54 protein-coding genes and 2 tRNA genes (1 of these 56 only partly in view) are annotated in these 57,671 nt (G+C 43.2%); 33 read left to right on the top strand and 23 right to left on the bottom strand.

The window, feature by feature from the left end:
* On the bottom strand, positions 1 to 15 hold the start of the coding sequence (argR, locus tag AACQ83_RS09050) for a transcriptional regulator ArgR (protein ID WP_011148624.1). 456 nt of this gene lie to the left of the window's left edge; only the first 15 of its 471 coding nucleotides appear in the window; the start codon lies at positions 13 to 15; its stop codon lies off the left edge, out of view.
* A gap of 454 nt (positions 16 to 469) precedes the next feature.
* On the opposite strand from argR, the gene mdh reads away from it, so the two are divergent.
* Positions 470 to 1,408, top strand: coding sequence for a malate dehydrogenase (gene mdh / locus AACQ83_RS09055; RefSeq protein ID WP_112877179.1), 939 nt, complete (start codon positions 470 to 472; stop codon positions 1,406 to 1,408).
* 101 nt (positions 1,409 to 1,509) lie between these two features.
* Here the strand turns inward: mdh and AACQ83_RS09060 are convergent, their stop codons facing one another.
* Positions 1,510 to 1,776, bottom strand: a complete 267-nt coding sequence (locus AACQ83_RS09060; protein ID WP_011148622.1) for a helix-turn-helix domain-containing protein — start codon at positions 1,774 to 1,776, stop codon at positions 1,510 to 1,512.
* Between the two features lie 185 nt (positions 1,777 to 1,961).
* Between AACQ83_RS09060 and AACQ83_RS09065 the strand changes: the two genes are divergently transcribed.
* Positions 1,962 to 2,309 (top strand): DNA-binding protein, encoded by a 348-nt coding sequence (locus tag AACQ83_RS09065; RefSeq protein WP_112877180.1) that lies wholly within the window; start codon positions 1,962 to 1,964, stop codon positions 2,307 to 2,309.
* A gap of 76 nt (positions 2,310 to 2,385) precedes the next feature.
* On the top strand, positions 2,386 to 2,766 hold the full coding sequence (locus AACQ83_RS09070) for a DNA-binding protein (RefSeq protein ID WP_041380418.1): 381 nt from the start codon (positions 2,386 to 2,388) through the stop codon (positions 2,764 to 2,766).
* Between the two features lie 21 nt (positions 2,767 to 2,787).
* Here AACQ83_RS09070 and ispB read toward each other — a convergent pair whose 3' ends face one another.
* Entirely contained in the window at positions 2,788 to 3,759 is a 972-nt protein-coding gene (ispB, locus tag AACQ83_RS09075) for an octaprenyl diphosphate synthase (RefSeq protein ID WP_112877181.1), read from the bottom strand.
* Between the two features lie 251 nt (positions 3,760 to 4,010).
* Here ispB and rplU point away from each other — a divergent pair, with 251 nt between their 5' ends.
* The 3 genes from rplU to cgtA all read left to right on the top strand — a co-directional run bounded on the left by rplU (position 4,011) and on the right by cgtA (position 5,899).
* Complete coding sequence (rplU, locus tag AACQ83_RS09080) at positions 4,011 to 4,319, top strand: 50S ribosomal protein L21 (protein WP_011148618.1); 309 nt, start codon at positions 4,011 to 4,013, stop codon at positions 4,317 to 4,319.
* Between the two features lie 19 nt (positions 4,320 to 4,338).
* Complete coding sequence (gene rpmA, locus AACQ83_RS09085) at positions 4,339 to 4,596, top strand: 50S ribosomal protein L27 (RefSeq protein WP_036776537.1); 258 nt, start codon at positions 4,339 to 4,341, stop codon at positions 4,594 to 4,596.
* A 127-nt stretch (positions 4,597 to 4,723) separates the two neighbouring features.
* Positions 4,724 to 5,899, top strand: coding sequence for an Obg family GTPase CgtA (gene cgtA / locus AACQ83_RS09090; RefSeq protein WP_112877182.1), 1,176 nt, complete (start codon positions 4,724 to 4,726; stop codon positions 5,897 to 5,899).
* Positions 5,900 to 5,953: 54 nt separating this feature from the next.
* On the opposite strand, the gene dacB is transcribed toward cgtA, so the two are convergent.
* Positions 5,954 to 7,402 carry a serine-type D-Ala-D-Ala carboxypeptidase gene (gene dacB / locus AACQ83_RS09095; RefSeq protein ID WP_112877183.1) on the bottom strand — a complete coding sequence of 483 codons (1,449 nt, stop codon included), beginning with the start codon at positions 7,400 to 7,402 and terminating at the stop codon, positions 5,954 to 5,956.
* Positions 7,403 to 7,662: 260 nt separating this feature from the next.
* Here dacB and greA point away from each other — a divergent pair, with 260 nt between their 5' ends.
* Positions 7,663 to 8,139, top strand: coding sequence for a transcription elongation factor GreA (greA, locus tag AACQ83_RS09100; RefSeq protein WP_112877184.1), 477 nt, complete (start codon positions 7,663 to 7,665; stop codon positions 8,137 to 8,139).
* A gap of 132 nt (positions 8,140 to 8,271) precedes the next feature.
* On the opposite strand, the gene yhbY is transcribed toward greA, so the two are convergent.
* On the bottom strand, positions 8,272 to 8,565 hold the full coding sequence (yhbY, locus tag AACQ83_RS09105; RefSeq protein ID WP_112877185.1) for a ribosome assembly RNA-binding protein YhbY: 294 nt from the start codon (positions 8,563 to 8,565) through the stop codon (positions 8,272 to 8,274).
* A gap of 140 nt (positions 8,566 to 8,705) precedes the next feature.
* Here yhbY and rlmE point away from each other — a divergent pair, with 140 nt between their 5' ends.
* The 17 genes from rlmE (at position 8,706) to AACQ83_RS09185 (ending at position 26,636) form a co-directional block, all read left to right on the top strand.
* Positions 8,706 to 9,335, top strand: a complete 630-nt coding sequence (rlmE, locus tag AACQ83_RS09110) for a 23S rRNA (uridine(2552)-2'-O)-methyltransferase RlmE (RefSeq protein WP_112877186.1) — start codon at positions 8,706 to 8,708, stop codon at positions 9,333 to 9,335.
* Positions 9,336 to 9,383: 48 nt separating this feature from the next.
* Positions 9,384 to 11,345: an ATP-dependent zinc metalloprotease FtsH gene (gene ftsH, locus AACQ83_RS09115; RefSeq protein ID WP_192881002.1), complete on the top strand. Its 1,962-nt coding sequence runs from the start codon at positions 9,384 to 9,386 to the stop codon at positions 11,343 to 11,345.
* 83 nt (positions 11,346 to 11,428) lie between these two features.
* Positions 11,429 to 12,274 carry a dihydropteroate synthase gene (folP, locus tag AACQ83_RS09120; protein WP_112877188.1) on the top strand — a complete coding sequence of 282 codons (846 nt, stop codon included), beginning with the start codon at positions 11,429 to 11,431 and terminating at the stop codon, positions 12,272 to 12,274.
* On the top strand, positions 12,271 to 13,608 hold the full coding sequence (glmM, locus tag AACQ83_RS09125) for a phosphoglucosamine mutase (protein WP_112877189.1): 1,338 nt from the start codon (positions 12,271 to 12,273) through the stop codon (positions 13,606 to 13,608). The genes folP and glmM overlap by 4 nt, the downstream gene beginning before the upstream one ends.
* A gap of 176 nt (positions 13,609 to 13,784) precedes the next feature.
* Positions 13,785 to 14,123 (top strand): preprotein translocase subunit SecG, encoded by a 339-nt coding sequence (secG, locus tag AACQ83_RS09130; protein WP_112877190.1) that lies wholly within the window; start codon positions 13,785 to 13,787, stop codon positions 14,121 to 14,123.
* Positions 14,124 to 14,180: 57 nt separating this feature from the next.
* Positions 14,181 to 14,269 (top strand) — tRNA-Leu (locus AACQ83_RS09135).
* 58 nt (positions 14,270 to 14,327) lie between these two features.
* Positions 14,328 to 14,404: transfer RNA gene (locus AACQ83_RS09140), tRNA-Met, on the top strand.
* A 211-nt stretch (positions 14,405 to 14,615) separates the two neighbouring features.
* Complete coding sequence (gene rimP / locus AACQ83_RS09145) at positions 14,616 to 15,068, top strand: ribosome maturation factor RimP (RefSeq protein ID WP_146747889.1); 453 nt, start codon at positions 14,616 to 14,618, stop codon at positions 15,066 to 15,068.
* A gap of 21 nt (positions 15,069 to 15,089) precedes the next feature.
* Complete coding sequence (nusA, locus tag AACQ83_RS09150; protein ID WP_112877192.1) at positions 15,090 to 16,598, top strand: transcription termination factor NusA; 1,509 nt, start codon at positions 15,090 to 15,092, stop codon at positions 16,596 to 16,598.
* A 24-nt stretch (positions 16,599 to 16,622) separates the two neighbouring features.
* The gene (infB, locus tag AACQ83_RS09155) at positions 16,623 to 19,352 is read left to right on the top strand and encodes a translation initiation factor IF-2 (RefSeq protein WP_112877193.1); all 2,730 of its coding nucleotides are present in this window, start codon (positions 16,623 to 16,625) and stop codon (positions 19,350 to 19,352) included.
* 65 nt (positions 19,353 to 19,417) lie between these two features.
* A complete protein-coding gene (rbfA, locus tag AACQ83_RS09160; RefSeq protein ID WP_049585104.1) occupies positions 19,418 to 19,828 on the top strand; it encodes a 30S ribosome-binding factor RbfA in 411 nt (136 codons plus the stop codon).
* Positions 19,828 to 20,775, top strand: a complete 948-nt coding sequence (truB, locus tag AACQ83_RS09165) for a tRNA pseudouridine(55) synthase TruB (protein WP_112877194.1) — start codon at positions 19,828 to 19,830, stop codon at positions 20,773 to 20,775. Before rbfA ends, truB begins: the two co-directional genes overlap by 1 nt.
* 122 nt (positions 20,776 to 20,897) lie before the next feature.
* On the top strand, positions 20,898 to 21,167 hold the full coding sequence (gene rpsO, locus AACQ83_RS09170) for a 30S ribosomal protein S15 (protein WP_015836102.1): 270 nt from the start codon (positions 20,898 to 20,900) through the stop codon (positions 21,165 to 21,167).
* 245 nt (positions 21,168 to 21,412) lie between these two features.
* Positions 21,413 to 23,542: a polyribonucleotide nucleotidyltransferase gene (pnp, locus tag AACQ83_RS09175; RefSeq protein WP_112877195.1), complete on the top strand. Its 2,130-nt coding sequence runs from the start codon at positions 21,413 to 21,415 to the stop codon at positions 23,540 to 23,542.
* A gap of 124 nt (positions 23,543 to 23,666) precedes the next feature.
* Positions 23,667 to 24,551, top strand: coding sequence for a lipoprotein NlpI (gene nlpI, locus AACQ83_RS09180; protein ID WP_112877196.1), 885 nt, complete (start codon positions 23,667 to 23,669; stop codon positions 24,549 to 24,551).
* Positions 24,552 to 24,658: 107 nt separating this feature from the next.
* Positions 24,659 to 24,733, top strand: coding sequence for a protein YrbN (gene yrbN / locus AACQ83_RS24605; RefSeq protein WP_350385507.1), 75 nt, complete (start codon positions 24,659 to 24,661; stop codon positions 24,731 to 24,733).
* On the top strand, positions 24,723 to 26,636 hold the full coding sequence (locus AACQ83_RS09185; protein WP_112877197.1) for a DEAD/DEAH family ATP-dependent RNA helicase: 1,914 nt from the start codon (positions 24,723 to 24,725) through the stop codon (positions 26,634 to 26,636). The genes yrbN and AACQ83_RS09185 overlap by 11 nt, the downstream gene beginning before the upstream one ends.
* A 139-nt stretch (positions 26,637 to 26,775) precedes the next feature.
* Here AACQ83_RS09185 and AACQ83_RS09190 read toward each other — a convergent pair whose 3' ends face one another.
* From AACQ83_RS09190 to AACQ83_RS09200, 3 genes are all read right to left on the bottom strand, one after another.
* The gene (locus AACQ83_RS09190; RefSeq protein WP_112877198.1) at positions 26,776 to 28,578 is read right to left on the bottom strand and encodes a carbon starvation CstA family protein; all 1,803 of its coding nucleotides are present in this window, start codon (positions 28,576 to 28,578) and stop codon (positions 26,776 to 26,778) included.
* Between the two features lie 170 nt (positions 28,579 to 28,748).
* Positions 28,749 to 29,465, bottom strand: coding sequence for a two-component system response regulator BtsR (gene btsR, locus AACQ83_RS09195; RefSeq protein ID WP_112877199.1), 717 nt, complete (start codon positions 29,463 to 29,465; stop codon positions 28,749 to 28,751).
* Between the two features lie 2 nt (positions 29,466 to 29,467).
* Entirely contained in the window at positions 29,468 to 31,165 is a 1,698-nt protein-coding gene (locus tag AACQ83_RS09200) for a sensor histidine kinase (RefSeq protein WP_112877200.1), read from the bottom strand.
* 237 nt (positions 31,166 to 31,402) lie between these two features.
* On the opposite strand from AACQ83_RS09200, the gene AACQ83_RS09205 reads away from it, so the two are divergent.
* From AACQ83_RS09205 to AACQ83_RS09215, 3 genes are read left to right on the top strand one after another with little or no spacing between them, the layout of a single operon-like run.
* Positions 31,403 to 32,374, top strand: coding sequence for an HlyD family secretion protein (locus AACQ83_RS09205; protein WP_112877201.1), 972 nt, complete (start codon positions 31,403 to 31,405; stop codon positions 32,372 to 32,374).
* 7 nt (positions 32,375 to 32,381) lie between these two features.
* A complete protein-coding gene (locus AACQ83_RS09210) occupies positions 32,382 to 33,527 on the top strand; it encodes an ABC transporter permease (RefSeq protein WP_112877202.1) in 1,146 nt (381 codons plus the stop codon).
* Entirely contained in the window at positions 33,527 to 34,642 is a 1,116-nt protein-coding gene (locus AACQ83_RS09215; protein WP_112877203.1) for an ABC transporter permease, read from the top strand. The genes AACQ83_RS09210 and AACQ83_RS09215 overlap by 1 nt, the downstream gene beginning before the upstream one ends.
* Before the next feature lie 436 nt (positions 34,643 to 35,078).
* On the opposite strand, the gene AACQ83_RS09220 is transcribed toward AACQ83_RS09215, so the two are convergent.
* The 7 genes from AACQ83_RS09220 to AACQ83_RS09250 all read right to left on the bottom strand — a co-directional run bounded on the left by AACQ83_RS09220 (position 35,079) and on the right by AACQ83_RS09250 (position 45,387).
* Entirely contained in the window at positions 35,079 to 35,621 is a 543-nt protein-coding gene (locus tag AACQ83_RS09220; RefSeq protein ID WP_112877204.1) for a CDP-archaeol synthase, read from the bottom strand.
* Entirely contained in the window at positions 35,611 to 36,234 is a 624-nt protein-coding gene (locus AACQ83_RS09225; RefSeq protein WP_112877205.1) for a CDP-alcohol phosphatidyltransferase family protein, read from the bottom strand. The genes AACQ83_RS09220 and AACQ83_RS09225 overlap by 11 nt, the downstream gene beginning before the upstream one ends.
* Positions 36,231 to 37,817, bottom strand: coding sequence for a fatty acid CoA ligase family protein (locus tag AACQ83_RS09230; protein ID WP_112877206.1), 1,587 nt, complete (start codon positions 37,815 to 37,817; stop codon positions 36,231 to 36,233). Before AACQ83_RS09230 ends, AACQ83_RS09225 begins: the two co-directional genes overlap by 4 nt.
* Entirely contained in the window at positions 37,814 to 38,869 is a 1,056-nt protein-coding gene (locus tag AACQ83_RS09235; protein ID WP_112877207.1) for a hypothetical protein, read from the bottom strand. The genes AACQ83_RS09230 and AACQ83_RS09235 overlap by 4 nt, the downstream gene beginning before the upstream one ends.
* On the bottom strand, positions 38,862 to 41,606 hold the full coding sequence (locus tag AACQ83_RS09240; RefSeq protein WP_240000757.1) for a phosphoenolpyruvate synthase: 2,745 nt from the start codon (positions 41,604 to 41,606) through the stop codon (positions 38,862 to 38,864). Before AACQ83_RS09240 ends, AACQ83_RS09235 begins: the two co-directional genes overlap by 8 nt.
* A 290-nt stretch (positions 41,607 to 41,896) precedes the next feature.
* On the bottom strand, positions 41,897 to 44,422 hold the full coding sequence (locus AACQ83_RS09245; protein WP_112877209.1) for a phosphotransferase: 2,526 nt from the start codon (positions 44,420 to 44,422) through the stop codon (positions 41,897 to 41,899).
* Between the two features lie 20 nt (positions 44,423 to 44,442).
* Positions 44,443 to 45,387, bottom strand: coding sequence for a prenyltransferase (locus AACQ83_RS09250; RefSeq protein WP_112877210.1), 945 nt, complete (start codon positions 45,385 to 45,387; stop codon positions 44,443 to 44,445).
* Positions 45,388 to 46,008: 621 nt separating this feature from the next.
* Here AACQ83_RS09250 and AACQ83_RS09255 point away from each other — a divergent pair.
* Both AACQ83_RS09255 and AACQ83_RS09260 read left to right on the top strand, forming a co-directional pair.
* Positions 46,009 to 46,305: a hypothetical protein gene (locus AACQ83_RS09255; RefSeq protein WP_112877211.1), complete on the top strand. Its 297-nt coding sequence runs from the start codon at positions 46,009 to 46,011 to the stop codon at positions 46,303 to 46,305.
* Entirely contained in the window at positions 46,299 to 46,802 is a 504-nt protein-coding gene (locus AACQ83_RS09260) for a GNAT family N-acetyltransferase (protein WP_112877212.1), read from the top strand. Before AACQ83_RS09255 ends, AACQ83_RS09260 begins: the two co-directional genes overlap by 7 nt.
* Here the strand turns inward: AACQ83_RS09260 and AACQ83_RS09265 are convergent.
* Entirely contained in the window at positions 46,771 to 47,085 is a 315-nt protein-coding gene (locus AACQ83_RS09265) for a GIY-YIG nuclease family protein (protein ID WP_112877213.1), read from the bottom strand. The genes AACQ83_RS09260 and AACQ83_RS09265 overlap by 32 nt on opposite strands.
* Before the next feature lie 274 nt (positions 47,086 to 47,359).
* Here AACQ83_RS09265 and bhsA point away from each other — a divergent pair, with 274 nt between their 5' ends.
* Together bhsA and AACQ83_RS09275 are read left to right on the top strand one after the other, a co-directional pair.
* Positions 47,360 to 47,611: a multiple stress resistance protein BhsA gene (bhsA, locus tag AACQ83_RS09270; protein WP_112877214.1), complete on the top strand. Its 252-nt coding sequence runs from the start codon at positions 47,360 to 47,362 to the stop codon at positions 47,609 to 47,611.
* A 123-nt stretch (positions 47,612 to 47,734) separates the two neighbouring features.
* A complete protein-coding gene (locus tag AACQ83_RS09275; RefSeq protein ID WP_112877215.1) occupies positions 47,735 to 48,166 on the top strand; it encodes a YhbP family protein in 432 nt (143 codons plus the stop codon).
* 2 nt (positions 48,167 to 48,168) lie between these two features.
* On the opposite strand, the gene nrdG is transcribed toward AACQ83_RS09275, so the two are convergent.
* The 4 genes from nrdG to pyrI form a co-directional block, all read right to left on the bottom strand.
* Positions 48,169 to 48,633, bottom strand: a complete 465-nt coding sequence (nrdG, locus tag AACQ83_RS09280; RefSeq protein WP_112877216.1) for an anaerobic ribonucleoside-triphosphate reductase-activating protein — start codon at positions 48,631 to 48,633, stop codon at positions 48,169 to 48,171.
* A 19-nt stretch (positions 48,634 to 48,652) separates the two neighbouring features.
* Positions 48,653 to 50,791 (bottom strand): anaerobic ribonucleoside-triphosphate reductase, encoded by a 2,139-nt coding sequence (gene nrdD / locus AACQ83_RS09285; protein WP_112877217.1) that lies wholly within the window; start codon positions 50,789 to 50,791, stop codon positions 48,653 to 48,655.
* A gap of 250 nt (positions 50,792 to 51,041) precedes the next feature.
* Positions 51,042 to 51,428 carry a 2-iminobutanoate/2-iminopropanoate deaminase gene (gene ridA, locus AACQ83_RS09290; protein WP_036810177.1) on the bottom strand — a complete coding sequence of 129 codons (387 nt, stop codon included), beginning with the start codon at positions 51,426 to 51,428 and terminating at the stop codon, positions 51,042 to 51,044.
* 217 nt (positions 51,429 to 51,645) lie between these two features.
* The gene (gene pyrI / locus AACQ83_RS09295; RefSeq protein ID WP_112877234.1) at positions 51,646 to 52,110 is read right to left on the bottom strand and encodes an aspartate carbamoyltransferase regulatory subunit; all 465 of its coding nucleotides are present in this window, start codon (positions 52,108 to 52,110) and stop codon (positions 51,646 to 51,648) included.
* Between the two features lie 617 nt (positions 52,111 to 52,727).
* Between pyrI and AACQ83_RS24610 the strand changes: the two genes are divergently transcribed.
* Positions 52,728 to 52,922, top strand: a complete 195-nt coding sequence (locus AACQ83_RS24610) for a DUF819 family protein (RefSeq protein WP_345770229.1) — start codon at positions 52,728 to 52,730, stop codon at positions 52,920 to 52,922.
* A gap of 263 nt (positions 52,923 to 53,185) precedes the next feature.
* On the opposite strand, the gene pyrB is transcribed toward AACQ83_RS24610, so the two are convergent.
* Both pyrB and argF read right to left on the bottom strand, forming a co-directional pair.
* Positions 53,186 to 54,109, bottom strand: coding sequence for an aspartate carbamoyltransferase (gene pyrB, locus AACQ83_RS09300; protein ID WP_112877218.1), 924 nt, complete (start codon positions 54,107 to 54,109; stop codon positions 53,186 to 53,188).
* A gap of 306 nt (positions 54,110 to 54,415) precedes the next feature.
* Positions 54,416 to 55,432, bottom strand: a complete 1,017-nt coding sequence (gene argF, locus AACQ83_RS09305) for an ornithine carbamoyltransferase (protein WP_112877220.1) — start codon at positions 55,430 to 55,432, stop codon at positions 54,416 to 54,418.
* A gap of 164 nt (positions 55,433 to 55,596) precedes the next feature.
* On the opposite strand from argF, the gene rraB reads away from it, so the two are divergent.
* Positions 55,597 to 56,004, top strand: coding sequence for a ribonuclease E inhibitor RraB (gene rraB / locus AACQ83_RS09310; protein ID WP_011148570.1), 408 nt, complete (start codon positions 55,597 to 55,599; stop codon positions 56,002 to 56,004).
* An 834-nt stretch (positions 56,005 to 56,838) separates the two neighbouring features.
* On the opposite strand, the gene AACQ83_RS09315 is transcribed toward rraB, so the two are convergent.
* Positions 56,839 to 57,612, bottom strand: coding sequence for an amino acid ABC transporter substrate-binding protein (locus AACQ83_RS09315; RefSeq protein WP_112877221.1), 774 nt, complete (start codon positions 57,610 to 57,612; stop codon positions 56,839 to 56,841).
* Between the last annotated feature and the right edge of the window lie 59 nt (positions 57,613 to 57,671).

Consider the following 57,671-nt stretch of genomic DNA (forward strand, 5'->3'; position numbering starts at 1 on the left):
AGAGGGAGTGCGCATATTTCACCATATTCAATCAGCTATGAAACTTGTATTATGCATATAAATGAATTTTTATGCAATAATAATGATTTTATAGCCAATTTGAACCGTGCAAAGTTGGTCTTATGTTATATAGAAATTCATAAAATATGAATATGGAAATTTGCTTTTTTAGCCGGTTATCAAGTAAATATATTGTTAATCAAATGATGTTGTTTGGCGTTGTTGTTGGGTGTAAGGTATTTAGCCAATTGTTTCGTAAAATCATAAGGAAATTCTCAAAATAGTGTCCGTTATCTCATTAACAGATAAGCATTTTGCCTAGAATACGGCGACTTTTGCGTCCCACTATTAGAGCGTAAGTCCACAATTTGGTTGTTAACCGATTGTTTTCAAAAACGTAGTAATCTATGGTTCTTAACTAGATGAATTCACAGCATTTTAAAGTATAAACGATTTAAGGAGTATCAGGATGAAAGTTGCAGTTCTCGGTGCAGCCGGTGGTATTGGTCAGGCGCTTGCTCTTCTACTAAAAACCCAGCTTCCTTCAGGTTCAGAACTTTCTTTATATGATATCGCTCCAGTGACACCTGGGGTGGCTGTTGATCTGAGCCACATTCCAACGGAAGTGAAAATTAGAGGCTTTGCTGGTGAAGATGCAACTCCAGCGTTGGAAGGAGCAAATGTTGTATTGATTTCTGCTGGGGTTGCCCGTAAACCAGGTATGGATCGTTCAGATCTGTTTAATGTTAATGCGGGGATCGTTCGTAACCTGGTAGAACAAGTGGCTAAAACTTGCCCGAAAGCACTGATTGGGATTATTACTAATCCAGTCAACACAACTGTGGCTATTGCAGCCGAAGCGCTGAAAAAAGCAGGTGTATATGACAAAAACCGCCTGTTTGGTGTTACAACGCTGGATGTTATTCGCTCTAATACTTTTGTTGCTGAATTGAAAGGTAAAAAACCACAGGAAATCGAAGTACCCGTTATCGGTGGTCATTCTGGTGTGACAATCTTACCTCTGTTGTCTCAGATCCCTGGTGTGAGCTTTACTGATGAAGAGCTGGCTGCCTTAACTAAGCGTATTCAGAATGCCGGTACTGAAGTCGTTGAGGCTAAGGCGGGTGGAGGATCTGCAACTCTGTCTATGGGGCAAGCTGCGGCTCGTCTGGGCCTCTCTTTGGTCCGTGGCTTACAAGGTGAAAGTGATGTTGTGGAATGTGCTTATATTGAAGGTGATGGTAAATATGCTCGCTTCTTTGCCCAGCCAGTTCGTTTGGGTAAAAATGGCGTAGAAGAGCGTTTGAACGTTGGTGAGCTGAGTGATTTTGAACAGAAAGCACTGGAAGGCATGCTAGATGTATTGAGAAAAGATATAGAATTAGGCGAAAAATTTATTAATAACTAATTAATATATTTTATAAATAAAAAATATATATCTATGAAACAATAAAACCGCTGGTATAGCGAATTACCGGCGGTTTTTGTTCAGCTAATATAATTCGTTAGCTAATTATTTGTTTGTTCGCGTACTTTCCTTTCTAATAATTCTCCAGTATTTGGATCAAAATAACGACTTGGCCAAATTTCTGAAGGGTGTATTTCCAGATAATTCGCAATTATCCATTCTCCCTTTGGCCACGGACGAGATAGTGCATTCGCCAGGGTCGATGAGCTGAGTCCTGCTCTGCGTGATACCTCAGCTAAGGTTGTTCCCCGCTTGCGTAAAGCTGCAATTATATCGGCAGGATGCCAATCAGATTTCCTTGAAATCATTTTTAATCCTTTTTTTATTAAATTTGATGCTATGTTAGTGGTATAAATAACAGGTATGCATGAGAGCAATAACGAACTTAAACCTGTTATTGAGAAATAAAATAGCATTATTTTTCCAAAAGTATTTCCAAATTTTTTCTTAAAAACTTCTTTTTTGAACTTGGTTACAAAAATAGAGAAACGTGATGAAAAAAGAGTGGTATTCGGCCAAGGAGTTAATCGGCGTGGGTGAGTTACCTGGATCACCACAAGGAGTTAATGCCAGAGCAAAGCGAGAGGAGTGGTTACGTCAGAAAAGACAAGGTGTACAAGGTAAAGCAGTCGAGTATCACTACTCCTGTTTCCCGGAAACGACCATTGCAGCATTGGAGCTTCATGAATCATCTTCTGAATATCAGGTGCAGAAGCAAGATCCTTTGTCGATTTGGGTTGGTGCTTTTCATCAGTTATCAGAATCTGAGAAACAGGCTGTGATAGCCATAATTTTACGGGATGGTATCAGAAGTTTTTTAGAAAAACTTTCTGTTATTTAGCCCATTTTTGGAAATTAGAAATGCCAACTAACTTGGATTCTTCTTCATTATCCCGGTGCAAAGTGAGAAGAAAAGTATGAAAAAAGAATGGTACTCAGCTAAAGAGCTGGTTGGTATTGCCGGACTTCCTTCTTCGCCACAGGGGATAAATCTGATGGCGAGGCGGGAAGGATGGGAATATAGACGTAAACGGGGTGTTCAGGGCAAGGCTCTTGAATATCATATAAATAGTTTGCCTGAAGATGTACTTAATGTGCTATCCGTAGGGGAAAGTACTATTGATTATACAAACAAACGACAAGACCCATTCTTAATTTGGATTGAGGCTTACTATCAATTAACTAAAGTTGAGCGGGAAAAAATTGTGAAATTTATTCTTCGGGAGGGGCTCGCAAAACTTATTGGTTATATTGATGTAGGTGTTGAAGACGCAGAAAAAAACCTGGAGTCAGATTAACCCCAGGTTTCGTTCTATCGATTAAGAAAGGCGTTGTACGGCAATATGGGCTAACCCCACGAGTGCTTGCTTGTATGGGGAGTTTTCCAGTGCCTGCAAAGCAGCTATTGCTTTATCTGCTTCTTCCTCTGCTCGTTTACGGGTATATTCCAGTGAACCGCACTGTTTCATGGTTGTTAGTACGGTTTCGAGTAAATGGCGGCCATTACCTTTTTTAATTGCTTCACGGATAAGTGCTGATTGTTCTGGAGTGCCATGATTCATAGCGTGTAGCAAGGGCAATGTCGGTTTACCTTCGTTAAGATCATCACCGGTGTTTTTGCCTAATGTATCGCTATCAGCATTATAATCCAGTAAATCATCAATCAACTGGAATGCAGTACCTAAATAACGTCCGTAATTTTGTAAAGCCATTTCTTGCTCTGGGGTGGCGTTAGATAGAATTGCGGAAGAGTGCGCGGCGACTTCAAACAATCGGGCTGTTTTACTGTAAATCACCCGCATATAATCATCTTCAGAAATATTTGGATCATTGCAGTTCATCAACTGTAAAACTTCGCCTTCAGCGATAACATTGGTTGCCTCTGACATCAATTTAAGAACTCGCATGGAGTTAAGCGCTGTCATCATCTGGAAAGAGCGCGTGTATATAAAATCACCAACCAGCACGCTTGCTGCATTACCAAACATGGCATTGGCAGTCGCTTTGCCACGTCGCATGTCTGATTCATCCACTACATCATCATGTAACAGAGTCGCTGTGTGGATAAATTCAATTAATGCAGCAACAGTAATATGCTTATCACCCTGATAACCCAATGCTCTGCTAGCCAGGATGGCAATGATTGGGCGAATGCGTTTTCCACCACCACTGATTATGTAGTAGCCCAACTGATTGATAAGAGTAACGTCAGAATTCAACTGACTAAGAATGGTTTCATTTACCGCTGCCATATCATCAGCGGTTAGCTTGATAATGGATTCTAAATTCATATTTTTTCGGCTATGGGTTTTAATGCAGAGTTATGTTCATATTAACATTAAAATAGTTATTGCTGTGTCTTGATTGTACTCGAAAAACAGTCTAAATAAATGACAATTCAGCAACTGTGTTTTTTTATCATCTGCTCTAATTCTGCTCTTGTCTTCTTAGGCTTTTTTGCGTAGAATTCGCGCCCTATTATGAATATTTATAGTGCGCTCTGGAATGATATTTAAGGGGGCGTGCGGAAAGCGGAGTTTATATGTACGCGGTTTTCCAAAGTGGTGGTAAACAACACCGAGTCAGCGAAGGTCAAACAATTCGCCTGGAAAAGCTGGACATCGCAACGGGTGAAACTGTTGAGTTTGACCAGGTTCTGATGGTCGCTAATGGTGATGACATCAAAATCGGCGCTCCTGTCGTTGAAGGCGTTAAAATCAAAGCTGAAGTGGTTGCCCACGGTCGTGGCGAGAAAATTAAAATCGTTAAGTTTCGTCGTCGTAAACACAGCCGTAAGCAGCAAGGCCACCGTCAGTGGTTCACCGATGTTAAAATCACTGGCATCGCTTAAGATTTAGGAGAGCAGATTAATGGCACACAAAAAGGCTGGCGGCTCAACTCGTAATGGCCGCGATTCTGAAAGCAAACGTCTGGGTGTAAAACGTTTTGGTGGCGAGTCTGTATTAGCAGGCAGCATCATTGTTCGTCAACGTGGTACTAAATTCCACGCTGGCGATAACGTTGGTTGTGGTCGTGATCACACCCTGTTCGCATTAGCTGACGGGAAAGTTAAATTCGAAGTTAAAGGCCCGAAAAACCGCAAATTTATCAGCATCGAAGCTGAATAAGTTTTTCGAGTTATAAACCGAATCAGAAGCCCTGCATGTGTTGCGGGGCTTTTTATATTCTAAAGTACGCCATCTCTGGGTAACACGGCCGTCCAGCACTGTAATGGCTATCATACGGAGAAAAAATATGAAATTTGTAGATGAAGCCAGAATACTGGTTGTTGCAGGGGATGGTGGCAATGGTTGTGTCAGCTTCCGTCGTGAAAAATATATTCCGAAAGGTGGGCCAGACGGTGGGGATGGTGGGGATGGTGGGGATGTTTATCTGCTAGCAGATGAAAATCTCAATACACTGATTGACTATCGTTTTGAAAAATCTTTTCGGGCAGAACGTGGACAAAATGGCCAAAGCCGTGATTGTACAGGCAAGCGTGGTCAGGATACCACGATTAAAGTCCCTGTTGGGACCCGTGTCCGTGATGCAGCAACCGGTGAGGTTTTAGGCGATATGATTCGTCATGAACAGCGTCTAATGGTAGCAAAAGGTGGATTCCATGGGCTTGGCAATACCCGCTTTAAATCTTCTGTTAACCGGGCCCCTCGTCAAAGAACGATGGGGACTTCAGGTGAAACTCGTGAATTGATGCTGGAACTGATGTTGTTGGCAGATGTTGGTATGCTAGGGATGCCAAATGCAGGCAAATCCACCTTTATCCGTGCTGTTTCTGCCGCTAAACCAAAAGTTGCAGATTATCCATTTACCACTCTGGTACCAAGCTTGGGTGTAGTAAGGATGGATAACGAACAAAGTTTCGTTGTGGCTGATATTCCAGGGCTCATTGAAGGTGCTTCCGATGGCGCTGGCTTGGGTATTCGCTTCTTGAAACATCTGGAACGTTGCCGGGTATTGCTGCACTTAATCGATATTTGTCCTGTTGATGAATCAGATCCTGTTGAAAATGCCCGGATTATTGTCAACGAGCTACAGCAATACAGTGAAAAATTGGCAGAGAAACCACGTTGGTTGGTGTTCAATAAAGTTGATCTGTTGGAGCCAGAAGAAGCTAGACAGCGTGCCCAAGCTATTGCTGATGAATTGGGTTGGGAAGGCGACTTTTATGTGATCTCAGCGATAAATCGCCTGGGAGTTAAAGCGCTTTGCTGGGATATTATGGAGTTTATGAAAACTCAGCCTCGTAATATGAGCAGAACAGAAGGTGAAGCTCAGCCTGAGAAAGTTGAATTCATGTGGGATGACTACCATAAGAAGCAATTGGAACAGGTTTCGGAAATAGACGATGACTGGGATGACGATTGGGACGAAGATGACGATGAAGGCGTTGAAGTTATTTACAAACACTGATTTTTTCACTTTCTCATCATAGCTAAGGGCGCCATCTTTGTGGCGCCAATTTTATCAGTTGTGTTGGTATAAATCTTTATACAGCCTGCTTTCGAATCGAATTAAAGGGGCCCGACGGTTGCGATGCTCTTTTGGCGGTACGGCGTAAGCAGAAATAAATTGTACGAAAGCAACTTGTTGACCGCTAGCAGTGGTTATAAAGCCAGCTAAGTTATAAACTCCTTGCAGGGCACCGGTTTTAGCCGAAACTTTTCCGTTTACTCCTGCTTCGTCCAGCCCTCCTCGGTATCTTAATGTGCCATCATGACCCGCTAATGGCAGCATGGAAATAAAATCTAATTCTTGATCATGTTGAGCAATAAACTGTAATACTTCCATCATGGTTGCTGGAGTAATCAGATTATGGCGGGATAATCCTGAGCCATCCACCATCACGGTATTTCCTAGATCGATACCCGCTTTTTGTTTTAATACTTGCCTTACCGCATCAGAGCCTGAACGCCAGGTTCCTGGTATATCAAAGTGTTGTCGGCCTATTATCCGAAATACGGTATCAGCAATCATATTGTCAGATTTTTTTAGCATGACTTTCAGCAGATCATGTAATGGTGCTGATTGATTTTGAGCCAGAACTTTTCCCGGTTCAGTTGGTAAACTTTGGCGTTTAAGATTACCTGTGATTTCAATTCCTGCAATTTGCAATTCATTTTTGAGGATTGCCCCCGCATAGCTGGTACCATTTTGAATCGCGAAAGCCAGTGGCAACGGTTCACTGCGTTGAGTAAGGCATCCGGTAAGAGTAAAACGGTTCAGTTCTCCGGGAACGACGTCCAGTTCGCAGTACTGGCTTTCAGGAGAGCCTTTTGCCAACGTTTTAACTTCGCTGAACATATTTACGGGATAAAAGGATGCTACGCGGATAAATGCAGTATCACCGGGGCGTTCAGCACTATATAGCGAAACTGAAAAACAATTTCGATCTACAATTGCGGCAGCAGGGGGAGCGCTGAAACATTGGGTCATGTCATTCCATACCCAACCGGGAGCTTTATCGTGGCTGGCAAAGGTGGAAACATCTATCAGAAGATCGCCGTCAATTTTTTCCACGCCAGATTGTTTCAGAACTGTGACCATATTGCGAAGTTGTTGACGGGTCAGTGTCGGATCTCCGACAAAACGAGCAATCAAATTCCCTCTCAGGACGCCGTTTGAAATTTTTCCGTGACTTTCCAATGTGGTGATAAAGCGATAATCTTTACCCAGTTGTAACAATGCTGCAAGAGCTGTGACAACTTTCAGCGTACTTGCTGGTAGAGCCATTTGTTGCCCGTGATAATCAATTAACGGGGTACTGCTACCCGCTTTTTGAGCGATTAACGCCAGATTAGTACCATCAGGCAGATATTGCGTATATTCCTCAACAGGTGTGGCGTTTGCGTTGGGTGTAGTCAGATACAGAGCGGTAACGCAAATTAATCTGCCGGCAATTTTAAAGAAGGACATAAATTTCGCATATGGATGTAGACATACCACAATACTAAGGCGCAAAGTGGGGAAAAGTAAACGATGACCCATCACCAAGTCTACGTTAGAATGATATATTAATATGTAAAATATGATTGTGAACTCTGGGTAGTCCTATGGTTTGCACTATTGTTTATTGTCTGTAAGCCCGCCCGATAAGGTGTGCTCATTGTGCTGTTATCTGAAAACATCAGGATGATGCTGGTTTTTTGCTCAGAAAAGATTTAGAGGATTAATAAATGAAACAGATTCCAATGACGGTACGTGGCGCGGATAAGTTGCGCGAAGAGCTAGATTATCTAAAGAACGTACGTCGTCCAAAAATTATTTCAGACATTGCTGAAGCGCGTGAACATGGTGATCTGAAAGAAAACGCTGAGTATCATGCTGCTCGTGAACAACAAGGTTTCTGCGAAGGCCGTATTCAGGAAATCGAAGCTAAACTTTCTAATGCACAAGTGATTGATGTCACAAAGATGCCCAAGGCTGGACGTGTTATTTTTGGGACTACAGTTACGGTTTTGAATGTTAATACTGATGAAGAGCAGACTTACCGGATTGTGGGTGATGATGAGGCGGATATTAAAGAAAATTTAATCTCAGTGAATTCACCAATTGCCCGTGGTTTGATAGGTAAAGAAGTTGATGACGTTGTTATTATCAAAACACCAGGTGGTGAAGTTGAATATGAAATCCTGAAAGTTGAATATATTTAACTTCGGGATTGGCCTGTTGCTATTGATTTACGTTAGGTAAAGTTACATAAGGATCGTGGAAAAGTAAAAAAGGCCGAATATGGCCTTTTTTATCATAATATGCGCACCGCATTTTATATAAATGTGGTTTGATTATTTAGGTAAAATAATTTTGCGTTCTTCCGATTGGCGGTAAAGAACTAGAGTTTTACCGATAATTTGCACATTATATGCACCGGTCTCGCGGACAATTGCATCGGCGATCAAATTTTTGGTTTCGCGATCTTCGCCTGCGATTTTGACTTTGATAAGCTCATGGTGTGACAGCGTTTGTTCAATTTCGGCCAACACACCCTCGGTCAGGCCGTTATTACCAATCATGACGACAGGTTTTAGCGGGTGAGCGAGACTTTTCAGGTGTTGTACTTGTTTTTTGTTAAGGGCCATTGTTTTTTTGCTTAGTTAGGATTGAAAACGAGACATTCTACCGCCATCTCATCTCTATCACCATAAATAGTGTGTTGTGGTTTTGGTGTATGGAGCAATAGATATCTGGCTCTTTATTCGTAGTATAGTTGGAAAGGACAATGGCCAATAAAAAACGTTCGGCAAGCTCCAGTCGCTGGTTACAAGAACACTTTAGTGATAAATATGTTCTGCAAGCACAGAAAAAAGGGCTTCGTTCTCGCGCTTGGTTTAAACTTGATGAAATTCAACAAAGTGACAAAATTTTTAAGCCTGGCATGACCGTTGTCGATTTAGGCGCAGCTCCTGGTGGATGGTCTCAGTACGCAGTGAGTCAAATTAGTGATAATGGGCGAGTGATTGCCTGTGATCTTTTACCGATGGATCCCATTGTTGGCGTCGATTTCCTTCAGGGTGATTTTCGTGATGAACTTGTATTGAAAACATTGCTTGAACGAGTTGGTGATAACAAAGTCCAGGTCGTCATGTCGGATATGGCACCCAATATGAGCGGAACACCTGCGGTCGATATTCCTCGATCCATGTATCTGGTTGAATTGGCGTTAGATATGTGTCGTGATGTGCTGGCCCCTGGGGGGAGTTTTATTGTCAAAGTGTTTCAGGGAGAGGGCTTTGATGAATACCTGAGGGAAATGCGCTCCCTATTTACGAACGTGAAAATTCGTAAGCCAGACGCTTCGCGGGCCCGATCGCGTGAAGTATACATTGTAGCGACAGGGCGGAAACTATAGTACCCTGAATGCTATTTGTTAACACAGTTGTAATATGAGGTTAATCCCTTGAGTGACATGGCGAAAAACCTGATTCTCTGGTTAGTTATCGCAGTTGTGCTGATGTCGTTATTCCAGAGTTTTGGTCCCAGCGATTCCAATAGTCGTAGGGTGGATTACTCTACCTTCATCAATGAATTAGCCCAGGATCAGGTGCGCGAAGTTCGTATCACAGGTCGTGAAATTAACGTTAGTAGGAAAGATAACAGCAGATACACCACTTACCTACCAGTACAGGATGAAAAACTGCTAGATACGTTACTGAATAAAAACGTAAAAGTGGTTGGTGAACCCCCAGAGGAACCAAGTCTGCTAACTTCTATTTTCATTTCCTGGTTCCCGATGTTACTGCTTATTGGGGTCTGGATTTTCTTTATGCGTCAGATGCAGGGTGGTGGCGGTAAAGGGGCAATGTCTTTTGGTAAAAGCAAGGCCCGTATGCTGACAGAAGATCAGATTAAAACCACTTTTGCTGATGTTGCTGGTTGCGACGAAGCGAAAGAAGAAGTTGGTGAACTGGTGGAATATCTGCGAGAACCAGGCCGCTTCCAGAAGTTAGGTGGAAAAATTCCGAAAGGTATTCTGATGGTTGGGCCTCCGGGTACGGGTAAGACTTTACTGGCAAAAGCAATTGCTGGTGAAGCGAAAGTGCCGTTCTTTACTATCTCTGGTTCTGACTTTGTTGAAATGTTTGTTGGTGTTGGCGCATCCCGTGTTCGTGATATGTTCGAGCAGGCGAAGAAAGCAGCACCTTGTATCATCTTTATTGATGAGATTGATGCGGTGGGCCGTCAGCGTGGTGCTGGTTTGGGTGGGGGTCATGATGAACGTGAGCAGACTCTGAACCAGATGCTAGTTGAGATGGATGGTTTTGAAGGCAATGAGGGTATTATCGTTATTGCCGCGACTAACCGTCCCGACGTACTTGATCCTGCGTTGTTGCGTCCTGGTCGTTTTGACCGTCAGGTTGTTGTTGGTTTGCCAGACGTACGTGGTCGCGAGCAGATTCTGAAGGTTCATATGCGCCGGGTTCCTCTGGATACTGATGTTGATGCTTCTGTCATTGCTCGCGGTACTCCTGGATTCTCTGGTGCTGATTTGGCTAACCTAGTGAACGAAGCTGCTTTGTTTGCTGCCCGTGGTAACAGACGCGTAGTTTCTATGGTTGAATTCGAAAAAGCGAAAGACAAAATCATGATGGGCGCAGAACGCCGCTCTATGGTGATGACGGAAGAGCAAAAAGAATCAACTGCTTATCATGAAGCAGGCCATGCCATTATTGGCCGTCTGGTTCCTGAGCATGATCCTGTTCATAAAGTTACCATTATTCCGCGAGGTCGCGCTTTGGGTGTGACTTTTTTCCTACCGGAAGGCGATCAGATCAGCGCTAGTCGCCAGAAGTTGGAAAGCCAGATTTCAACCTTATATGGAGGTCGTCTGGCGGAAGAGATTATTTATGGCCCAGACAGCGTTTCTACTGGTGCATCTAACGATATCAAAGTGGCGACATCAATTGCCCGTAACATGGTAACTCAGTGGGGGTTCTCGGAAAAACTTGGCCCATTACTCTATGCAGAGGAAGAAGGAGAAGTGTTCCTTGGCCGTTCAGTTGCTAAAGCTAAACACATGTCTGATGAAACTGCTCGTCTTATTGATCAGGAAGTTAAGGCAATTATCGATCATAACTATCAACGTGCTCGTCAGATTCTGATGAACAACCTTGATATTCTGCATTCGATGAAAGATGCATTGATGAAGTACGAGACTATTGATGCTCCCCAGATTGATGACTTAATGAATCGTACAAATGTTCGTCCACCAGCAGGATGGGAAAGTGATAGCGGCAGCAGTAATAGCAGTCGCTCAACAGGTAATACACCTCCTCCACAGGCTGCAAAACCAACTGATGATATCAATACATTGGCGCAAGGTGGTGAGCAAGTAGGGCAGTCAGGAAATAAAGATCAGTAATTGTTCCATTGTTTCGTAGTCTGATTTGATATTCATGAAACCCCAGGTAAGTCCTGGGGTTTTGACATTGAAGGTAACCTAACATGAAACTCAGAGCCAGAGACAATGTTCTCGATCTTTCCCGCCCACAAGTAATGGGTATTTTGAATGTGACTCCAGATTCATTTTCTGATGGTAGGGCTCATAATACTCTGGATATGGCCTTACAACATGCTGAGAAGATGATTAATGAAGGCGCTGCGATCATTGATATCGGTGGGGAATCTACCCGTCCGGGAGCTGATGAAGTTAGTGAACAAGAAGAAGTGGATCGTGTTGTTCCGGTTGTTGAGGCTTTAGCTCAACGATTTAATATCTGGATTTCTGTTGATACCTCGAAAGCATTGGTGATGAGTGAGTCAGCAAAAGCTGGCGCCCATTTGATTAACGATATTCGTGCATTACAAGAGCCTAGTGCTTTGGAAAGCGTAGCTAAATCTGGCTTACCCGTTTGCTTGATGCATATGAAAGGCCAACCACGTACTATGCAGGATGCTCCACATTATGAAAATTTGTTAATAGAAGTGAACCAATTTTTTACTGAGCAAATTAAACGTTGTGTGATGGCAGGGATAACAAAAGATAAACTTGTTCTTGATCCTGGCTTCGGTTTTGGCAAGAACTTGACGCATAATTATCAGTTACTGGCACATTTAAACCAATTTCATCAATTTGGTTTACCTGTGCTAGCAGGAATGTCACGTAAATCTATGATAGGTCAGTTGCTTCATGTGCCGCCACAAGAAAGGGTTATCGGTAGTGTAGCTTGCGCAGTTATCGCTGCTATGCAAGGAGCGCAAATTATCCGGGTACATGATGTCAAAGAAACCGTGCAGGCAATGCACATTGTCGGAGCAACACTTTCAGCGAAGGAAGAAAAGAAATTATGAGTAACCGCAAATATTTTGGTACCGATGGTATCCGTGGCAAAGTGGGCGATAGCCCAATTACGCCAGATTTTGTGTTAAAGCTTGGTTGGGCTGCGGGTAAGGTACTGGCTCGTCATGGTTCTCGTAAGATCATTATCGGTAAAGATACCCGTATTTCTGGCTATATGCTGGAATCTTCTTTAGAAGCAGGTTTAGCTGCGGCTGGTTTATCTGCTTCGTTCACTGGTCCTATGCCAACACCTGCTGTTGCTTATCTGACCCGAACTTTCCGTGCTGAAGCTGGAATTGTTATCTCTGCTTCTCATAATCCTTATTATGATAACGGTATTAAATTCTTCTCTATTGATGGTACGAAACTGCCGGATGATGTGGAAGAAGCGATTGAGGCTGAAATGGAAAAGCCACTGACTTGTGTGGAATCCGCAGAGTTAGGGCGCGCAAATCGTATTGTTGATGCTGTTGGTCGTTATATCGAATTCTGTAAAGGTACATTTCCAAGTGAGCAAAGTCTTAATGGATTGAAAATTGTACTTGATTGCGCTAACGGTGCGACTTACCACATTGCTCCAAATGTACTCAGAGAACTAGGGGCTGATGTTGTGACGATTGGCTGTGAACCAAACGGTATCAATATTAATGAAAAGTGCGGTGCTACCGATGTTCGTTTGTTGCAACAACGTGTTGTAGAAGAGAAAGCAGATGTTGGCTTGGCATTTGATGGTGATGGTGATCGCGTTATTATGGTTGACCATTTGGGACAGAAAGTTGATGGCGACCAGATCCTTTATATTATTGCCCGTGAAGCATTGAGACAAGGACAACTGCGTGGTGGCGTTGTTGGTACGCTGATGAGTAATATGGGATTGGAGTTAGCATTGAAGCAGCTTGGTATTCCATTTTTGCGTACTAAAGTGGGTGACCGTTATGTGCTGGAAAAATTGCAGGAAGAAGGCTGGCGTTTAGGGGCCGAAAACTCTGGTCATGTTATCTTACTGGATAAAACAACTACGGGTGACGGCATTGTTGCTGGCCTTCAGATTCTGAGTGCTATGGTACGTAACCATATGAGTTTGCACGATCTGTGTAGTGGTATGAAACTTTTGCCGCAGGTGCTGGTAAATGTTCGTTTCTCCGGTTCACACGATCCACTTAAATCGGAAAGCGTAATGAATACTACTAAATCTGTTGAAGCTGAATTAAATGGCCGTGGACGGGTATTGTTACGTAAATCTGGTACTGAGCCATTGATTCGTGTCATGGTAGAGGGTGAAGATGATGTACAAGTCACTGCTTTGGCCCATCGTATTGCTGATGCAGTGAAACACGCTGGTTAATTTGTTGTTTTTTTCTTCAAGTAATTCTGATTATTGAAATTAACCTTGCGTATCAGATGTGGTTTGGTTAGTATTCAGACCCACTCGGTCAGGTGATTAGCCTGTTTGAGTGGGTGATGCAGTATAAGGTAGCCACGTAAACCGTGGTAAACCCCACGAGGACATAGGTACGACATATGTATGAAGCTCTTTTAGTTGTTTTCTTGCTAGTTGCTATAGGGCTAATTGCCTTGGTTATGCTACAGCAGGGTAAAGGTGCTGATATGGGTGCTTCCTTTGGTGCGGGTGCCTCTGCAACGCTGTTTGGTTCATCGGGCTCTGGTAACTTTATGACTCGTATGACTGCGCTTTTCGCCACTCTGTTTTTTATTATTAGTTTGGTGCTTGGAAATATGACAAGTAACCAAACGGGTGTAAGCAGTAAATGGGAGAACATTGGCGAGCCTGTTAAAGCTGAGAAACCGATGGAGACTCCGACGGCCCCGGCAGCACCAAATAGTGATATTCCGCAGTAATCGTCACAAGAAAGAATTGAAATGGGGTTGTTTAATCAGCGATAACCTCATAGTAGTGCCGAGGTGGTGAAATTGGTAGACACGCTACCTTGAGGTGGTAGTGCCCACACTAGGGCTTACGGGTTCAAGTCCCGTCCTCGGTACCATTATTCGGATAGCTTGCGTTTTTGCAGCTATCGGCGTAATATTTGCCACGTTTTCGAACGCGGGATGGAGCAGCATGGTAGCTCGTCGGGCTCATAACCCGAAGGTCGTCGGTTCAAATCCGGCTCCCGCAACCACTTCTTAAATTAAGATGCACCTTTTTGAACGAAATAATTCAGCAATATTTGAAATATTGGTTCTGATTTAAAGGGGCATAAAGTGAGTGGTTGAAGCCACTGGCAGCAAATAGGGTCCAGTTGCATAAAGCCCCGAATTTCGGGGTTTTTTGTTATTTGACAACAGAACTACTGGGCTAATTAGCCCTTTTTTTATGTCTTGGGGGTGGGCTTGTCCACATTAGAGCAAAAATTAACAGCGATGATTTCAGCACCAGTTGAAGCTTTAGGCTTTGAGTTAGTCGGCTTGGAGTTTATTCGTGCACGTGTTTCTACATTGCGGATTTATATTGATAGTGAGAATGGTATCACTGTTGATGATTGTGCTGATGTTAGCCACCAGGTCAGTGCGGTATTGGATGTCGAAGATCCTATCTCAGTGCTTTATAACCTGGAAATTTCTTCACCTGGCTTAGAGCGTCCATTGTTCACGGCTGAACATTACCAGCGTTTTATTGGTGAGGAAGTCAGTCTGGTTTTACGTATAGCAATGCAAAACCGTCGGAAATGGCTGGGCATTATCAAAACTGTCGACGGCGAAATTATCACGGTTACGGTGGATGGAAAAGATGAAGTGTTCGCACTGAGCAACATCCAGAAAGCGAACCTGGTACCCCACTTTTAAAGTTCGGATGAGGCAACTAGGATGAATAAAGAAATTCTGGCTGTTGTGGAAGCGGTTTCCAACGAAAAATCCCTTCCACGCGAAAAGATCTTCGAGGCGCTGGAAACAGCATTGGCCACAGCCACCAAGAAAAAATATGAACAAGATATTGATGTTCGTGTCAGCATTGACCGTAAATCTGGCGATTTTGACACTTTCCGCCGTTGGTTAGTTGTTGAAGAAGTGACTCAGCCGACTCGTGAAATTACGCTGGAAGCGGCTAGATTTGAAGAGCCTGAAATCGATTTGGGTAGCTATACCGAAGATCAAATTGAATCAGTAACGTTTGATCGTATTACAACGCAAACCGCTAAACAGGTTATTGTACAAAAAGTACGTGAGGCTGAGCGCGCTATGGTTGTTGACCAGTTTCGCGAACAGCAAGGTGAGATCATCACCAGTGTAGTTAAGAAAGTCAATCGTGAGAATATCACTCTTGATTTGGGCAATAATGCTGAAGCCGTTATCCTTCGCGAAGATATGTTACCAAGGGAAAATTTCCGCCCAGGTGACCGAGTGCGTGGTGTACTGTATGATGTTCGTCCTGAAGCGCGAGGTGCGCAACTGTTTGTCAGTCGTTCCCGCCCGGAAATGCTGGTTGAACTGTTCCGTATTGAGGTTCCGGAAATTGGTGAGGAGCTAATTGAAATTAAAGCTGCTGCCCGAGATCCGGGCTCTCGCGCTAAGATTGCAGTAAAAACGAATGACAAGCGTATCGATCCGGTAGGTGCTTGCGTTGGCATGCGTGGTGCGCGAGTACAGGCTGTTTCCAGTGAACTGGGCGGCGAACGAATCGATATCGTACTGTGGGATGATAATCCTGTTCAGTTTGTCATTAATGCTATGGCTCCGGCTGATGTTGCATCTATTGTTGTCGACGAAGACAAGTGTACGATGGATGTTGCCGTTGAAAGCAACAACTTAGCGCAGGCTATTGGCCGTAATGGTCAAAATGTGCGTCTGGCTGCGCAGTTGTTGAAAAAACACCGTGGTGATGACAAATGGGAATTAAATGTCATGACTGCTGAAGAGTTACAAGCAAAACATCAGGCAGAAGCTCATGCTTCTATTGATACATTCACTAAGCATCTCGATATTGATGAAGAATTTGCTACCGTTCTAGTCGAAGAAGGGTTCTCAACTCTGGAAGAATTGGCCTATGTACCAATTAAGGAACTTCTGGAAATTGAAGGCCTTGATGAGGAAACTATCGAAGTCCTGCGTGAACGTGCGAAAGCTGCTTTAACTACTCTGGAACTGGCTCAGAAAGAAAGCCTCAGTGATAAACAACCAACTGAAGAGTTGTTAAATCTGACTGGTATGAATCGTACTCTGGCATTTGACCTGGCTGCCCGTGGCATCTATACGCTGGAAGATCTTGCCGAGCAGGGTATCGACGACCTATCTGATATTGAAGGTTTGAATGATGAGAAAACAGGCGAGCTCATCATGGCTGCCCGAAATATCTGTTGGTTTGGCGATGATGCGTAATAAACCGTAGCAGGAAGGAACAGCATGACAGATGTAACCGTAAAATCACTGGCAGAAGAGATACAGACTTCGGTTGATCGCCTGGTACAGCAATTTGCTGATGCAGGGATTAAAAAAACCGAAACTGATTTTGTCTCCCAGAAAGAAAAAGAAGCTTTACTGGCACATTTGAACCGCGAACAAGGTGGTTCAGCTGGTAAACCCGATAAATTAACATTGCAGCGTAAGACACGTAGTACGTTGAATGTTTCAGGCACCGATGGTAAAAGCAAACCGGTAGCCGTTGAGGTCCGCAAAAAGCGTACATATGTGAACCGTGATGCAGTTGAACAGGCTAAAGCGGAAGATCAGGCGAAGCGTGAAGCGGAAGAGCAAGCACGGCGCGAAGCAGAAGAAAAAGCGCAACGCGAAGCTGAAACAGCAGCGAAGAAACTCGCTGAAGAGCAGGCTAAACGTGAGGCAGAAGACAAGGCCAAACGTGAAGCAGCTGAAAAAGCTAAGCGCCCGGCAGCGGAAAATGAAAAAGTGACCAATCAACATACCGAACATAAACAAAAACCAGCACAGACTGATAAAACAACTCAAAGTGAAAAAGCACGCCGTGAAGCAGAAGCTGCCGATCTTAAGCGTAAAGCAGAAGAAGAGATGCGTCGTAAGGTAGAGGAAGAAGCTAAACGCGTTGCTGAGGAAGCTCGTCGTATGGCTGAAGAGAATCAGGATAAGTGGTCAAGTGATTCAGATTCCATTGATAGCGATGATTATCATGTCACTACCTCCCGTCATGCCCGTGCAGCAGAAGACGAAAATGATGCTAAAGTTGAAGGTGATCGTCGTGCCCGCAGTCGTAGTGGTAAGGCTACTCGCCAGAAGAAAAATAATAAACATTCTGAATCTAAAGCAGATCGTGAAGAAGCCCGTGCAGTTGGTCGTACAAAAGGCAAGCAACGTAAAACCAGTACATTGCAACAAAGCTTCAATAAGCCTGTAGCTGCTGTTAACCGTGATGTTGTGATCGGTGAAACTATTACAGTTGCTGAATTGGCGAATAAAATGGCTGTCAAAGGTTCTCAGGTCATCAAAGCCATGATGAAAATGGGTGCAATGGCAACTATCAACCAGGTGATCGATCAGGAAACTGCACAGCTGGTTGCTGAAGAAATGGGTCATAAAGTTATCCTGCGTCGTGAGAATGAGCTGGAAGAAGCGCTGATGAGCGACCGCGATATAGGTGAAGCTGTTGCTGAATCGCGTGCGCCGGTTGTGACCATCATGGGTCACGTTGACCACGGTAAAACTTCTCTGCTGGATTATATTCGTTCTACGAAAGTTGCTTCTGGTGAGGCGGGTGGTATTACTCAGCATATCGGTGCTTACCATGTTGAAACTGAAAGTGGCATGATTACTTTCTTGGATACCCCAGGGCATGCTGCATTTACTTCAATGCGTGCACGCGGTGCAAAAGCTACCGACATCGTGGTCCTGGTTGTTGCTGCTGATGATGGCGTGATGCCTCAGACTATCGAAGCTATTCAGCATGCAAAAGCAGCGAATGTGCCTGTAGTTGTTGCGGTTAACAAGATCGACAAACCAGAAGCTGATCCGGATCGCGTGAAGAGTGAGCTTTCTCAGCACGGTGTTCAGCCTGAAGAATGGGGTGGTGAAACTCAGTTTATCAATGTATCCGCTAAAGCGGGTATTGGTATTGATGAATTGCTGGACGCAATCTTACTTCAAGCTGAAGTTCTTGAACTAAAAGCAGTCCGTTCTGGTATGGCAAGCGGCGTTGTTATCGAATCATTCTTGGATAAAGGCCGTGGTCCGGTCGCGACAGTGCTGGTTCAGGAAGGTACTTTGAACAAAGGTGATATAGTACTTTGTGGCTTTGAATATGGACGAGTTCGGGCAATGCGTGACGAGCTAGGTCGTGAAGTGTTCTCTGCGGGGCCATCTATTCCAGTGGAAATCCTTGGCCTATCCAACGTACCTGCGGCTGGTGATGAAGCAACGGTTGTACGTGATGAGAAGAAAGCTCGTGAAGTTGCTCTGTATCGTCAGGGTAAATTCCGTGAGGTCAAACTGGCTCGCCAGCAGAAATCTAAACTGGAAAACATGTTTGCTAACATGGAAGAAGGTGAAGTTTCTGAATTGAATATTGTTCTGAAATCTGATGTTCAGGGATCATGTGAAGCGATCCGCGAAGCATTGGAACAATTGTCTACTGATGAAGTGAAAGTGAAAATCATCGGCTCTGGCGTAGGTGGTATTACTGAAACTGATGCAACACTGGCTGCTGCTTCTAATGCAATTATTCTAGGCTTCAATGTTCGCGCCGATGCTTCTGCACGCCGAGTTGTTGAAAATGAAAGTTTGGATCTGCGTTATTACTCTGTTATCTATAGCCTGATTGATGAGGTTAAACAGGCAATGAGTGGTATGCTGGCACCTGAATATAAACAGCAGATCATAGGACTAGCAGAAGTTCGTGATGTGTTTAAATCACCGAAATTTGGTGCGATTGCAGGTTGTATGGTGACTGAAGGTACTATTAAACGTAATAATCCAATTCGCGTGTTGCGTGATAACGTAGTGATTTATGAAGGTGAATTGGAATCCCTTCGCCGCTTTAAAGATGACGTTAACGAAGTCCGTAATGGCATGGAATGTGGTATCGGTGTTAAGAACTACAACGATGTTCGTGTTGGTGACATGATCGAAGTATTTGAAGTTATTGAAGTTAAACGATCTATCGCTTAATTCCTACCACTGGTTAATTTCATTATTGGGGGGCTTTTGCCCCCCAAATGTCAGGAGATATAACAATGGCAAGAGAATTCAGTCGTACTCAGCGCGTTGCACAGGAAATGCAAAAAGAGATTGCCATCATTTTACAGCGAGAAGTGAAAGATCCCCGAATCGGTATGGCGACTGTTTCTGGCGTTGAAGTTTCTCGTGATTTGGCTTATGCCAAAGTATTCGTCACTTTTCTGAATGTGTTGACTGAAGAACATGATTCCGATGTGGTAAAGAATGGTATTAAGGCATTGAATGAAGCTTCTGGTTTTATTCGCTCTCTGTTGGGTAAAGCAATGCGTTTGCGTGTCGTACCAGAACTGACTTTCTCCTACGATAATTCCCTGGTAGAGGGGATGAGGATGTCCAATCTGGTTACTAATGTTGTAAAGAATGATGAACAGCGCCGGGCTTCTGCGGATCACAAAGAGGAGAAGTAATGGGGCATCGTCGTCGTGGTCGTGATATACATGGTGTGTTGTTACTGGATAAGCCGCAGGATATTTCTTCTAATGATGCGTTACAAAAAGTAAAACGTATTTTCAACGCTAGCAAAGCTGGTCACACTGGCGCGTTGGATCCACTGGCAACCGGTATGCTACCGGTTTGCCTTGGTGAAGCGACGAAGTTTTCCCAGTTCTTACTTGATTCTGACAAGCGTTATCGAGTGATAGCTCGTCTTGGTCAGCGAACTGACACATCTGATTCACACGGGCAAATCATCAGTGAAAGGGCAATCCAGCTAAGTCAGGTTCAACTTGATGCAGCTTTGGATAAATTCCTTGGTGATATCATGCAAATTCCTTCCATGTATTCTGCACTGAAATATCAGGGAAAACCATTGTATGAGTATGCTCGTCAGGGTATTGAGGTAGAACGCGAAGCACGGCCAATTACAGTCTATGAATTACAGTTTATCCGTTGGGAAGATGATGAACTGGAATTGGAAATACACTGTTCGAAAGGCACTTATATTCGCACTATTATTGATGACTTAGGTGAATTATTAGGCTGTGGTGCTCACGTTATTTATTTAAGACGTTTACAGGTAGCGAATTATCCAAATGATCGCATGGTGACACTTGAGCAATTATATGAATTACAACAGCAAGCCAAAGATCAGGAAATACCTGTGGGCGAATTAATTGATTCATTACTATTACCAATGGATAGTGCAATTGCTCATTTCCCAGAGGTTAATTTGATTCCAGTAGTTGCGGCTTATTTTAAACAAGGTCAGGCGGTGCGCAGTGCCAAATCCCCAGCTTTAGTTGAAAGTATGGTACGTGTAACTGAAGGTGATGAACGGAAATTCATTGGCATTGCTGTTATCAATGATGATGGGCTTGTTGCTCCCCGCCGTTTAGTTGTTGAAAGCCGGGATTAGGGTATTTTGGGTTATCTTGCGCTTAACTTATTTGCAGCGTAGAATGGCGCAGTTATATGTTGGGTGGCTGAATTAGAGATCGGCACCTGTAATTTTAGTTTATATATTTTTGGAGTTGTAATATGTCTCTAAGTACTGAAGCAAAAGCGCAAATTATTGCTGAATTTGGTCGTGATGCGAATGACAGTGGCTCTAGTGAAGTACAGATTGCTTTGTTAACTGCACAAATTAACCACTTGCAAGGCCATTTTTCAGAGCACAAAAAGGATCACCACAGCCGTCGTGGTCTGCTGCGCATGGTTTCTCAGCGTCGTAAACTTTTGGACTATCTGAAGCGTAAAAATGTAACAAGTTACACTGCGCTGATTGGGCGTCTTGGCCTGCGTCGCTAATCAAGCAAGTTTCAGTGGAAAGGGGCCATATATGGCCCCTTTTCTTCTGAGAAGCCATCATAGATAACAGCACAAAAATGCTGGTGGTGGTTTTTGTTAAGGCTCTTCAGTTACAGAGGTTCGCGCGGCTAATGAGAGTGCTTAAGGGAGTAAGACCTGTCGTTAGTCGCGAGGATGTGGCATGGAGAGATCATTCATTGTTGTCTGCTGAATATAAAAGGCAATATTAACGAAAGGATATTATTTTGCTGAATCCGATTGTTCGTAAATTTCAATATGGTCAACATACCGTTGCTATCGAAACAGGTATGATGGCCCGCCAGGCCACAGCTGCTGTCATGGTCAATATGGATGACACGGCTGTATTTGTCACTGTTGTTGGCCAAAAGAAAGTAAAAGAAGGTCAGGATTTCTTTCCACTGACTGTTAACTATCAGGAGCGTACTTATGCTGCTGGTCGTGTTCCAGGCAGCTTCTTTCGTCGTGAAGGTCGTCCTGGTGAAGGAGAAACGTTAGTCGCTCGTTTGATTGATCGTCCTCTGCGTCCTCTGTTCCCGGAAGGTTTCCTGAACGAGGTGCAGATTGTAGCAACAGTTGTTTCTGTTAACCCGCAAGTTAACCCAGATATTGTTGCAATGATCGGTGCTTCTGCTGCGTTGGCACTATCTGGTATCCCGTTCAATGGCCCAATTGGTGCTGCTCGTGTTGGTTATATTAATGATCAGTATGTGCTGAACCCAACCAGTGATGAGCTGAAAAATAGCCGTTTGGATCTGGTGGTTTCAGGTACTGCTGGTGCTGTTCTGATGGTTGAGTCTGAAGCAGACATTTTAACTGAAGAGCAAATGTTAGGTGCGGTAGTATTCGGCCATGATCAACAACAGGTGGTTATTGATAACATTAATGCGTTGGCTGCGGAAGCAGGCAAAGAAAAATGGAATTGGGTGCCAGAACCTGTTAATCAAGCGTTGCATGACCGTGTAGCTGAATTGGCAGAAGGCCGTCTGGGTGATGCTTATCGTATCACTGAAAAACAGGAGCGTTATGCTCAGGTTGATGCTATCAAAGAGGAAGTTACGGCAGCGCTGTTGGAACAGGATGAGGCTTTAGAAGAAGCTGAAATCCATGAAATTTTGGGTAGCTTAGAGAAAAAAGTTGTTCGTAGCCGAGTCTTGTGTGGTGAACCACGTATTGATGGTCGTGAAAAAGATATGGTGCGTGCATTGGATGTACGTACTGGTGTTCTGCCCCGAACTCATGGCTCTGCGCTGTTTACCCGTGGTGAAACTCAGGCTTTGGTTACTGCGACTTTGGGTACGGAACGTGATGCACAGATCATTGACGAGTTGATGGGAGAGCGTACAGATCGTTTCCTATTGCACTACAACTTCCCGCCATATTCTGTTGGTGAAACAGGTATGATGGGTTCACCAAAACGTCGTGAAATTGGTCATGGTCGTCTGGCTAAACGTAGTGTGGCGGCAGTTATGCCAAAAGCTAACGAATTCCCATATACCGTTCGGGTTGTTTCTGAAATCACGGAATCAAACGGCTCGTCTTCAATGGCATCTGTTTGTGGGGCATCTCTTGCGTTAATGGACGCGGGTGTGCCGATTAAAGCTGCTGTTGCTGGTATTGCAATGGGGTTAGTGAAAGAAGGCGATAATTTTGTTGTTCTGTCTGACATCTTGGGTGATGAAGATCATTTGGGAGACATGGACTTTAAAGTAGCGGGTAGCTGTGAAGGTATCAGCGCGCTGCAAATGGACATCAAAATTGAAGGCATTACCCGTGAAATTATGCAAATTGCTCTGAATCAGGCAAAAGGTGCGCGTTTGCATATCCTGAGTGTAATGGAACAGGCAATTAACAGCCCACGTAATGATATTTCTGAATTTGCACCACGTATTCATACCATTAAGATCAATCCTGATAAGATCAAAGATGTTATCGGTAAAGGTGGTTCAGTTATCCGTGCACTGACAGAAGAAACTGGTACTACCATTGAGATTGAAGATGATGGCACAGTGAAAATTGCTGCAACTGATGGTGAAAAAGCAAAACATGCCATCAGTCGCATTGAAGAAATCACTGCTGAAATCGAAGTTGCTCGTGTTTACATTGGTAAAGTAACCCGCATCGTTGATTTTGGCGCGTTTGTTGCTATCGGTGGTGGTAAAGAAGGTCTGGTACATATTTCTCAGATTGCTGATAAGCGTGTTGAGAAAGTGGCTGACTATTTGCAGGTTGGTCAGGAAGTCTCAGTTAAAGTTCTGGAAATTGATCGCCAGGGTCGTGTTCGCCTGAGTATTAAAGAAGCGACAGTCGGCGTAATTGCCGAGGATACACCACTGGCTCCACAATCAGCAGAATAAATTTGATGTTATAAACGGCGTCTTGTAAAAAAGCGCCGTTTATAGACTCAGGGCAGGAGGCCCAATAAATGCAATATGGGTGATAGGGCATTCTTAATCAATGTCTGACTTTCGGGAGTAGGAAATGAATCTTTTTCTGCGCTGGTGTTATGCTGTAGCAATACTTCTTTTGGCAGGATGCAGCAGCAAGGATTGGCGTAAAAACGAAGTTTTTGCTATTCCGTTACAACCTTCATTGCAACAAGAAGTCATTCTGGCTCGTATGGAACAGATTCTTGCGAGTCGGTCATTGACAGAAGATGAGTACGCACAGCTTTTATATGAGAGAGGTGTGCTGTATGATAGTCTCGGGCTAAGGGCTTTGGCACGGAATGATTTTTCTGTTGCCTTATCTATTCGGCCTAATATTCCAGAGATTTTTAATTATCTGGGAATTTACTTCACACAGGTTGGCAATTTTGATGCCGCCTATGAAGCGTTTGATTCTGTATTAGAGCTTGATCCAACTTACAATTACGCGCGTCTTAACCGTGGCATCGCGTTGTATTACGGTGGTCGGTATAAGTTAGCGCAGGATGATCTGCAGGCGTTTTATCAAGACGATCCAAATGATCCTTTCCGTTCGTTGTGGTTGTACCTGGTGGAAAAGGAATTTTATCCTAAAGGGGCGATGGTGAACTTGTCGCAACACTACGAAAAAGCGAACCGGGGGCAATGGGGCTGGAATATAGTTGAATTCTATTTAGGCAAAATTAGTGAATATACATTGATGAACCGCTTGAAAGAGAATGCAACGGATAACACTTCGCTCGCTGAGCATCTCAGTGAAACTGACTTCTATTTAGGTAAACATTACCTAAGTCTGGGGGACAAGGATAGCGCATCTGCGTTATTCAAGCTGACGGTAGCTAACAATGCACATAACTTTGTTGAGCACCGCTATGCATTGTTGGAATTGGCGCTGTTAGGCCAGGAACAAGATGACCTATCAGAATCGGACCAGCAATAGCTGACGAACATTTCGAGATTGATTTGCAAAGTCCATCATCTTGACCGATGAGGGCTTATTTGTTCGTTTAATTAAATACTTTGAGCCAGTTCACATTTTAAATGAAAATGACCGAAATTTTTTTCGATGCGTTATGTAGACTGGCCGCCATAACTAATGAGGCACCATTACATGACCACTGAGACTGAAATCTCTTTTGCTGATCTGGGTTTATCAGCACCTATCCTTTCTGCACTGGAAGATCTTGGCTATGAAAAGCCATCTCCAATTCAGCAACAATGTATTCCCCATTTATTAAATGGCCGTGACGTACTAGGTATGGCGCAGACGGGGAGTGGTAAAACAGCGGCATTCAGTTTGCCTTTATTGCATAACATCAATGCTGAGTTGAAAGCTCCGCAGATCCTTGTGTTGGCACCGACCCGTGAACTGGCGGTACAGGTAGCCGAAGCGTGCGCAGATTTTTCTAAACATATGCGTAACGTGAATGTTGTTGCACTGTATGGTGGGCAACGTTATGACGTTCAGTTACGTGCTTTACGTCAAGGGCCACAAATTGTTGTGGGTACACCAGGACGTCTTCTGGACCATCTGAAGCGTGGTACGTTGGATCTGTCTAACCTGAGCGGTTTAGTTTTGGATGAAGCAGACGAAATGCTGCGTATGGGCTTTATCGAAGATGTTGAAAACATCATGAGCCAGATCCCTGCTGAACATCAGACTGCGCTGTTCTCTGCAACTATGCCAGAAGCTATTCGTCGCATTACTCGTCGTTTTATGAACGATCCGCAAGAAGTGCGTATCCAAGCGAGTGTAACGACCCGTCCTGACATCAGCCAGAGCTATTGGTCTGTTTACGGTATGCGTAAAAATGAAGCTTTGGTGCGTTTCCTTGAAGCAGAGGATTTTGATGCCGCGATTATTTTTGTGCGCACCAAAAACGCAACGTTGGAAGTGGCAGAAGCACTGGAGCGTAATGGCTACAACAGTGCGGCGCTAAACGGTGATATGAACCAGGCACTGCGTGAGCAGACATTGGAACGTCTGAAAGATGGCCGTTTGGATATTTTGATTGCAACTGATGTTGCAGCGCGTGGCCTGGATGTTGAACGCATCAGCTTGGTTGTTAACTATGACATTCCAATGGATGCGGAATCTTATGTTCACCGTATTGGCCGTACTGGCCGTGCAGGTCGTGCAGGTCGTGCGCTGTTGTTTGTAGAAAACCGTGAACGTCGCTTGTTACGTAACGTTGAACGTACAATGAAGCTGACTATCCCGGAAGTTGAACTGCCAAATGCTGAATTGCTGAGTCAGCGTCGTCTGGAAAAATTTGCTACTAATGTACAGCAGCAATTGGAAAGTAGCGATCTGGATCAGTACCGTACTCTGTTGTCTAAACTGCAACCTGCAGAAGATTTGGATATAGAAACGCTGGCAGCCGCATTATTGAAAATGGCACAGGGTGAGCGCCCGTTGATTCTGCCTCCGGATCCGGTTCGTCGTCCTCGCCGCGAATTCAACGAACGTGATGATCGTCGTCGTAGTGGCTTTGATGATCGTGGCGAACGTAGTGATCGTCCTCGTCGTGAACGCCGTGATGTCGGTGAAATGGAGTTATACCGTATTGAAGTGGGTCGCGATGATGGTGTTGAAGTTCGTCATATCGTTGGTGCGATTGCTAACGAAGGTGATATCAGCAGCCGTTATATTGGCAACATCAAATTGTTTGCAACGCATTCCACGATTGAATTGCCAAAAGGCATGCCAGGTGATTTGTTATCCCACTTTACCCGTACCCGCATTCTGAATAAGCCAATGAATATGCAGTTAATGGGTGATGCACAGCCATTTGAACGCCGCGAACGTCGTGGTGGTGGGCGTAACGGCAATGGTAACGGTAACGGTAATGGCCCCCGTCGTGATCGTGAGAGTTTCAATGGTGGTGGCCGTCGCTTCAATGGTGAACGCCGCAGTGGTGAAGGTCGTGGTGAAAGCCAAAGCCGTAGCAGTTTCCGTGGTCGTGGTGATGATCATGGTTCATCTGCTCCACGCCGTCGTTATAACAATAGTAACGCACAGTAATCACCTGGACTGATATTTAAATAGTAAAGCGGCTCTTTTTACAGGAGCCGTTTTTGTTGCCAGTTAATTGCTTCAATATTTTTATAATAAAAAAAGCTGCTTTTTATACAAAAGGCAGCTTTTAATATGCAGGAAGAGATCAGTTACTTAATGCTTCAACGGGATTACCTGCACTGCGGGTGCGCCATAGTTTCAGCCATTGCATAATGGAAGAGACCATAATCACAATGCCGAGGATAACCATCACAATGGAGATTGTTCCGTTGAAGATGTTGAAACCTTTTGTTGCGGAGTTGAAGTAAACATTCTTCACCATCCAGTAAGCAGCATAGTTCACAGTAACGTACAGGTAAGCGAGTGGTATCAGGCAGGTCAGCGTATACCAGCGTTTTTCAGACAGACGTAGGATAATTGTTGCACCAATCATCAGGCCGATGGAGGCCATCAGTTGATTGGATACCCCGAATAGTGCCCAGACTGAATTGATATCGCCGGAATTTAGTAAGTAGCCCCACAGTAAACAGGCAACGATACTGCAACCAATGGAACCCGGTAACCAGTCGATACGTTTCAGAGGTGCCCATATATCGCCCAGGAAATCTTGCAGCAGGTAGCGGGCAACACGCGTACCGGAATCAACCGCTGTCAGGATAAATACGGCTTCAAACATGACGACGAACTGGAAAAAGTAGGATGCTAGCTGGCTGAACCAAGGAATGCGGGTGAAGATATCTGCCATACCAACCGCCAATGTGACTGCGCCACCGGTACGGCCATACAGATCCAGACCAATTTCCTGACTCAGTTTTGGTAGATGGATAACATCCATACCCAATGTAGCAAAGACCTCTGGGGAGGAGTTAATAGCGAAATAGTCAGCAGGATATAGGGAAGTGGCAGCGATCAACGCCATGACACCAACGACACATTCTGCCAGCATTGCACCGAAACCCACGGGCAGAATATCACTCCACTTATCGATCTGCTTTGGTGTTGTGCCAGAGCCGATAAATGCATGAAAACCAGAAATAGCGCCACACGCAATGGTGATGGAGATAAACGGCCACACTGGACCGGCCAGTACAGGGCCATTGCCATGAATAAATTCAGTGACTGCCGGGAATTGGATCTCCGGGTTAATAAAGATGACTCCCACAACTAGTGCGCCGAATACACCGATTTTCATAAAACTGGAAAGATAACCACGGGGAGTCAATAACATCCATACAGGCAGAGCGGTGGCAAAAAACGCATAGATTGGCAGTGCCAAGCTGACAGTTGATGTACGCAGACTCAGCCATTCACCGAAAGCAGATGCCTGAATGTAAGGGCCGGCAATCACACAAGCCATAATGGTGATAATACCTACCCAAGTTGCCCCGCGCATATTACCTGTGAAGCGCTCCCATAGACCGACTCCGATTGCGACCGGAATGGTCATAAATACTGCAAATGTTCCCCAGGGATTACGTTCTAGTGCATGAACGACCACCATAGAGAGACCTGCCATAGTAATCGTAATGATGAACAACATCGCAAGGCCGGTGCACCAACCAGCAATTGGACCAAGTTCTGTTTTGGCAACTTCTGACAGGGATTTACCACTATGTTTCATTGAGGCGAATAAAACAACCGTATCATGCACGGCCCCGCCGATAACACAGCCGATTAGTAGCCATAACATACTTGGCAAATAACCGTATTGAGCTGCTAATACAGGGCCAACCAGAGGTCCTGCGGCTGCGATTGCTGCGAAGTGGCTACCAAAATTGACCCATTTTTTCGTGGGTACATAATCTTTACCGTCTTCCAGTAAATGGGAAGGTGTAACCTCGCTGTCATCTGCTTTCAGTACCTTTTTAACGAAGAATACGCCGTACAAGCGGTAGCAGATAACCAGAATACACAACGTTGCAATGACAAATGTGAGAGCGTGTTGCATTTCTCTTCTCCTGAGAGTTATAAATTTTTACTCGTATCTTGTCATAGGTAAAGGAAGCTATAAGGGAGTGTCTAAGTGAGTGGTTGTATGGCGGGTTAAGTGGTCAGATTCAGCAGGTGAGCGGTGAGTAAGAACAGATTAACCCGCTGAAAAGATGATGAGTGTCATGGTTACTTCAATCCTAGTGCCTCTTTCAATGGTTTCAAATAACGGCGGCTGACGGGGATAGTTTTGCCATTGCGTAGAATCAGTTCGGCCTGTCCGTGATCACCAAATAGGATTTCGCGCAGATGGGTCATATTGACCAGATATTGACGATGATTTCTCATCATTGGTGTGCGGGTTTCTAATGTGCGAAGTGTTAGTTCAGTAAATCCTTCCTGCCCATTGGTACACATAACATAAACTCCACTTGGGCGGGAGGCGACATAAAGGATTTCATCCAGCTGCACAAGCCAGATTCGGCTGTGGCCGGTGCATGGGATATATTTCAGCGGCTCTTCTGCTTTCAGGGTGGAAATATCCTGTTTCTGATACCCTTGCCGTAATCGTTGTAAGGTTTTGGTTAGACGGTTTTTTTCCAGTGGTTTTAATAAATAGTCAAATGCGTGCTCTTCAAACGCTTGTATTGCATATTCATCAAATGCGGTCAGGAAAACAATATAGGGACGATGCTCTGGATCGAGCATACCAACCATTTCCAATCCGGTGATGCGTGGCATCTGGATATCCAAAAATACAACATCGGGTTTTAGATGATGTATGGCGCCAATGGCTTCAACGGCATTGGCGCATTCGCCAATAATTTGAATATCATGTTCTTCTTCTAGCAAACAACGTAGGTTTTCTCGCGCAAGCGGTTCGTCATCAACAATTAATATATTCATATTCACACAGTTTTATTAGCCTCTTTAATGAGTGGCAAGTGTAAAATTACGCGGGTAAATTTTTCTGGCTGGCAATCTATTTGCACGCCATAATTTTCACCATAGCGAAGTCGTAGCCGTTTATCTACCAGACTCATTCCTAGTCCATCCCCCATAGAGACCGATTTATAAAGACCAGCATTATCTTCCACTTCCAGTATCAACAATTGATTCTGCTGATGAGCACGAATAGTAACTCTGCCGGTTTCTAATAACTGTGATGTGCCGTGTTTGATCGCATTTTCTACTATTGGCTGGAGAGAAAAAGCGGGTAATTTGGCGTGAATCAGAGATTCCGGCAGTTCAATATTTATTTGCAGATGCTCACGGAAACGCGCCTTCTCAATTTGTAAGTAAGCATTCACATGCTCTATTTCATCAGACAGCGTGACAATCTCTTCTGACCGTTTCAAGTTTTTACGGAAAAAGGTTGAGAGATATTGTACTAATTGACCTGCTTGATAACTGTCCCGTCGGATCACTGCTTGCAGGGTATTTAAGGCATTAAATAAAAAGTGAGGATTCACTTGCGCATGAAGCAGCTTAATTTCTGATTGAAGTAGTGATTGTTTGTTACGTTCATACTGCCCTGCGAGGATTTGGGCGGATAATAAACTGGCAATACCTTCCCCCAAGGGGCGATTGATTGAGCTGAACAGACGGTTTTTGGCTTCATAAAGTTTGATTGCGCCGATAACTTGCTGATTTTCTCCCTGTAGTGGAATAACCAGAGTGGAACCCAATTTGCAGGTTGGATTGATTGAACAACGGTAGGGTATTTCATTGCCATCGGCATAAACCACTTCATTATTTTCAATTGCTCGACGAGATTGTTCTGAAGAAATAGGTGTTCCAGGGAGGTGATGATCTGAACCGATACCAATAAACGCCAGGAGTTTTTCTCTATCTGTAATAGCCACTGCGCCTATTTCCAGTTGTTGATAAATAACTTTCGCTACCTTCATACTGTTATTTTCATTAAATCCTTTTCGCAGAATACCTTCGGTATAGACAGCGATTTTTAGTGCCTGAGCAGAAAATGCACTGGTGTATTTTTCAAATATCGCGCGTCGGTCAAGCAGGATACGTATAAACATTGCTGAGCCGATACTATTGGTGACGATCATGGGGGCGGCGATATTTTTGACCAACGCTAATGCTTCACTGTATGGACGAGAGAGCAGTAGTAAAATGCCCATTTGTATTATTTCAGCACAAAACGTGACGATAGCGGCTGTCCAGGGATTAATCAGTCGGTTTATCTGACCACGTTTCATCAGATAGCTGTGAATAATGCCGCCGATTAAACCTTCAATAATGGTCGATATCATGCAACTGAAAGCGGTCATCCCACCAAGAGAATAGCGGTGCAGTCCACCGGTTAATCCCACCAGTGCGCCGACACCGGGTCCACCCAGAAGTCCGCCAAGGACAGCGCCAATAGCTCGGGTATTGGCAATGGAATCACCTACATGCAGTCCAAAATAAGTTCCCATAATACAGAAAATGGAAAAAGTAACATAACACAGCAACTTATGAGGTAAACGTACAGTCACTTGTAACAGTGGAATAAATAGCGGTGTTTTACTTAGTAGCCAGGCGATAACCAAATAAACACACATCTGTTGTAGTAATAACAATACAAGATTAAATTCGTACATAAACTTTCCGGGAGGATTTATGGATGTTATTAGTTTACAGAAACAGCTAATAATATTATTAAAAGTTTAGTTTAAGTGGGTTAATATTTGACAAGAATCATAAACCACGACACTATTATAAAGCGTTTTCCTTTCTATCAGTGATTATACGCACAAACATATAAGAAATTTTCCGTAGAACAATGCGAAGCTATAGCGTTAGTTTCGAGTCGGGTAATTTTGGATGTGTAAGACATCATGAAAAAAAGAACACTTTTTACGATTTTACTGGTTATTTTGCTCACAGCAATGGCTGTGTTATTTCGTTCCCATAACCAATATTTATTGTTGCAAGGTGAAGTTGATGCACCGGAAGTAATTGTGGCATCTAAAGCTAAGGGACGAGTGATTAAACGTCACGTTGAGCGAGGAGATGATGTTAAGGCAGGGCAGTTACTGATTACACTTGAAAGCCCTGAATTACTGGCCCAGGTTGCTTCATTAGAAGCTGCTCGTTATCAAGCCAAAGCGCAGTTGGAACAATCTCTTCATGGAACACGTGAAGAAAGTATTCGAAATTTGGAAGCGGGTTTGGCACAAGCTCAGGCCGAATATGATAACGCGGTACGTGAATATGATCGTATTCAGAATATAGCATCTAAAGGCTATGTTTCACGGAACGATCTAGATAATGCTCACAGAAGTAGAGATGTTGCCTATCAGAAAATGCAGAGTGCAAAAGCGGTATTGGATGAAGGTATGCATGGTGACAGGATTGAACTGCGTCAGAAATATGCAGCGGCTTTACGTCAGGCTGAACAGCAACTGATTGAGTTACAAACCCAGAGTAATGATTTGCAGGTCAAAGCACCTGTCGCGGGGGAGGTTGGGCCGATTCCGGCAGAAGTTGGTGAATTATTTAGTGCTAATAGCCCCTTAGTGGCATTAATCCGTGTACCAGAAGCTTATTTTATTTATAACCTGCGGGAAGACATTCTGGCAAAGGTGCACAAAGGGGATAAAGTCAAACTTCGTATACCTGCGCTAGGTGATAAAGAGATTGAAGCCGAAGTTCGTTATATCTCTCCAATGGGTGATTACGCGACTAAACGTGCCACTCGTGCCACCGGTGATTTCGATTTAAGAACCTTTGAAGTGCGCTTGTATTCCTTACAGCCTATTGAAGGTTTACGTCCTGGTATGAGTGCATTGTGGCGTTGGGATAAGTAGGTGACTGATGCGGAACAAGGTTGCATGGCGTGGTTTCGAGTGTGCTTTTAGCCAAGAAATCCGGGCTGTGATTCGTAGTCCAGTTTTTCACTGGTTAAGCTGGTTATTCCCGTTGATGCTATTTGTGCTTATCAGTGCTAATTTCTCAGAAGGGACATTGCTCAATCTGCCAGTATCGGTGGTTGATAATGATCAGAGTCCGCTGTCACGTCATCTAATACGTAACCTGAATGCGGCTTCTCATGCGCAGATTAAATCTTATGATGGTGGATTGCAGGAATCTCTTGAACGGCTTGGCAGTGCTAAGGATTACTCCTTACTTTATATCCCGCACGATTTTGAAGCTAATGCACTTACAGGACATCAGCCGACCGTGCGTATGTATTACAACGCGTTGTTTTATGGTGCCGGAAGTTATTCTATTCAAGATCTCAGTGGATTAATGGCAGAGATTAATGCGAAGTACCGTTCTATATTGGCGACAGAAATGGGCCATCAGTTACCTCCATTAGCCAATGTTACGCTCGTTTATGACAGCCTTTTTAATGCCAGCGGTAGTTACATCTATTATCAGCAGTTTGCGGCTACAATCCATTTGTTACAGCTTTTTGTTGTAACCTGCACGATTTATAGCATGGCACGCAGCAAAATGCTGATGACAATGAAACCGTTTACTTTTGCTCTATTGGGAAAACTGGCGCCTTATACCCTGTTTTTTACTTTGTTGTTAATCGTAGAATTGGCGGCTCTGATTGGTATATTTGATGCAAAAGTGAATGGTAACCCAATATATATGGTGATAGTGGGTTTCTTCTATGTTATTGCCGCTCAAAGTATTGGCTTGTTGTTGTTTACTTTCACTAATAGCACACTGACGGCTTACAGTTTAATCGGAGTGCTAGTCAGTATTGCGACAACTTTTTCAGGTATGTCAGTGCCAGAATTATCAATGATATTGCCGGCGCGGATAATTGCCAATATTGAGCCTTTGACGCACGCACTAAATGCGATGTTTGATATTTTTCTGCGTGAGGTTTCTTTACTGGGTATTTTATCTGTTTGTGCTTTATTGCTTATTTATCCGGTCGTTTGCTTTCTGCTAGTGCGAAACCGGTTATTTAAACGGCTTGGCTTGCCACAGGGTGATGAATAATGCAGATGTATTGGCAAACTTTTCGCCGGGTATTAATGGGAATGTTGGAAAAGCCCATGTGGATGTTGATGCTAGTTTCCTTGTGTATGATGAGTTTGGTATATGTCCGGCCAACAGTATGGGATCTACCGGTTGCCGTGATCGACCAAGATCACAGTCCTGCTAGTCGTGCTTTGATACGCCAGCTTAATTCTACGGCTAAAATTGCTGTCCACAGTTATGACAATCTGGCTGATGCTCGTCACGATCTACTGCTACGTGAAATTTTTGCGATTATTATCATCCCGGCGGACTTGGAGAAAAATATCCTTAATGGAAAAAATATCACCTTTCCGATTTATGGCGATGCAACCAGTCGTCTTGCTAATGGACAAATTCAACAAGAATTGACTTCTGCTCACCGGCAATTGCTAAACGAATATAACAGCAAATTATTATTGAAATATGGTTTTAGTCCTGAACAGACAAAATTATTATTAATGCCGATTCGTAGTGAAACTATTGGATTATTTAACCCTGGTGTCAGTTTTGCCGCAATTGTTTTTCCCGGTTTATTAGTGATGTTATTACAACACTCGCTATTGATATCTTGTGTGCGGGTCAGTATTACGATACGTGGTACACCGAAAGGTAAACCACCATTGCCTGTCTATTTGGGAGCGCTGTCGGCGCTATTACCGATTTGGCTTTTTCTTTCCATCATCTTTTTTGTGCTTTGGCCGTGGGTATTGGGATATCGGCAGGAAGCATCTATTCCTTTGCTATTAATGCTGACTTTTCTGTTTATGTTGGCAGTGCTTGGATTAGGGAAATTAGTGACAGAATGTATGCGCAGTGTAGAGATGATCTATTTGACGATCGCTTTACTTACAACGCCTGTGTTCTATATTTCCGGCACCATTTGGCCGGTACAGGCAATGCCTGATTGGGTAAGAGCAATCTCTTCGGCTTTACCGTCTACTTGGGCAACAAAAGCGATTGCTGGTGTTAACCAGATGGGGTTGCCATTACAGGGTGTATTGGGAGATATTGCTATGATGTTGGTCCTTGGTGTGATTTATACCCTGCTAGGGATTCTTATCGGTATGGTGCGTCAGAGGAATTTAGGAAAATAACCTATTATTTATGTAGGTTATTCAAATGATGATTTATACCCGTCATCTTTCAAGTTGCCTCTTTGTTGGCTGCACTCACTCACCCCGGTCACATCGTTATCTATGCTCCCGGGGATTCGCTCCCTTGCCGCCGCGATGCATCTTGAAATCCATAGGGTATATGCTTTCTGGTAATCTGATTAGATTCCATCAAGATATCTATAAATTGCGTTTTGTCGATAGTTTCTTTCTATTAGGCTTCGAGGTTACATTTTCCAGATTTTTATAAAAATTTCACCATTAACTCCTTTATTCAATATCTACTTTGATAGCTGACTATCTGGGAATGCTATAGAATGCGTGTTCCGTTGGTGATGATACTTAAGATCTGCTTGTTCTAAGAGGCTTCCGTTAAAGGAAGCCATTTTCCTGCAATATTTCTATTTGATTTTCTCGCTTAGAATCTCGTTTTTTTCAGCGAAAGCAAAAATAATGTATTTTTAGTAACAAAGGCACTGATTAAAAAACAGAAGAAAAAGAAAAGCGCATCGATATAAGTAAGATTAAGATAAATAAAATAGACTATTGTGACGCCAATAGCGGAATCAAGTTGATCGAATAAAATAAACAATCGCTTATTTTGCTCTGGGTGTTGTCCCGGTGGTGCGCCGAGTTTCCTTTTTAGCCAGGAGTTTGGCAATTCGAAAAGAACATAGCCGAAACCCGCCAGAAAACCGGTAAGTAAACAGGAGGAAATAGTCTGGGGAATAATCGAGTCTTGGATTCCGGTGCCGAGAACTAACCACAATAGCGAAAATAGCGCGGTAATAATGGGTACAACAATAAAACCGCGCCAGGTCTTGTTACGGCCGAAATAACGTTGGTGTACTGGGATTGCCAAGCAGGCAAAATAGTTTTTCGTCACAATCACCATATGTAAACAACCACCAAGGATGACGGGGAGCAGTAGAATCCATCCGTGGTAAAAACTATTGAGCATAAAGACTCCAGAAATGAAGACCGGTAAATAAAGCAAACCCTGCAAGTGTTGTACTGATGATAGTATTGAGACTCTTGAACTTATAAAACGGACGATCCCATAGCATGGCGATACTGAATGTAAGGAGCGCTAATGTCAGTAAGAGATGGCTTAACCATTGCTCGACTACCAAGCTTACCAAAGCATAACCACTGATAATAAATAAGCTCCAGAATACCGGCATACCGAGATAGGAGAGCTGGTTTTCGTTCTGAATATTACCGACTTCATTAAATACAGATAATCTCAGGCAACCGCTAATGATCATTAAGATAATAAACAGGGAATGCCAAGATTGATAACCGGAAAGGTAGAGGATAATGGCTGGAGAGATCAAGTAAATAAGTTGATCCATAAATCCATCAAGATAACGACCGAATGGGCGCACAATATTTAAGTGTCTGGCTAGCATGCCATCAAGCGCGTCGCCAAGCATGGCAAGATACAAAAACGCAATGGCTAAGTAATACCAATGTTGTAATGCGGCTGCTACGGCAAGCGCGCTAAAGACCGCCCCAACGATAGTAATATAGTCTGCTCTGTTTAGATGAATGATGAAATGATTATTATTCATAATTTTTCCTTGTGTGGAACGGAAGATAATTGGCCTTTACCGAGCATATTGATCAGCGCGATGCGGTTTATTTTGCTGTTATGACGAATGTCAACAGGGATAGGATTAGCACAATAAATACGAGTAACCTGCGTGAGATCCAGCTCGTCTAAAATAGCGGGTAAATCTGTCGGTAGTGTGGCGCTTTCCAGTATCAGGGCGGCTCCACCTAAAGGATGTAACACGAATGCGCTTTGAGTGATCCCAGGCAGTTCATTGATCCTTTTTTCCAGTACGTAGGGATGGATGATATGACCATCATCTAACACCACTTTATCTTTTACCCGTCCAAGTAGCCAGAGCTGTCCTGTCGTATCCAGATAGCCGACGTCACCGGTACAGTGCCAAATGCTTCCCTGTTTACGTGGGAGTTTGTTTTCTTTCGTTGCTTGAGGATTATCAATATAGTCTTTGAGCACATGTGGCCCGGCAACCAAGATTTCACCGACATTACCGGCAGCTAGTGGGGTAATTTGTTGGGGGTTAGCCGTTATTTCCCGGATACATATTTCTGCTTGTGTAACCGGTTTTCCAACCAAATAACCATCATGAGCTGCCCAGTGGTTTAATTGAGTCGTCATTTCGACGGTACTGATCGGTTCAACCTCGGTGGAACCATAGACCACTAAATGCTGAGCATGTGGAAAGACTGTCAGGCAGTTTTCAAGCAGAGCCTTATTGGCAGGCGCACCACCTACGATGACTGTTCGCACGTTAGGGAATGACAACCCTTTGCTCTTAGCATAACTGGTGACTTTGTTCATATAGGCGGGAGCACCGCTGAGGCATGTAACACCTTTGTCTTGCACTTGCTTGACGATCTTCTGCGGATCGACGGTTGCGGGATGGGCAAAGTCAAAATCAGGCAGGATACTGCTGTTGCCGCAGCATAATGAGTGCAGCACCATAACGGGGAAACTGTGTAGATCTATCTCATTCTTTCCTTCGGCAAAAAGTGCTGTTATGGCATAAAGTTGTGCTAGCAAGCTGTCATGAGTGCGGTTTGCGCCTTTGGGTGTGCCGGTAGAACCCGAGGTAAAGGTAATTAACCCAGTTGTATACGACGGTAAATCTCGGCAGATAAAGCTACTCAGTGGTAAATGTTGATTGGGTGTTTCCAGCACTTTCATGCCCAAGATACGTTGTCCGATGACAAAACGTCGCAGTCGCCACAGTTCAGGGATCAGAAACCAGAATTTTCCTAACGTAGGTTGAGTGATCACCGCCGATAATTTACTGTGGCGCAGTATCTCTCTCAGTTGCTTTTTGGCAAGCCCGCGCTCAAGCATAACGGGAACTAGCCCTAGCCCCAGAATGGCGATAAGCAATGGATAAAGTACTAAGCTTGGTTGGATAATCACTAACAAGCGATCGCCAGCGACGAACCCAGCTTGAGTTAACTGATACTGAAAATGGGAGGCATGAGAAAAAAATTCCTGAAAGCTTAAACCTCTACCATGATCCAGTGAATGTGGTGCTTGCAGCGCTAAATGCTCAGGGTGCTTTTGGGCTGCATCGACAATGGGCTGACAAATATTTGTCATGCGATCCTCCTGTAATAAAGCGCGTATTGATGTTTGGTGGCAGCCGGTGTGTTGAAAAGCCGTCCTGCGGTCTTGAGCGAGGTATTATCTTCACGCATTAGGGCTCCTCCCAGACGAGGATGAATACGTTTGGCGCTCTGTTCAAATGAGCAGTACAGCGTGTTGTACAGCCGACTGCCCCGGTATTGCGGTGCGACTGCCACAGTTTTTAACAGCCCGATGGCGGGCTGACCTTTTTGCAGGACTGACAGACTCAAAATTAACCCGGCAATTTCGCCATTAGGAGTTTTAGCTAGAAATGATGCAGGGTAACGGCAAAAAGGTTTAATAAACTCCTCACCACAGTGCTGTTGAAATGCTGACCAAGATGGAGTGGTATAAGCGAAATTCTCACCAAACACCGAGTCGATAAAAGAATAAAGTTTAACTTGCTCTTGCATCCATAATTCTGGTGTTAATGGTAATAATGTTGCTTGAATATCAGGAAGTTTTTGCGCGCGTTGATGAGCTTGTTGAAAGTTGACTGCTATTGCTTGGGTATCGTCGAATATCGAGGTATAGCGATAACGGATATCAAACCCTAACTCTTTTAACAAAAGGTGATAGTAAGGAGGGTTATAAGGCTCATGCTCAAAGGGAGGCACATCAAAATGATCAAGTCGAACACGGTAGTGTCCGAAAGTTGAAAAGTTAATCGGCCCGTAGAGATTGCACGCACCATTTTCCTTGGCCCATTGTTCTAGAGCGCTAAACAACATGGTGTTGCTTGCTATGTCATTATCAGTTTCCCAAAAGCCGAAAAATGCAGCAGATCGGCCATCAACTCTATGAGGTACTAAAAAGCCGACAAGACGAGCTTTCCCTGGAATGCAGCCAATCCAGGCTTTACTGTGATTAAACCAAGAATTCTTCGGGCTGAACTGCTGTTGTACTTTTTCCCGGTCTTCACCAGGCCATAGCGGCCAATCGCGATAAATACTGGGCGGAAGGTCAAGAAAACCTTCAGGTAGTGGATTGGCTGGAGACCACTCTCCCATGAAGATATTAGACATGTTCACTCCTTGATGTCAGCTCTTCTACAGTGGTGTCGTGCAAGCGGACAACAGTCCCAGTTGCTCCATCCATGTGTACCCGATCGCCATCTTTCAAAATTTGTGTGACGGCGGGAATGCCGACGATGGCGGGGATCCCCAGTTCACGAGCAACAACGGCGGAATGTGAAAGTGTGGAACCGCGCTCGATTAGTAATCCGCCTGCTGTAGGGAATAACGGCGCCCAACCGGGATCGGTGCGTATAGTACACAGGATCTGCCCTGCCAGCGACATTTCATCTTGTGGGTTTTTAATTAATCGGATAGTTGTTTCAACTTGCCCTGGGTAGCAACCTATGCCCTGTAGCATGCTGCTATCGGTTGGGGCTTGTTGTTCCTGATAGGGATAGCTGTAATCTTGCTGTTGATACAGTGAGCCTCTAATGAAAAAGTGATGAGCTGGTTCATCCTCTGTTTCGTAGTTGGCATATTCTTGCTTGCGTATAGCAACTAAAGGCTCAAGTTGGGTCTGTATTGCTGTTCCTTCGTAGCCGCTGTAGATCTCCTCTAACGTGAGATAAAAAATATCGCGGGGTTCAGCGAGTATCCCTTCTAATGCATATGCCTGACCAAGTTGTAGGAAGATATCTCGATACAGCCCAAACATACGAGTTCGGGTGAAACGCATATTTTCCCGGTGACGTATCGCTTGACGTAATTTCTGCAAATTCTTTTTAAAGGCGTTCATACGCTTGGAGCCAAGTCGCTCCTGTATTTGCTGAAATGCGGTATTTTCGGCCTGAGTACGCAACTTTCTTTCCCGGCTGGATAACGTCTCTGGTGTGAGGGTATCGATAGCAAGGTAGTTTTTTAGTATCAGAAATAAAAAACTGGGATCTTGTTTTAGTGTGATGGTTTCCAGCTTCAATTCACCCATCGTACGATCGCCATATTTTTTAATATAATCAATGCACTGCTGGTGGAATGATTCATCGAGTGGGCGTATTTGGGTCAGCAGGGTACGCGCATCACCGAGGGTCAACAGGTTGCATAACTCAGGGTGCTGGCGTGCATATTGGCACATTTTTAATAGCACTTTGGTCGGCTGGGTACTTTCGATATCTTCATCCCCAGAAAGAAGATCACCTAATAATGCAGATGAGTTTTCAATACCGGCAGCAATTAGCCCTCGATGTACCCGGCCATTAAACATCATCACGTAGAAATCGTTTAAGATCGGCGTCGTCCAGCGTTGTAGCAGATGTTCATCCAGATATTTTAATTTTTCGATCAGTTGGCCGCTGTTGCAAGTATGCAACTCTGATTGTTTTATGGCGGCAGCATGCCATTTAAACTGCTCTAAGAATAGTTCTACCCGTTGATCCATAGTCCTAAAGGCATATAGCAAGCGCAGGAGTGCCCACCCCATTTTTGGCAGTTTCTTTATTTTATCGCCCAGTGAAAGTGTCTTATCCTCAATAAAATCAACCGGGTCTTCCAGCCCCATCATTCTTTCCATATCTTTTTTATTGGTTTGGAAAGAGGGAAGTAATAGTAGTCCTTTGTACCAATTATTGATGTTGTAATAGATCCTACCTTTAACTAAGCCGAGCATATTTTCCAACATGGAACGATGCTGGTTAACCTGTTTATCTGAGCAACCTAAAGCACGTATTGTCTGTTCATAAACGGTGGCATAACCTGCCCGGGCAAAAGAGAAAGTCAGTGGTGTTGTTATTCCACAATAAGATTCCTGAATATTGGAATTATCGAAAATAATATGACGTTCGCTTTTATCATCCAGACGTGGCAATCGGGTTATTGGCCGGGTCTGTAGAATAAAGATTTGATGGTTTTGAATCGTCCATTCGATATCTTGTGGACACCCTCGAGCTGCCGCAATTTCTTTGCCAATATCTCGTAATGCATAGATTTTATTATCGAGTAAGGTCGGTTCCCACTGTTTTTCTTTCGCGACGGGTATTGTTACTGTACCGCTGCCGTTGGTGGTATTGAAAACAGTTGCTGTCTCTTTTTGTGTGATATGACGTTCGATCTCAGGTGTGGTGAGATGAACTGAAAATTCATCGGTATCGCATTCGCCGGAAACTACGCCTTCTCCGGTGCCCCAGGCGGATGAGATTAGGCAATGTTGCCTGCTACCCGTAACAGGGTGTGCAGTAAACATGACACCAGAAACCTCACCGGCAACCATGTTCTGAATGATGACAGCACTACTGATATTGCCCATCGGTAGCCGTTTGTGTAGGCGATATTGTAATGCACGCGTGTTAAAAGCTGAGGCCATCACGGCACGTAAGCTGTTGGCAAGCGCTGATTTACCCCGCTGAAATAGGTAGCTGTCCATCTGCCCGGCGAAAGAAGCATTGGCGGCATCCTCACCAATGGCTGATGAGCGAACAGCGAAAAATTCATCTGGGTGATTCTCTGACAAGAGAGCTAATTCTTCTTCTAATTTAGTAGGTAATGGAATCGACTGTAGCCACTGACGCAATGGCGCAGCAATAGCGTCGAGTTTTTCTTGGCTGATATCATGTGGTACGGTAGCCAACTGCTCTATGATGTTGCTTGCAAACGTATCGTTGATGAGTAGGCTATTAAGTACCTCGCTGCTGATGACCCAATAATTAGGTACAGGAAAACCGTTTTGCGTAAGCCATAATAAATTAGCTGCTTTTCCACCTAAGGAATGTTCCGCCAATTCAATAGCGTTATCTTGCGTGTAGAGATATTTCATATTGTTCCACCAATACAGCAATAGTATACCTTGCTTACATCATGCTCTTATTTGTATGTAATATTGTTGGCGTTAATAGATCAATAAGATATGAATGTATTACAAGCTATTGCTGCACCCTTATTTTAGAGGAAGAGTAAATTAAATAGTTTATACCCGTCATCTTTCAAGTTGCCTCTTTGTTGGCTGCACTCACTCACCCCGGTCACATCGTTATCTATGCTCCCGGGGATTCGCTCCCTTGCCGTCGCGATGCATCTTGAAATCCATAGGGTATACTCGGTTGATTATTAATTCCGTGTTAATGAAATAAGCCAGCGGAGCGTTTTCATTGTGCGCTCCATAAATGGGTAGCCAACAACATTGTGTGCCATCATATAAAGCGGAATCCTTCTCATCCATAAATCATGCAGCGCTAATTCATAGCCACGATGCCAAATTATTGGATCGAGGGAGATCCCCGATTTTTGCTCAAGTTCAACCCGGTGCAGTTCAATATAATAAGCCACCTTATCTGCATCACTTTGTGGGTCTAAGCTAAAGGCCAGAAGTTCTGCCAAATCGCGTTGTGGTAGATGCACAGTAGACAACTCCCAATCCCAAGCGCATAAACGTAACCCAGTTTCCTGTTGCCGGAAGGCAATATTGCGTGGGTTGAAATCACCGTGGATCAATGTCCTGGGCATCTGTTCGATCTCTTTCCACCAGGTGGAGGCATTGTCTACCCAGTGCTGGAAATCTTTATGTTCTTCGGTAGTGAACAACTCAGGGAACGTTTGGTGGATAAAATTGCCCAGTTTTTGCCACAGGGGCTTCATTTGCGAAACCGTATCGGCATTCGGAATTTGCAGTTGTGGGAATTTCCACGTGAGCTCTTCTTCTTGTCCCAACCAGATAGCGTGAATATCGGCTACGCCTCGGATGGCGGCTTCAAGGTGGCACTGCTCCCAAGGTGTTTCCAGATTAATGTTGTTCATTAACACCATATCGTGGAGCAATTCTTCAATCAGGGCATAAGTTCCGGTTGCTTCGTTTTCAATTACACCATAGACAACTGGAATATAGCGCATCAACCGTGGATCTTGCTGATTCATAATAGCCAGCTCACGGCTATGGCTTTGGTTAAATTCAAGCTGATGTGCAAAATTTTGGAAAACGGCAAACAACTCGGAAGAGCAGTGTTTGGCAATATCCAATACCATCTCGACGACCTCTGTCCCCAAAGGTTTCAGTTTCAGCATTACGGGTAAATTATGCTGTGCGGATGTCGTCATGGAAAAAGGAAATAAGCCAATTAAACGTTCCGCATAATTCGAGCTCAGATGCGTCAGCATGCTGTGTTCATCACTGCCAGAAAATTTAGGATTGATCGTGGTTAAATGGGCCCCTTGTAACACAGGGTTAAAATCTGCTTGCTGGAAGAAGGAGAGATCAAGTTCCTGTGGGGTGTGTGCAGTGATATTGTTAGTGGTGACAGGGCGATAGCGGCCAAGTCTTTCATGTGATTGAGCGAATTCATCCGCAGCAATAGCTGACAGTGTTGAAATATCAAGGGCCAGACAATAGCTGGCGATGATCTCCGCCAGGCGGGCGGTGCCATTTTCATCGGTGCAGCCCAACATGTTCAGACATTCACGTTGGTGTGGTAAATAAGTTCCGCCACCGATAGTACCGATGATCAGAGAAGGCAGTGTAATACTGCAATAGACGCGGTTATCGGCAGTTAATGTCATGTGCAGGTGGGCGACTGACGATTCATGTACACAGGCAATATCCTGCCCTAGAGCGGTAAACATCCCGGCAATCACATTTGCGGCATTAATATTCATGCCGATCATCCCTGAGGCAATAGCTCCTTCGCAGACATGATGATAAGCCGTGACAAGTTGTTGTGGTGTGACTCGCAAGATTTGCTGACAGGATTCAGCATCTAAATAAACCTCAGCCACTACACGAGTTCCACGACCTTCGATGAAAGGTTGATAAGACACCTTTTTATCACTAGATGTATTACCATCGATCATAAAGTGACGTAGAGGTATAAACGCCATTTTGGCTAATTGTTGTTGGATCCATTGACATGCATACCAAGTGCAAATGGTGGTCATGTTTTGACCTGCCGCAGCGGCTGTATTGTAGATAAATTGCAAATGGACGCTGCGACCGATGATATGTGGATTTATTTCCAACAATTGCGCATGTTTGGAATGGCGTCCTATTTCATACCGTAATTCGCTGATATGTTCTTTGATCCAATCACTGAACATAATACTATGCGAGACGCTATGAAATTCAAAACGAGGGGCTCGTATCATGCGTTGACCGAGTACACGCGCGGTCGTCCCCCCTGATTGCGTAATAACGGAAGAACCACGGGATACCGAAGCAATCAAAGCGCCCTCTGTGGTAGCAAGTGGAGCGTAATATACCCCTTGAGCGTATTGTCCCTTTATCAAGAGAGGGCCGGCTATCCCCACAGGGATTTCTATTGAACCAATAAATCCCTCAATGGTTTTTGTCAGTTTGGTCGCATCCAGATGAGTATCTGCCACGTGTTCCAATGCATGCCCGGTATGTTTTGCCAAATAATCCAGACGCTTTTGTCGCGCTTCCTCGGTATAGGTGTAGAGGTGGCGGCGGGGCAATAGTTTTACTTGGGTTGTATCTGTACGGACGGCAGATGCTTCTTGGTGTTTTTTGATGCTGAATATGTCACGTGACAATTCTAGAATAGAACCTCGCGCACAGTTTTCTATGTGATCAGTGGTATTATCTGATGCATCACTTACATATGATTGGATATTCTTTTGCAACATAACTATATTTCCTTTAATGCCTAAGCAAACCCAAGCTTTATTAAGATGCTAGCAGTGCAAACTGAATAACCTAGCACCATGAATATTCCCACGACAGCTTCATCGCGTTTGCGATTCTTGATGGTGGGGCTATAGAGGAATTTGCCTAATTGCCATAGACACAACACATAACAAACGACCAAGATAATTAACGCCCATAACGCTATACCATCAGTGGTGATATTGATTAGCCAAATCTGTAACGCCAACATTACAGTGAGCAATGCCGCGATAATAGCAACGGCTCCTTTTCTGCCGAAAATAGATGAATAGGTCGGTATTTCCAGACGTTCTTCATCTGGGCCTTTGCACTTGCGTGTAATTTCAAAACTGAATCCAGAAAAGAAGCACAACCCCATTAAAACCCATATTGGAAAAGTGAATGTGAGGTTAGGACTGGCGATATTGCCTAACCACCAGATAATGAGAGGCATTACCAGCATATGGGAAATGGCATACCAAGTAAGGTGTTGGTTTAGCCATTCACCGATAAAGAATTCTTTTCCCATAAGACAGGTCCAGATAAAGACTAACAGCCAGGCAAAAGTAACTGAGCCAATTCCCCGATCTAGAAATAGACTTCCACCTAATTGTAATGCGATACAACAGATACCAAGTACCCGTAGATTTTTCAGCGTAATAATACCGCGTTGTAAAATCCGTTGTGGATGATGTTCACAATCCAGTTGGTAATCTTTATGCTCATCGAATATCCGTAATAGTAAAAAATAGGAGAAGGACATCAGGCAACCGAGAAGGATCTCCCATGACAAAACTGGCTTTTCCCCTATTGAATAAAAAGCTACGGAATAGCTGATGATATAAAAGATAAAGAAAAGCGGCGCATTTTGTAGCGGGAAACGCTCATCCATCCATAGCTTTATCCTCTTACCAATGAATTTTGAATAAATATCTTGGCTTTCCATACACCTTTCCTATTTATTGTATAAGGATTAAACTATATACGTTTGTGACAATTCAGCCCAAGGATAATCAATCCAGAAGCAAATCTTAATAAATCCTATGCGTGCTTTTTAGCATTATCTCTCTCAATAATTTAAGAAATACGTATGGACTGATGCCATACATTAAGCCAAAAGTTTGCAATCGGCTATAATCAGTATGTGTAAATTTTAATTTCAGTATGCAACTTATGTTTACATTTTTTTCTATAACTGTATGTTTATGAGATGCTTTTGTTTCCATTTGGATTAAGGAGTCATGGGCTTTAATATCATATTTCAGACAGATATAGATAAGTTCTTCTCCGTTATCGACGACAACTTTGTTCCGTAAATAAATTTTTTGTGGGGGCAAAGTTACTACATATAAAATACCGGAATAAAGTAATAAATGATTAGTAATTGTAATTGAATTAGTGATGGGATGTTTTGATTTAGCGCAGTTTATAGTCAGATATTACCCTAATAGTTAAAAGGTAAAATTTACAGTTAGGTCTGTATTGGATTCTTGATGTAGGATCGGGCGAATGCCGATATATTTTGGCTAGATAGCTACGTTACTTTATCAAGTAAGGAGTCTGAGCTGTGTTAGGAAAAATCCACAATCTTACTCTGCACTGGTTTATTACTGTCCGTGATAGTCATTTAGTTGTCAACCAGTATAAGCAGGAAGAGGTTAGTTTCAGCGACGAAGCCAATTATCTGGTTCTAAGAGTTATTCGTACAGAATTAGGGTTGTGTGTTAAAAATTTGGTAGATACGATAGCGTTGAAGTTCATGCTTGCTGTTCTTTGTGCGGGTTTGTTCCAATTGGCTGAGTGTATAGAAGCGAGTTTGCCGGAGGGCGTGGATCAGCACGATCTTGCGCGATTATCATGTTGATCAGAGTAGAAATTCCTGTAGATGCAGCGGGAATAGATCAGTTATTACGGAAATCTTTTGATACCCCGGCAGAAGCGGAATTGGTCCAACAATTGCGGGAAGATGGATTATTGACGTTAGGGGTGGTTGCTACTGATGACGAAGGCCAGGTAATCGGTTACGTGGCTTTTAGTCCGGTGGATATTAATGGTGAAGATCACCAATGGGTTGGTCTGGCACCGTTAGCGGTTGCTGAAGAATATCGTCGGCAGGGGATTGGTGAAAAGCTGGTGTATGAAGGTTTGGATAGCCTGAATGAATTTGGTTATGGTGTCGTCGTTGTTTTAGGTGATCCACACTACTATCGCCGGTTTGGTTTTACGCTTGCCAGTGAGCATCAGTTGCATTGCCAGTGGCCAACGTGTGAATCTTATTTTCAGCTATATGAATTAGCTGATAGTTCTTTGGCTGACCATAAGGGATTGGTTACTTACTCCCCACACTTTGACCGTTTTTAATTGATGCTAAATATTCTGCTATACAGACGGGCTGGCAAATAACCAGCCTCTCTTTTTGCTGTTTACTTAATTGTTTTACTTGATATTCTAGCTGTGAGGCATTGGAGCGGTCTCCGGCATGACTACTGAAAACTAGCTGTAACGGTCCTTTCCCCCTCAGTGATTTGGCTCCTTTCCCGTTTTTATGTTGTGTAAAACGGCGGTGAATATTTGTTGTTATCCCGGTATAAAGCATTCCTGATTTTGTTTTCAGTAAGTAAAGAACCCATTGATTTTCAGCCATATAATTTTTTTCTGAATTTTCTATTTTTGATATTTATATTTTACTCGAACGTTTTTCTATATCATTTTTCTGAATAATTTAGTTTAAGTTATTACAATATAACAGTTTTATAAAACCTGTTACATATCAATTTGCTATACGTCGCATTATTTGTTCAAAAAAATTGAAATAAAATAGCAATAATTGCTAATTTTTATTCCGGCCTTTAGAGCATACTATGATCCACATCACAGAGAGTAACTCATTCCACTAAAAATTGATCAAGGATCATAATATGAAAAACGTAAAATATATCGCTATTGCTTTAGCTTTAAGTGCTATCTCTTTTGGTAGTATGGCGGCAACAGAAGTTCAAACTTCTTCTTCCCCTAAAATTGGTGTAGTTTCTGTAACGGGGGCTGATACTTTGGAAACCCTAAGTACCGAATTGTCCAAAAAAGCTGACAAAGCAGGCGCATCTTCTTTCCGCATTATCTCTGCCAGCGGTAAGAATCAATTATCAGGTGTTGCTGAGATCTATAACTAATTTATAGTAGAGCATACTGAACCCTGTCCCTGTCAGGAGATATCAGAACACGCCGTAGGATGATGTTTATCCCGGCGTGGTTCTGGGCTTCTAGGCAGATACAATCCTGCTATTGGAGAGAGAGTGAACGTTACTGAAAACTTTCAGATTATCCACAGATACCTCGCAAGACAGCATGTCCTAACGCTTTGTACAGCAACCGGTGATGATATTTGGTGCGCAAATTGTTTCTATGTTTTCAATGCCGATGAAATAGCCTTCTGGTTTATGACTGAACGTCATACTCGCCACGGTGAAATGATACAGGTAAATCCACAGGTTGCAGGTACTATTGCCGGGCAGATTCGTAATATTGCACAGATAAAAGGTATTCAGTTCAAAGGAGAAGTCATTCGTCTTGAGGGTGAAAAAGATAAAGCGGCCAGAGCACGTTATTGCCGCCGTTTTCCTGTGGCAATTGCTGTTAAAACACCTATTTGGCAACTGAATCTCAATGAAATAAAGATGACTGATAATACGCTTGGATTTGGTAAAAAAATCTGCTGGCAGCGATAAAATTATCTTAATCTATGAATAATCTGGTTATAGCTACCACGCCATAGTAAACCGGGTTCATAAAGATCTTGTATAAACTTGCCATCCACTAGCACATTAATATAGCTGGTAATTTCCCGTTGAATTTCGCTAAGTTCTTTTAGCCGATAACCCGTCCAAAGCCAAATATCCTTGTCTGGGCACTCTGCTTTAACCCGTTTTACCAATTTCAGGATTGCGGGTGTGTTGTGTGGATGTAGGGGATCTCCACCAGATAAAGATAGTCCTTGTCGTTTAATGCGTTTGTCCTGTAAATCAAAAATTACACGGTCTTCCATTTTCTGAGTAAATGGTTGGCCGGAGTTCACCCGCCAGGTACTTTTGTTATAACAACCGGGGCATTGATGTTCGCACCCCGCGACAAATAGTGTGCAGCGTGTTCCGGGGCCGTTGACCACATCAACAGAGTAGTATTGGTGGTAATTCACGTTGTCAGCCTGCCTTAAATTAGCCTAATTGCCCATTTGTCAGATGTTTTACTCTGCGTTTCACTTCTTCCTGTTTGCCTGCATTGAATGGGCGGGCATCGGGGCTTCCCAGATAACCACAGACTCGGCGGATGACTGATACTCTGGAAGGTTCATGATTGCCACAACGTGGACAGGTAAACCCTTTACTGGTACAGGAGAATTCACCGGTGAATCCACAGTCATAGCATTTGTCGATGGGGGTATTGGTACCGTAATAAGGGACACGTGAGTAGCTGTAATCCCAGACATTTTCCAGTGCTTTTAGATTATGTTGCAAATTAGGATATTCGCCGTAACAGATAAAACCGCCATTTGTTAGTGGTGGATAAGGGGCTTCAAAATCCAATTTGTCATAAGGATTGACCTTCTTTTCAACGTCAAGATGGAAGCTGTTGGTGTAATAACCTTTGTCTGTCACTCCTTCAATCACTCCAAACTCAGCGGTGTCAAGGCGGCAGAAACGGTCACATAGATTTTCACTTGGTGTGCTGTATAAACTGAAACCGTAACCTGTCTCTTTTTTCCATTGATCAGTGGCTTTTCGCAGATGATCAACAATTGAGAGTGCTTTTACACGTAATTGTTGATCATCAAATAGATGAACTTGATTGCCATACAATGCGTTAATGGTCTCATGAATACCAATATAGCCCAGAGAGATAGAAGCCCGGCCATGCTTAAAGATTTCAGCGATATTATCATCGGCTTTTAAACGAACCCCACAGGCCCCTTCCATATAAAGGATTGGTGCAACTTGTGCTTTGACACCTTCCAAGCGGGTAATACGGGTCATTAGTGCTTGCTTTGCCAGTGCCAGACGTTTGTCTAGTAATTGCCAGAAATGTTTTTCATCTCCTTTGGCTTCGATAGCTATCCGAGGCAGGTTCAAACTGATAACCCCTAAGTTATTGCGTCCTTCATGAATTTGTTCCCCCTTTTCCTCATAAACACCGAGGAAACTGCGGCAACCCATCGGGGTTTTAAAAGAGCCGGTGACCTTAACCACTTGATCATAGTTAAGAATATCTGGGTACATTCGCTTACTGGCACATTTGAGAGCCAGTTGCTTGATATCGTAGTTAGGATCACCGAGTTTGTGATTTAGGCCATCACGGATAGCAAATACCAGTTTGGGGAACACTGCTGTTTTGTGGTTCTTACCCAAACCAGCAATGCGGTTACACAGAATAGATTGTTGGATTAGACGGGATTCTTTTGATGTACCCAGACCAAAGCCAAAAGTGACAAAAGGAGTTTGTCCGTTGGCGGTATGCAGTGTATTAACTTCATATTCCAGTGATTGAAAAGCGTCATAACACTCTTTTTCTGTTCGTACTTCGGCATAAGATTTTTTATTGGTGATATCCCACTGTTCGGCAATGGCCAAGTGTTTTTCATAGCTGGCTTTAACGAAGGGGGCCAATACTTCATCTATACGATTGATGGTGGTACCGCCATAAATATGGTTGGCAACCTGAGCGATAATTTGAGCCGTTACCGCTGTTGCGGTTGAAATGGATTTTGGTGGTTCTATTTCGGCATTACCCATTTTGAACCCACTGGTTAGCATGCCTTTTAGGTCGATTAGCATACAGTTAAACATTGGGAAAAAGGGGGAATAATCGAGATCATGATAGTGGATTTCGCCTCTTTCGTGAGCCAATACCACATTACGCGGCAGAATATATTGTTTGGCATAATTTTTAGCAACAATCCCGGCCAGCAGATCCCGTTGAGTTGGAATCACTTTGCTGTCTTTATTGGCGTTCTCATTGAGCAGGGAAGCGTTACTCTGTTCAACTAAGCCACGGATTTCTTGATTAAGTCGGCTGTGTAATTCTCGGACAGTATCTCTGTCGTGACGATATTGAATATAGCGATGGGCAAGGTGCTTACGGTTGTCTGCTATCAATTGCTTTTCTATTGCGTTCTGAATATCTTGTACATCAACTTGCCTGTAGTTAGCCATTGATTGCGTTATTGTGGATGCAACTTGGATACAATACTCATCATCTGTCATGTCAACGGCAGAAGTGGCCCGTTTTACGGCATCTCTGATACGTGTTTCATCAAATGGTACTTGGCGACCATCCCGTTTTATCACAACAGTTTTCACAATATGACTCCTTGAGAATATTATCCAAAAGGGCAAACTATTCTCGTTTTGATATCTAGCTTAAAGATAGATGTTGCTATATATAGTTTTATTTTTATATTTAAACACAATATATAGTAATTTTGGGTGGGATAATCACGATCTCATTTGATCTAAAACAAAGAATGGAGACTTAATATTTAAGGTCTAGTGAGAAGTACAACCCCTTGGTCAGTAACTAACCAAGGGGTTGTAGAAAACAGGGCAGGGATTATTTACGAATCGCGATAGCTTCGATTTCGATTTTAACGTCTTTTGGCAGACGGGCTACTTCAACACAAGAACGCGCCGGGAAAGATGCATTGTGTTCTTTGAAGAATGCTTCATAAGTTGCGTTAACGGTACCGAAGTCATTCAGGTCTTTAACGAAGACAGTTGTTTTAACAATGTCACCTACAGTGAGACCGGCTTTCTCAACGATAGCTTTAACATTTTCCAGTGATTGACGCGCTTGAGCGGCGATATCTTCTGCGACATCACCTGTTTCTGGGTTGACTGGGATCTGGCCGGAAGTGATGACCATATTGCCTAGATCAACACCCTGAACATATGGACCAATTGCAGCAGGGGCTTTATTGGTATTAATCTCGTATGACATAGGTTCTCCTGTTAATGTGATAACTATACCCGTTATCTTTCAAGTTGCCTCTTTGTTGGCTGCACTCACTCACCCCGGTCACATAGTTTGCTATGCTCCCGGGGATTCGCTCCCTTGCCGTCGCGATGCATCTTGAAATCCATAGGGTATAAAATGAATATTTCATCAAGGTACTATTATAGTGTCCGCTTCTGCCTCAGCAACTGACATAGGGAGTTTAATCGTTGAGTATTACGACATTGCGATCAAACTCTTTCTCGCAGTATTTGCAGGTTAGCACCACATCTTCCGCTGTTACTTTAACTCGAAAACTACTTTCTACGGGCTCATTGTGGCTGATACAGTTGCTGTTAGGGCAGATTAATACGCTGTCGATACGCTCAGGCAAGTTAATGGGAAGTTTCTTCACAACCTCGTAGTCTTCAATACAGTTCACCGTTGCATTTGGCGCATACATAGCAAGCTGGTTAGCTTGTTGTTCTGTCAGGAATGTATTTTCGATTTTGATGAGATCTTTTTTACCTAGTCGATTAGAAGGCAAATTCAGGCCGATGGTAATGCGTTGATCGGTTTCAGTTAGCTTAAATAGAGAGAGTAGTTTGAAGCCGACCTGAGCAGGGATATGGTCAATCACTGTACCGCATCTAATAGCTTCGACTTGTAGTTTATGATCTTGGGTCATAGTGTTTTGTATGAATACATTGTAGTGACCACTTTCTGTATTCATCCTCCAGATATATTGTTAAGAATCGACACGTCTTCTATTTTAGGTGGTGTCATCCTGTTTATCCAGATGAAACGTAGATAAATCAATATTATCTTACTGTTGTTATTCCATATATTTAGCTTTAATCGTCATTGTTATAATAATATTATATTGAGTTTATTTATTTTGGTTATTTTGTTTGAATTATTTTTCTTATTGAATGCTATTGTTTTCAAATTAAAAGATAATTTAATATCTTAAGATTAATGGTTGACAATAGATTGATTTTAAAAAATTTAATTAATGTTTGTTGGTAATGTAAAGGTTAATAGATTATTTATGTCAGAAGTTTAGTTTTAAATTAATATGTTTTTCCATTAAATTACTATTAATAATGTGATTTGTTCGATTAGATAAAATGAAGAATAAAACTTTAAAGTATTTAAATAGTGAGAGAGTAAATATATTGTTTACAATTTCTATTGAAAAATATCTTGGTTGGAGAATTATTAATAGAACTTTAATAAATGATTTCGATGAACCTTTAGACATTTGGTTTTGGTAAGTTATTTAAATTTAACCTTGAGGAAATTATACTTGCATGTAATGCAAATATTGGTGGCCCAACAACTGCCGCAGCGTTAGCGATTAGTAGAGGTTGGATAGGATTAGTTGGGCCTATTATGGTTATTGGAACGGTAGGATATGTGATTCAACTATATTGGGACGATTGTTTATTCTGTTGTTACAGAGATTTTGTGAAATTAATCATAATATTCTTAGGTTAATATTAAAAAATTATAATTTTGTTTTCCCTCCTTTGTTGTCAAAGGAGGGAGCCGGGCAGTGTGTAGACAAAAGTGACGGTTTTTGTGTGCACTTTACTGCCCGGGGATACTGTCTTGCTCACTGGATGGGCAAGACGTATTTTGGCATCACATTGAGTTTGTCTTCGATACCGAAAATGGTAAACAGACTGATTAATCGCTATCCCAGAAGAAAATAATAACCCATTATATTCATGGATAAAGCAGTACTTTCTCTGCTTTAATCATTCATTTAAAACTAAAGATAATAGAGCCTGACGAGCATAAATACCATTCTCAGCCTGTTGGAAATAATAAGCATAAGGCGTTTTATCTACATCGACAGTAATTTCATCAATACGTGGCAATGGATGCAGAACTTTAAGGTTATCTTTCGCTCCGATCAGATCGGAAGCGCGCAGAACAAATTGTGCTTTTACGTTGGCATATTCGGATGGATCAAGACGCTCTTTCTGTACACGAGTCATATAAAGAATATCTAGCTCTGGTAATACTTCTTCAATATTAGCGTGTTGGCTGTAGGTCGCACCTCTTTCATTTAGCATATGAAGAATATGGTTTGGCATGGCCAACGCTTCCGGGGCGATAAAATAAAAGTGATTGCCATTAAATTTCGCCAGCGCTTGTGATAGCGAATGGACCGTGCGGCCATATTTTAGATCACCAACCATAGCGATATTCAGACTATCCAGCCGTTGCTGAGTTTCCTGAATAGTGAACAGATCCAGCAAGGTTTGAGTCGGATGTTGGTTAGCGCCGTCACCGGCATTGATAATCGGAGTGTCACCGGAAAATTCAGAAGCCAGACGTGGGGCACCTTCCTGTGGATGGCGTATCACGATAGCGTCAACATATTGGCTGATAACGGAAATAGTATCGGCTAGCGTTTCACCTTTCTTACCCAGAGAGGTGTTACTGCTGTCTGAGAAACCGACAACTGAAGCGCCAAGGCGGTGGATTGCTGTTTCAAAAGAGAGGCGAGTACGGGTGGAGGCTTCGAAGAAACAACTGGCGATAACCTTGGGTTTCAGCAATTCAGGTTGTGGTCTGGCTTTCAGTGCAGCAGCAGTCTGCAACACCAATTCCAGATCTTCGCGGCTCAGATCATTTATTGAGATGATATGTTTGCGATATAACGTATTAGCCATTTTTCACTCTCCTCTAATGCTGACATCCGGGGTGGCGATCATGAATTGATTACCGGGCAAAAAAAAGCCCCTCATTGAGGGGCGTTAAGTGATTGGTTTAGCAACGGGAAAACAATGACGGCTGGCTGCCTTTCTTCAGGCAGTTGTGCTTGATGACAAAAATAAGCGCTGTCTTTCATGATTTCTCCCGGCAAATTGTGGCGCATTATACTCGTGAAAAATCCTACAGCAAGCATTTGACCGAAGAAAAATAATGTTGTCAGGATCATATCTTTAAAGACATAATCCTGAGCATATTCCAACTAATTAAATTTTAAGATCATTTGCTAATGTTGCTACCATTACCGCTTTAATGGTATGCAGGCGATTTTCTCCTTGATCAAACACAATACTGTGCTCTGATTCAAAAACTTCATTGGTAACTTCCAACCCTCCATACATATTAAATTCAGCAGCGAGTTGCTTGCCTAATACCGTTTCTTCATCATGAAATGCTGGCAGGCAATGCAGGAATTTTACCTGTGGATTGCCTGTCATGTTTACTACATCCATATTTACTTGATAAGGTTTTAATAGGTTAATGCGTTGTTGCCAAACTTCTTTTGGTTCGCCCATAGAAACCCAGACATCGGTATAAAGAAAATCAGTATTTTTAACCCCTTCGGCGATATTTTCCGTCAGAGTAATTTGGCCTCCTGTTTTTTCAGCCAGTTTCTGACATTCAGTAACCAGTGCGGCATTGGGCCAGTACTTTTCAGGGGCAATCAACCGAACATCCATGCCCGTTAGTGCCGCGGCTTCTAGCATGGTATTACCCATATTATTACGGGCATCCCCTAAGTAGGCGAATTTGATTTCTGACAACGGTTTTTCTGGTTGATGTTCCTGAATAGTTAGCAGATCTGCTAGTAGTTGAGTAGGGTGAAATTCATCTGTTAGCCCATTCCATACCGGAACACCTGCATATTTTGCCAGTGATTCAACGATTGTCTGGGCATAGCCGCGATATTGAATACCATCATACATACGGCCAAGTATACGGGCGGTATCTTTGATCGATTCTTTATGGCCAATCTGGTTGCCACTGGAACCGAGGTAGGTGATATTTGCTCCTTGATCGTAAGCTGCCACTTCAAATGAACAGCGGGTACGGGTGGAATCTTTTTCAAAAATCAGCACAATATTTTTGCCTGTTAACAGGGCTTTTTCTGTACCAGATTTTTTAGTCGATTTTAATTCAGCAGCTAGCTTTAGCAAGGCATGAATTTCTGCTGAGGAAAAATCAAGTAGCCTTAGAAAATGACGCTGATGGAACGGATTCATTGTTTGGTGTCTCCGTATTTATTGTTTGCATTTAAATTCAATCTATATCTATAAAAATGCAATTTCAACTCCGTATTAGATTTCTTTGATGTAAACAGTGGTTAGCCCGCCTGTGGTGTGGGAGAATGAGTATTGGGACGGCCAACTGCTTGAGGATATTAGGTATGGCAAATCAAAGAGACTTAGAAGAACAACGCGAAGAAACGCGGCTTATTATTGAAGAATTACTGGAAGATGGTAGTGATCCAGATGCACTTTATGCCATTGAGCATCACTTTTCTGCTGAGGATTTTAGTCTGTTGGAAAAGGCTGCGGTTGAAGCCTTTAAACTGGGTTATGAAGTGACTGATGCGGAAGAATTGGAAGTCGAAGATGGTACTATTCTGATGTGTTGTGATGTTATCAGTGAGTGTGGATTGAATGCAGAACTGATTGATGCCCAGGTTGAACAGTTAGTGAATCTGGCTGAAAAAATTGGCATTAATTATGACGGTTGGGGCACTTACTTCGAAGATCCTGATGAGCAAGATGAAGATGATTTGCCGGAGCAGGGTGAGAGTAGACTTCATTAGTATAATTAGTATGTTAAGAATCCTGTGTTAGCTCTGGTCGTGACTGATGCATGTGATTCAAAACAAAATAGTCCTTATCTGCTTTGGCGAATAAGGACTATTGCATTTTAACCGACTATCTTATCAAACCATGTTCCCTGACTTTTGAAAGAATAGTTCCTCTCCTAATTTGGTTTGCCTCGGTGTAATTATGACATTGGAAAAATATTATTCTTTTGTATATTCTCCTTATTTGATAGTAAATAAGGTTGTTTTACTATTATGATTCCGTTCTGACAGCAGGATAATGGTGATTTCTATTACCCTAAATTTTCTTACATAAAATAAATTTTAGATAATCATTTTTATCATTTATAGTCCAGATGCTGGTAAATGGGGTAAAAAGTATTAATTTAATCGGAAATGGATATGATTGATTATTAGGATGTATTCATATAATTAACATGGTTTTTACTCTATATTATCAACTTAATATAAAGGTCTTATATATTGATCTTAATTATGTCAATAAAATAATGTTAATTTAGAGAAGGTATTTAAAATGGCTAATGTAAGTAATATTAGGGAAATTATTAATATACCCAAAAGAAAATCTATGTTGTGGTAGGTGATATTTGGGTACCGTGGATTGGGCGTCAGGATGAAAGCAAAAAGGCTATACCCTATGGATTTCAAGATGCATCGCGACGGCAAGGGAGTGAATCCCCGGGAGCATAGGTAACGATGTGACTGGGGTGAGCGAGTGCAGCCAACAAAGAGGCAACTTGAAAGATAACGGGTATATACAAATTATTAAGAGAAAACCACCTCTAGCAAGCAGAGGTGGTTATTTTCTTATTTGGAAACATCAGTACCGAAATATTGAGTGGAAATGCGTAAATAGGTGCCATCGGCTTTGATATCGGCTAGTGCCTTATCGATAGCGGCTTGTAATTCTGGCTCGCCTTTACGAATTAGCACACCGACTGGATCGCCATTGGGTTCGGACGCGACAACTTTTACCGGTGCATTGGGTTTGTGTTTCCTAAAATCGAGATAGGACAGATTATCGTTGATAGTGGCATCGGCTCTGCCCGTAGCAACCAAATCGATTGCCTGATTAAATCCTTCGGTAGGGACGATTTCCGCACCGAAATGTTTTGCTAACTGGGCGTAATTACTGGTTAAGCTATGGCTTGAGGTTTTACCTTTCAGATCGCTGAACGTTTTTATACTGTCATTATTTTGCCGGGTGATAAGTACGGCTTTAGATATGATATACGGGTTGGAAAAGTCATATTTCTTTTTGCGTTCTGGTGTGATAGCGACCTGATTGAGTACCGCGTCATAGCGTTTGGCATCAAGCCCGGCAATAAGCCCATCCCACTTGCCTTCGGTAAACTGGGCTTTGACATTCAGACGTCGTGCGATTTCGCGGCCAATATCAATATCAAATCCAGTTAAGGCTCCGGAAGCATCGTGATAAGTAAATGGTGGATAGGTTCCTTCGGTAGCGATTTTGAATACGCCTGCTGATTTAATGTTATCAAGGCCAGATTCTGCATTAGCAGAATATGCAATACCGAATTGAATGACACCCGCTAATAATGCGGTAAGCAACATTTTCATTTTCTTTCTCCAAACTGTTAAGAAATCTATTTGATGGTAATGAACTGATTCTCAGATCA

Origin of the sequence: Photorhabdus sp. S10-54 (assembly GCF_963878145.1) — a bacterium.
GTDB lineage: Bacteria > Pseudomonadota > Gammaproteobacteria > Enterobacterales > Enterobacteriaceae > Photorhabdus > Photorhabdus kayaii.

Bases quoted from the DNA above. Each gene is read 5' to 3' on its own strand.
- mdh (WP_112877179.1), top strand. From the start codon at position 470: ATGAAAGTTGCAGTTCTCGGTGCAGCCGGTGGTATTGGTCAGGCGCTT.
- AACQ83_RS09060 (WP_011148622.1), bottom strand. From the start codon at position 1,776: ATGATTTCAAGGAAATCTGATTGGCATCCTGCCGATATAATTGCAGCT.
- AACQ83_RS09065 (WP_112877180.1), top strand. From the start codon at position 1,962: ATGAAAAAAGAGTGGTATTCGGCCAAGGAGTTAATCGGCGTGGGTGAG.
- AACQ83_RS09070 (WP_041380418.1), top strand. From the start codon at position 2,386: ATGAAAAAAGAATGGTACTCAGCTAAAGAGCTGGTTGGTATTGCCGGA.
- ispB (WP_112877181.1), bottom strand. From the start codon at position 3,759: ATGAATTTAGAATCCATTATCAAGCTAACCGCTGATGATATGGCAGCG.
- rplU (WP_011148618.1), top strand. From the start codon at position 4,011: ATGTACGCGGTTTTCCAAAGTGGTGGTAAACAACACCGAGTCAGCGAA.
- rpmA (WP_036776537.1), top strand. From the start codon at position 4,339: ATGGCACACAAAAAGGCTGGCGGCTCAACTCGTAATGGCCGCGATTCT.
- cgtA (WP_112877182.1), top strand. From the start codon at position 4,724: ATGAAATTTGTAGATGAAGCCAGAATACTGGTTGTTGCAGGGGATGGT.
- dacB (WP_112877183.1), bottom strand. From the start codon at position 7,402: ATGTCCTTCTTTAAAATTGCCGGCAGATTAATTTGCGTTACCGCTCTG.
- greA (WP_112877184.1), top strand. From the start codon at position 7,663: ATGAAACAGATTCCAATGACGGTACGTGGCGCGGATAAGTTGCGCGAA.
- yhbY (WP_112877185.1), bottom strand. From the start codon at position 8,565: ATGGCCCTTAACAAAAAACAAGTACAACACCTGAAAAGTCTCGCTCAC.
- rlmE (WP_112877186.1), top strand. From the start codon at position 8,706: ATGGCCAATAAAAAACGTTCGGCAAGCTCCAGTCGCTGGTTACAAGAA.
- folP (WP_112877188.1), top strand. From the start codon at position 11,429: ATGAAACTCAGAGCCAGAGACAATGTTCTCGATCTTTCCCGCCCACAA.
- glmM (WP_112877189.1), top strand. From the start codon at position 12,271: ATGAGTAACCGCAAATATTTTGGTACCGATGGTATCCGTGGCAAAGTG.
- secG (WP_112877190.1), top strand. From the start codon at position 13,785: ATGTATGAAGCTCTTTTAGTTGTTTTCTTGCTAGTTGCTATAGGGCTA.
- nusA (WP_112877192.1), top strand. From the start codon at position 15,090: ATGAATAAAGAAATTCTGGCTGTTGTGGAAGCGGTTTCCAACGAAAAA.
- infB (WP_112877193.1), top strand. From the start codon at position 16,623: ATGACAGATGTAACCGTAAAATCACTGGCAGAAGAGATACAGACTTCG.
- rbfA (WP_049585104.1), top strand. From the start codon at position 19,418: ATGGCAAGAGAATTCAGTCGTACTCAGCGCGTTGCACAGGAAATGCAA.
- truB (WP_112877194.1), top strand. From the start codon at position 19,828: ATGGGGCATCGTCGTCGTGGTCGTGATATACATGGTGTGTTGTTACTG.
- rpsO (WP_015836102.1), top strand. From the start codon at position 20,898: ATGTCTCTAAGTACTGAAGCAAAAGCGCAAATTATTGCTGAATTTGGT.
- nlpI (WP_112877196.1), top strand. From the start codon at position 23,667: ATGAATCTTTTTCTGCGCTGGTGTTATGCTGTAGCAATACTTCTTTTG.
- AACQ83_RS09185 (WP_112877197.1), top strand. From the start codon at position 24,723: ATGACCACTGAGACTGAAATCTCTTTTGCTGATCTGGGTTTATCAGCA.
- AACQ83_RS09190 (WP_112877198.1), bottom strand. From the start codon at position 28,578: ATGCAACACGCTCTCACATTTGTCATTGCAACGTTGTGTATTCTGGTT.
- btsR (WP_112877199.1), bottom strand. From the start codon at position 29,465: ATGAATATATTAATTGTTGATGACGAACCGCTTGCGCGAGAAAACCTA.
- AACQ83_RS09200 (WP_112877200.1), bottom strand. From the start codon at position 31,165: ATGTACGAATTTAATCTTGTATTGTTATTACTACAACAGATGTGTGTT.
- AACQ83_RS09205 (WP_112877201.1), top strand. From the start codon at position 31,403: ATGAAAAAAAGAACACTTTTTACGATTTTACTGGTTATTTTGCTCACA.
- AACQ83_RS09210 (WP_112877202.1), top strand. From the start codon at position 32,382: ATGCGGAACAAGGTTGCATGGCGTGGTTTCGAGTGTGCTTTTAGCCAA.
- AACQ83_RS09215 (WP_112877203.1), top strand. From the start codon at position 33,527: ATGCAGATGTATTGGCAAACTTTTCGCCGGGTATTAATGGGAATGTTG.
- AACQ83_RS09220 (WP_112877204.1), bottom strand. From the start codon at position 35,621: ATGCTCAATAGTTTTTACCACGGATGGATTCTACTGCTCCCCGTCATC.
- AACQ83_RS09225 (WP_112877205.1), bottom strand. From the start codon at position 36,234: ATGAATAATAATCATTTCATCATTCATCTAAACAGAGCAGACTATATT.
- AACQ83_RS09230 (WP_112877206.1), bottom strand. From the start codon at position 37,817: ATGACAAATATTTGTCAGCCCATTGTCGATGCAGCCCAAAAGCACCCT.
- AACQ83_RS09235 (WP_112877207.1), bottom strand. From the start codon at position 38,869: ATGTCTAATATCTTCATGGGAGAGTGGTCTCCAGCCAATCCACTACCT.
- AACQ83_RS09240 (WP_240000757.1), bottom strand. From the start codon at position 41,606: ATGAAATATCTCTACACGCAAGATAACGCTATTGAATTGGCGGAACAT.
- AACQ83_RS09245 (WP_112877209.1), bottom strand. From the start codon at position 44,422: ATGTTGCAAAAGAATATCCAATCATATGTAAGTGATGCATCAGATAAT.
- AACQ83_RS09250 (WP_112877210.1), bottom strand. From the start codon at position 45,387: ATGGAAAGCCAAGATATTTATTCAAAATTCATTGGTAAGAGGATAAAG.
- AACQ83_RS09260 (WP_112877212.1), top strand. From the start codon at position 46,299: ATGTTGATCAGAGTAGAAATTCCTGTAGATGCAGCGGGAATAGATCAG.
- AACQ83_RS09265 (WP_112877213.1), bottom strand. From the start codon at position 47,085: ATGGCTGAAAATCAATGGGTTCTTTACTTACTGAAAACAAAATCAGGA.
- bhsA (WP_112877214.1), top strand. From the start codon at position 47,360: ATGAAAAACGTAAAATATATCGCTATTGCTTTAGCTTTAAGTGCTATC.
- ridA (WP_036810177.1), bottom strand. From the start codon at position 51,428: ATGTCATACGAGATTAATACCAATAAAGCCCCTGCTGCAATTGGTCCA.
- pyrI (WP_112877234.1), bottom strand. From the start codon at position 52,110: ATGACCCAAGATCATAAACTACAAGTCGAAGCTATTAGATGCGGTACA.
- pyrB (WP_112877218.1), bottom strand. From the start codon at position 54,109: ATGGCTAATACGTTATATCGCAAACATATCATCTCAATAAATGATCTG.
- argF (WP_112877220.1), bottom strand. From the start codon at position 55,432: ATGAATCCGTTCCATCAGCGTCATTTTCTAAGGCTACTTGATTTTTCC.
- rraB (WP_011148570.1), top strand. From the start codon at position 55,597: ATGGCAAATCAAAGAGACTTAGAAGAACAACGCGAAGAAACGCGGCTT.
- AACQ83_RS09315 (WP_112877221.1), bottom strand. From the start codon at position 57,612: ATGAAAATGTTGCTTACCGCATTATTAGCGGGTGTCATTCAATTCGGT.